The organism is Saccharothrix lopnurensis (assembly GCF_042658445.1).
Lineage (GTDB): Bacteria > Actinomycetota > Actinomycetes > Mycobacteriales > Pseudonocardiaceae > Actinosynnema > Actinosynnema lopnurensis.
Map to the genome: position 1 here is coordinate 578 of NZ_JBHSQO010000045.1, position 57,671 is coordinate 58,248.

44 protein-coding genes and 2 pseudogenes (1 of these 46 cut by a window edge) are annotated in these 57,671 nt (G+C 74.0%); 13 read left to right on the forward strand and 33 right to left on the reverse strand.

The window, feature by feature from the left end; translation table 11 throughout:
- From ACFP3R_RS29935 to ACFP3R_RS29950, 4 genes and pseudogenes are all read right to left on the reverse strand, one after another.
- Window positions 1-105: pseudogene (locus ACFP3R_RS29935) on the reverse strand (SCO3242 family prenyltransferase); the annotation flags it as partial.
- Entirely contained in the window at window positions 102-1,223 is a 1,122-nt protein-coding gene (locus tag ACFP3R_RS29940; protein ID WP_380640794.1) for an inositol-3-phosphate synthase, read from the reverse strand. The gene ACFP3R_RS29940 and the pseudogene ACFP3R_RS29935, both read right to left, overlap by 4 nt.
- 170 nt (window positions 1,224-1,393) lie before the next feature.
- Window positions 1,394-4,111, reverse strand: coding sequence for a glycosyl hydrolase family 95 catalytic domain-containing protein (locus tag ACFP3R_RS29945; RefSeq protein WP_380640796.1), 2,718 nt, complete (start codon window positions 4,109-4,111; stop codon window positions 1,394-1,396).
- A 265-nt stretch (window positions 4,112-4,376) separates the two neighbouring features.
- On the reverse strand, window positions 4,377-5,864 hold the full coding sequence (locus ACFP3R_RS29950; RefSeq protein WP_380640798.1) for a discoidin domain-containing protein: 1,488 nt from the start codon (window positions 5,862-5,864) through the stop codon (window positions 4,377-4,379).
- Window positions 5,865-6,218: 354 nt separating this feature from the next.
- On the opposite strand from ACFP3R_RS29950, the gene ACFP3R_RS29955 reads away from it, so the two are divergent.
- Genes ACFP3R_RS29955 through ACFP3R_RS29965 form a run of 3 tightly spaced genes read left to right on the forward strand, consistent with a single transcriptional unit; the run spans window position 6,219 to window position 9,842 of the window.
- Complete coding sequence (locus tag ACFP3R_RS29955) at window positions 6,219-7,259, forward strand: sugar ABC transporter substrate-binding protein (protein ID WP_380640800.1); 1,041 nt, start codon at window positions 6,219-6,221, stop codon at window positions 7,257-7,259.
- 11 nt (window positions 7,260-7,270) lie between these two features.
- A complete protein-coding gene (locus ACFP3R_RS29960; RefSeq protein ID WP_380640803.1) occupies window positions 7,271-8,785 on the forward strand; it encodes a sugar ABC transporter ATP-binding protein in 1,515 nt (504 codons plus the stop codon).
- On the forward strand, window positions 8,778-9,842 hold the full coding sequence (locus tag ACFP3R_RS29965; RefSeq protein ID WP_380640805.1) for an ABC transporter permease: 1,065 nt from the start codon (window positions 8,778-8,780) through the stop codon (window positions 9,840-9,842). Before ACFP3R_RS29960 ends, ACFP3R_RS29965 begins: the two co-directional genes overlap by 8 nt.
- Window positions 9,843-9,882: 40 nt before the next feature.
- Here ACFP3R_RS29965 and ACFP3R_RS29970 read toward each other — a convergent pair whose 3' ends face one another.
- The 3 genes from ACFP3R_RS29970 to ACFP3R_RS29980 all read right to left on the reverse strand — a co-directional run bounded on the left by ACFP3R_RS29970 (window position 9,883) and on the right by ACFP3R_RS29980 (window position 13,742).
- The gene (locus ACFP3R_RS29970; RefSeq protein WP_380640807.1) at window positions 9,883-11,142 is read right to left on the reverse strand and encodes an SGNH/GDSL hydrolase family protein; all 1,260 of its coding nucleotides are present in this window, start codon (window positions 11,140-11,142) and stop codon (window positions 9,883-9,885) included.
- 172 nt (window positions 11,143-11,314) lie between these two features.
- On the reverse strand, window positions 11,315-12,652 hold the full coding sequence (locus tag ACFP3R_RS29975; RefSeq protein WP_380640897.1) for an alpha/beta hydrolase: 1,338 nt from the start codon (window positions 12,650-12,652) through the stop codon (window positions 11,315-11,317).
- 70 nt (window positions 12,653-12,722) lie between these two features.
- Window positions 12,723-13,742: an aldo/keto reductase gene (locus ACFP3R_RS29980; protein ID WP_380640808.1), complete on the reverse strand. Its 1,020-nt coding sequence runs from the start codon at window positions 13,740-13,742 to the stop codon at window positions 12,723-12,725.
- A gap of 155 nt (window positions 13,743-13,897) precedes the next feature.
- Between ACFP3R_RS29980 and ACFP3R_RS29985 the strand changes: the two genes are divergently transcribed.
- Window positions 13,898-14,488 carry a TetR/AcrR family transcriptional regulator gene (locus tag ACFP3R_RS29985; RefSeq protein ID WP_380640809.1) on the forward strand — a complete coding sequence of 197 codons (591 nt, stop codon included), beginning with the start codon at window positions 13,898-13,900 and terminating at the stop codon, window positions 14,486-14,488.
- Window positions 14,489-14,551: 63 nt separating this feature from the next.
- On the opposite strand, the gene ACFP3R_RS29990 is transcribed toward ACFP3R_RS29985, so the two are convergent.
- The 3 genes from ACFP3R_RS29990 to ACFP3R_RS30000 all read right to left on the reverse strand — a co-directional run bounded on the left by ACFP3R_RS29990 (window position 14,552) and on the right by ACFP3R_RS30000 (window position 17,854).
- Window positions 14,552-15,004: an RICIN domain-containing protein gene (locus ACFP3R_RS29990; protein ID WP_380640811.1), complete on the reverse strand. Its 453-nt coding sequence runs from the start codon at window positions 15,002-15,004 to the stop codon at window positions 14,552-14,554.
- A 158-nt stretch (window positions 15,005-15,162) separates the two neighbouring features.
- The gene (locus ACFP3R_RS29995; RefSeq protein WP_380640813.1) at window positions 15,163-16,446 is read right to left on the reverse strand and encodes an SGNH/GDSL hydrolase family protein; all 1,284 of its coding nucleotides are present in this window, start codon (window positions 16,444-16,446) and stop codon (window positions 15,163-15,165) included.
- Between the two features lie 160 nt (window positions 16,447-16,606).
- Window positions 16,607-17,854, reverse strand: coding sequence for a hypothetical protein (locus ACFP3R_RS30000; RefSeq protein WP_380640815.1), 1,248 nt, complete (start codon window positions 17,852-17,854; stop codon window positions 16,607-16,609).
- 179 nt (window positions 17,855-18,033) lie between these two features.
- Between ACFP3R_RS30000 and ACFP3R_RS30005 the strand changes: the two genes are divergently transcribed.
- Both ACFP3R_RS30005 and ACFP3R_RS30010 read left to right on the forward strand, forming a co-directional pair.
- Entirely contained in the window at window positions 18,034-18,522 is a 489-nt protein-coding gene (locus tag ACFP3R_RS30005) for a hypothetical protein (RefSeq protein ID WP_380640817.1), read from the forward strand.
- A 186-nt stretch (window positions 18,523-18,708) separates the two neighbouring features.
- Window positions 18,709-18,873, forward strand: a complete 165-nt coding sequence (locus ACFP3R_RS30010; RefSeq protein WP_380640819.1) for a hypothetical protein — start codon at window positions 18,709-18,711, stop codon at window positions 18,871-18,873.
- A gap of 52 nt (window positions 18,874-18,925) precedes the next feature.
- On the opposite strand, the gene ACFP3R_RS30015 is transcribed toward ACFP3R_RS30010, so the two are convergent.
- The 3 genes from ACFP3R_RS30015 to ACFP3R_RS30025 form a co-directional block, all read right to left on the reverse strand.
- On the reverse strand, window positions 18,926-20,206 hold the full coding sequence (locus ACFP3R_RS30015; RefSeq protein ID WP_380640821.1) for a glycosyltransferase: 1,281 nt from the start codon (window positions 20,204-20,206) through the stop codon (window positions 18,926-18,928).
- A 63-nt stretch (window positions 20,207-20,269) separates the two neighbouring features.
- Window positions 20,270-21,208 (reverse strand): helix-turn-helix domain-containing protein, encoded by a 939-nt coding sequence (locus tag ACFP3R_RS30020; protein ID WP_380640823.1) that lies wholly within the window; start codon window positions 21,206-21,208, stop codon window positions 20,270-20,272.
- 226 nt (window positions 21,209-21,434) lie between these two features.
- On the reverse strand, window positions 21,435-22,202 hold the full coding sequence (locus ACFP3R_RS30025) for an alpha/beta fold hydrolase (RefSeq protein WP_380640825.1): 768 nt from the start codon (window positions 22,200-22,202) through the stop codon (window positions 21,435-21,437).
- Window positions 22,203-22,267: 65 nt separating this feature from the next.
- Between ACFP3R_RS30025 and ACFP3R_RS30030 the strand changes: the two genes are divergently transcribed.
- Window positions 22,268-24,865, forward strand: a complete 2,598-nt coding sequence (locus ACFP3R_RS30030) for an AAA family ATPase (RefSeq protein ID WP_380640827.1) — start codon at window positions 22,268-22,270, stop codon at window positions 24,863-24,865.
- Window positions 24,866-24,960: 95 nt separating this feature from the next.
- Here ACFP3R_RS30030 and ACFP3R_RS30035 read toward each other — a convergent pair whose 3' ends face one another.
- Window positions 24,961-25,740, reverse strand: a complete 780-nt coding sequence (locus ACFP3R_RS30035; RefSeq protein ID WP_380640829.1) for an MBL fold metallo-hydrolase — start codon at window positions 25,738-25,740, stop codon at window positions 24,961-24,963.
- The gene (locus ACFP3R_RS30040; protein ID WP_380640831.1) at window positions 25,730-26,524 is read right to left on the reverse strand and encodes an alpha/beta hydrolase; all 795 of its coding nucleotides are present in this window, start codon (window positions 26,522-26,524) and stop codon (window positions 25,730-25,732) included. Before ACFP3R_RS30040 ends, ACFP3R_RS30035 begins: the two co-directional genes overlap by 11 nt.
- A 294-nt stretch (window positions 26,525-26,818) precedes the next feature.
- On the opposite strand from ACFP3R_RS30040, the gene ACFP3R_RS30045 reads away from it, so the two are divergent.
- A complete protein-coding gene (locus ACFP3R_RS30045) occupies window positions 26,819-27,619 on the forward strand; it encodes an efflux RND transporter periplasmic adaptor subunit (protein ID WP_380640833.1) in 801 nt (266 codons plus the stop codon).
- Between the two features lie 67 nt (window positions 27,620-27,686).
- Here ACFP3R_RS30045 and ACFP3R_RS30050 read toward each other — a convergent pair whose 3' ends face one another.
- A complete protein-coding gene (locus tag ACFP3R_RS30050; RefSeq protein ID WP_380640835.1) occupies window positions 27,687-28,649 on the reverse strand; it encodes a hypothetical protein in 963 nt (320 codons plus the stop codon).
- Window positions 28,650-28,936: 287 nt separating this feature from the next.
- Between ACFP3R_RS30050 and ACFP3R_RS30055 the strand changes: the two genes are divergently transcribed.
- On the forward strand, window positions 28,937-31,951 hold the full coding sequence (locus ACFP3R_RS30055) for an AfsR/SARP family transcriptional regulator (RefSeq protein WP_380640837.1): 3,015 nt from the start codon (window positions 28,937-28,939) through the stop codon (window positions 31,949-31,951).
- Here ACFP3R_RS30055 and ACFP3R_RS30060 read toward each other — a convergent pair.
- A complete protein-coding gene (locus ACFP3R_RS30060; protein ID WP_380640839.1) occupies window positions 31,941-32,738 on the reverse strand; it encodes a Calx-beta domain-containing protein in 798 nt (265 codons plus the stop codon). The two genes, ACFP3R_RS30055 and ACFP3R_RS30060, sit on opposite strands and share 11 nt — an antisense overlap.
- 121 nt (window positions 32,739-32,859) lie before the next feature.
- On the reverse strand, window positions 32,860-34,029 hold the full coding sequence (locus tag ACFP3R_RS30065; RefSeq protein WP_380640841.1) for a cytochrome P450: 1,170 nt from the start codon (window positions 34,027-34,029) through the stop codon (window positions 32,860-32,862).
- Between the two features lie 376 nt (window positions 34,030-34,405).
- Here ACFP3R_RS30065 and ACFP3R_RS30070 point away from each other — a divergent pair, with 376 nt between their 5' ends.
- The gene (locus ACFP3R_RS30070) at window positions 34,406-34,624 is read left to right on the forward strand and encodes a hypothetical protein (RefSeq protein ID WP_380640843.1); all 219 of its coding nucleotides are present in this window, start codon (window positions 34,406-34,408) and stop codon (window positions 34,622-34,624) included.
- Window positions 34,625-34,636: 12 nt separating this feature from the next.
- On the opposite strand, the gene ACFP3R_RS30075 is transcribed toward ACFP3R_RS30070, so the two are convergent.
- The 7 genes and pseudogenes from ACFP3R_RS30075 to ACFP3R_RS30105 all read right to left on the reverse strand — a co-directional run bounded on the left by ACFP3R_RS30075 (window position 34,637) and on the right by ACFP3R_RS30105 (window position 43,664).
- Window positions 34,637-34,828, reverse strand: coding sequence for a type 2 periplasmic-binding domain-containing protein (locus ACFP3R_RS30075; RefSeq protein WP_380640899.1), 192 nt, complete (start codon window positions 34,826-34,828; stop codon window positions 34,637-34,639).
- A gap of 53 nt (window positions 34,829-34,881) precedes the next feature.
- Window positions 34,882-35,019: pseudogene (locus ACFP3R_RS37920) on the reverse strand (LysR family transcriptional regulator); the annotation flags it as partial.
- A gap of 366 nt (window positions 35,020-35,385) precedes the next feature.
- A complete protein-coding gene (locus ACFP3R_RS30085) occupies window positions 35,386-36,423 on the reverse strand; it encodes a glycoside hydrolase family 10 protein (protein WP_380640845.1) in 1,038 nt (345 codons plus the stop codon).
- Window positions 36,424-36,825: 402 nt separating this feature from the next.
- Complete coding sequence (locus ACFP3R_RS30090; RefSeq protein ID WP_380640847.1) at window positions 36,826-39,093, reverse strand: exo-beta-d-1,3/1,6-glucosidase; 2,268 nt, start codon at window positions 39,091-39,093, stop codon at window positions 36,826-36,828.
- 799 nt (window positions 39,094-39,892) lie between these two features.
- Complete coding sequence (locus ACFP3R_RS30095) at window positions 39,893-41,341, reverse strand: sensor histidine kinase (RefSeq protein ID WP_380640849.1); 1,449 nt, start codon at window positions 41,339-41,341, stop codon at window positions 39,893-39,895.
- Entirely contained in the window at window positions 41,338-42,552 is a 1,215-nt protein-coding gene (locus tag ACFP3R_RS30100; protein ID WP_380640851.1) for an IS701 family transposase, read from the reverse strand. Before ACFP3R_RS30100 ends, ACFP3R_RS30095 begins: the two co-directional genes overlap by 4 nt.
- Window positions 42,553-42,617: 65 nt before the next feature.
- Window positions 42,618-43,664: a hypothetical protein gene (locus ACFP3R_RS30105; RefSeq protein ID WP_380640853.1), complete on the reverse strand. Its 1,047-nt coding sequence runs from the start codon at window positions 43,662-43,664 to the stop codon at window positions 42,618-42,620.
- A gap of 173 nt (window positions 43,665-43,837) precedes the next feature.
- Between ACFP3R_RS30105 and ACFP3R_RS30110 the strand changes: the two genes are divergently transcribed.
- The 3 genes from ACFP3R_RS30110 (at window position 43,838) to ACFP3R_RS30120 (ending at window position 49,302) form a co-directional block, all read left to right on the forward strand.
- Complete coding sequence (locus tag ACFP3R_RS30110) at window positions 43,838-44,659, forward strand: helix-turn-helix transcriptional regulator (RefSeq protein ID WP_380640855.1); 822 nt, start codon at window positions 43,838-43,840, stop codon at window positions 44,657-44,659.
- Window positions 44,660-44,847: 188 nt separating this feature from the next.
- A complete protein-coding gene (locus ACFP3R_RS30115; protein WP_380640857.1) occupies window positions 44,848-46,296 on the forward strand; it encodes an AAA family ATPase in 1,449 nt (482 codons plus the stop codon).
- A gap of 78 nt (window positions 46,297-46,374) precedes the next feature.
- Entirely contained in the window at window positions 46,375-49,302 is a 2,928-nt protein-coding gene (locus ACFP3R_RS30120) for a type I polyketide synthase (protein WP_380640859.1), read from the forward strand.
- A gap of 188 nt (window positions 49,303-49,490) precedes the next feature.
- Here the strand turns inward: ACFP3R_RS30120 and ACFP3R_RS30125 are convergent, their stop codons facing one another.
- The 8 genes in view from ACFP3R_RS30125 to ACFP3R_RS30160 are tightly spaced (at most 31 nt apart) and all read right to left on the reverse strand, a layout consistent with a single transcriptional unit that may run on beyond the window.
- Entirely contained in the window at window positions 49,491-50,732 is a 1,242-nt protein-coding gene (locus ACFP3R_RS30125) for a PP2C family protein-serine/threonine phosphatase (RefSeq protein ID WP_380640861.1), read from the reverse strand.
- Entirely contained in the window at window positions 50,701-51,159 is a 459-nt protein-coding gene (locus ACFP3R_RS30130; RefSeq protein WP_380640863.1) for an ATP-binding protein, read from the reverse strand. Before ACFP3R_RS30130 ends, ACFP3R_RS30125 begins: the two co-directional genes overlap by 32 nt.
- Entirely contained in the window at window positions 51,159-51,479 is a 321-nt protein-coding gene (locus ACFP3R_RS30135) for an anti-sigma factor antagonist (protein ID WP_380640865.1), read from the reverse strand. Before ACFP3R_RS30135 ends, ACFP3R_RS30130 begins: the two co-directional genes overlap by 1 nt.
- Entirely contained in the window at window positions 51,476-53,620 is a 2,145-nt protein-coding gene (glgX, locus tag ACFP3R_RS30140; protein ID WP_380640867.1) for a glycogen debranching protein GlgX, read from the reverse strand. The genes ACFP3R_RS30135 and glgX overlap by 4 nt, the downstream gene beginning before the upstream one ends.
- Window positions 53,617-53,952 carry an STAS domain-containing protein gene (locus tag ACFP3R_RS30145; protein ID WP_380640869.1) on the reverse strand — a complete coding sequence of 112 codons (336 nt, stop codon included), beginning with the start codon at window positions 53,950-53,952 and terminating at the stop codon, window positions 53,617-53,619. Before ACFP3R_RS30145 ends, glgX begins: the two co-directional genes overlap by 4 nt.
- A 31-nt stretch (window positions 53,953-53,983) precedes the next feature.
- The gene (locus ACFP3R_RS30150) at window positions 53,984-55,801 is read right to left on the reverse strand and encodes an AGE family epimerase/isomerase (protein ID WP_380640871.1); all 1,818 of its coding nucleotides are present in this window, start codon (window positions 55,799-55,801) and stop codon (window positions 53,984-53,986) included.
- Entirely contained in the window at window positions 55,794-56,459 is a 666-nt protein-coding gene (locus ACFP3R_RS30155) for a DJ-1/PfpI family protein (protein WP_380640873.1), read from the reverse strand. The genes ACFP3R_RS30150 and ACFP3R_RS30155 overlap by 8 nt, the downstream gene beginning before the upstream one ends.
- Before the next feature lie 14 nt (window positions 56,460-56,473).
- Window positions 56,474-57,671 carry the 3' portion of a thiamine pyrophosphate-binding protein gene (locus ACFP3R_RS30160; RefSeq protein ID WP_380640875.1) on the reverse strand. It continues 410 nt past the right edge of the window, so the window shows 1,198 of its 1,608 coding nt (coding positions 411-1,608); the start codon falls outside the window, past its right edge; the stop codon is at window positions 56,474-56,476.

Genomic DNA, 57,671 nt, shown 5'->3' on the forward strand with positions numbered 1-57,671 from the left:
CGCCGTACCCGGTACGGCAGTGCCGGGTACGGCGGCGCCCGCGACGGTGTCGCCGAGCACGGTCAGCGCGGCGGGCGCGCGGACGAGGTGGAGGTAGGGGTTCACAGCTCCCCCGCCCACTCGGCCAGGACCCTGGTCTGCTCGGCGAAGCCGTGCTCGGTCGAGCCCAGGGGGTCCTTGAAGAAGAACCCGAGCTCGCCCTGCACGCCCACGCGGCCCGCCCGGTGCGCGGCGGCCAGCAGCCGGGCCAGGTCCAGCACCAGGGGCGCGGCCAGGGCCGAGTCGAGGCCGGTCCAGGTGAACTGGAGGGTCATCCGCGCGCCGAGGAAGCCCTCGAACAGCACGTGGTCCCAGGCCGTCTTCTGCTCGCCCAGCTCGGGCACGTTGTCGATGTGCAGGGGCGCGGTCACCGGGTGCCCGAGCAGCGCGGACAGGCCGGACGCCTTGGTGCGCAGCTTGCTCGACGCGTGCGCCGGGTCCTCCAGGGTCGAGCCGTCGCCGCCGCCCAGCAGGTTCGTGCCCGCCCACGACCGCACCCGCAGCGCCCGCGCGGTGAACATGGGCGCGAGCACGGTCCGGACCAGGGTCTCGCCGGTCTTGCCGTCGCGGCCCGCGTACGGGACGCCGACCACGGCGGCCAGCTCCGCCAGCGCGGGCAGCGCCACGCCCGTGGACGGGGTGAAGTCCACGAACGAACAGCCCGCCTTGAACGCCGCGTAGGCCGCGAGGGAGCTGGGCGGCAGCACCGTCTCCCCCACCGCCAGCGCCTTCTCCAGCGCCGCCGCGGACGCGTGCGCCGGGTGCGGGTCGACCGGCGGTTCGGTGGAGGCCACGTTGACCACCACGACCCGCTCCAGGTCGTGCCGCGACCGGAACGACGCCAGGTCGGCCACCAGCCGCGCCGCGACCTCCACCTGGGCGCCCTGCGGCACGTCCCGCAGGTTCGCCTGCACCTCCCGCAGCCCGGCCGAGACCGGGCCGAGCAGCTCGGCCGGGACCACACCGGCCCGCGCCAGCTGCTCGGCCCGCTTCACCAGCGGGGTGGACACCACGTCGTGCCCGCCCACCACCAGCGAGTCCCACGGCGGCAGGTCGGCGTCGAGCAGTTCGGTGACGCAACCGGTGGGCGGCACCAGGCCGGCCCGCAGCCCGAGCAGCCCGCACACCGCCGTGGTCGCCACCGATCCCCGCGCACCCACCAACCACAGACCCGTTCGTCCCATCGGCACTCCCCTGATCTGGATGTGGTCCGGCTCACAAGCCGAAAACGAGGCCGATTCTGTTTCGAGTCGACTGAATTCGGCAAGACTTCCGTCGACAATCGACAAAAGTCATGCTCGATTGGACGAAAGTCGCCTCGCGGTGACCACGGTCCGTCAACGCACCCGAATTTTCAGGGGAGGATGTACAAGGCGTCCACCATCCCCACCGAGGTGCTTCGGTTGACGATCCGGAGGGTGTGCTGCCCCCGGCTCAGGCCGGACCGCTCCCACACCACCTGCCGGACCTGGCGCGGCCCGTCGGCCCGCAGGTCGACGGTGGCCTGGAACGCGCCGTCGAGGTAGACGTCCACGGGCCCCATGTCGCCGTTGCGCTCCGAGTAGTAGCGCACCCCGGTGCCGGTGAAGGTGTGCTGCGCGACGGACCCGCTGGTGGTGCTGTGGTGGGTGTCGTCGTCGTGGTCGCCGTAACCCCGGTTGGTCGTGTGGTGCCAGTTGCCGTCGTAGGTCAGCCCGGTGTTGTTGACCACCGGGTTGGCCGTGCGCGACAGACCCAGCGTGGAGGCCGTGCCGCTCAACGACTTCGCGTCCTGGTTGACGTGCCCCGTCAGCCGGGTCCCGGTGTAGGAGGTGAGCGGCTTGGCCGTCCGCTCCACCACGTACGTCGTGCCCGCGGCGGTGGCCAGGTCGAACTCGCCGGCCGTGGTGGTGAGCAGGACCGCGTTGTCGGCGGCGCGGCGCACCCGCACCTGCTGACCGCCCCACGGGTTGACCACCCTGGCGGTCTTGCCGTGCAGCGACCGCAGGCCCACGTACTTGGTCTCCCCCGCCTCGCGCTCGGAGCTGACCAGGAACCCGTTCTTCGCCAGCAGGGTGAACTTCCCGGTGAAGGAGGAGTCGCCCGGGATGGCCGGGAACACCCGGATGCGGTCGTCGTAGGACTGCATCAGCGATTCGTTGACCACCGACAGGTGCACGCCCAGGTACTCGAACACGCCGTTGGTGTTGTTGGTCATGCCGTTGGGGTGGTTCTGGTACTGGCGCAGCATCTGCTTCATGCCCTGGTACGCCTGGTCGCCCAGGCCCAGCCGCGCGGCCTGGATCGCGTCGGGCGCCCACACGTTGCCGTACGGGAACGGCCGCCGGTTCCAGGTGGTGATCGCCTTCTGCTGGTCGGGGTGGCCGATGCCGGTCTGGTTGTAGGGCCACACCAGCTCGACGGCCACGTTCTCGTTGTTGCGGCTCGGGGCGATCGGCGGGGTGTGCGGCAGGTAGGCGCTGCCGTCGGTCGGGTAGGCGACCAGGTCGTCCAGCAGCCGCTGCCACTGCGGGCGCAGGTCGGCGTCCAGGCCGAGCTGCCGCGAGCTCTCGATCAGCACCGGGAAGAGGCTGCGCACGGCGGCCAGGTCGGTGATCGCGTTGGGCACGTTCCAGTACGTCTCGTGGGAGTTCGAGCTGACCATGTGGTACTTGCCGGTGCCGCTGTCGTGGGAGAAGCGGCTCTGGATGAACTTCGCCGTCTCCCGCATGAACGGGTACGCGGTCTGGCGCAGGTAGCCGAGGTCGTCGGTGTACCGGTACTGGAGGTACATGGCGAACGCGGCCTCGGGGCCGGTGGAGAAGATGTTCTTGGTGTAGTCGGAGTTCACCGTGCCGCGCGCGTTGCCGTCCCAGCCCATCGTCTCCGGCACCCAGGTCCCGTCCACGCCGTAGCGCGACCGCGTGAACGCCTTGAGGGCGTCGTGGTTGCGGCTGTAGGAGCGGTTGAACCCGGCGACGAGGTCCACGTGGTTCGAGGCGAGGAACGAGTGGTAGACGTCGCGCTGGTTCCAGTACCAGTAGGAGTTGCTCCACTTCGTGTTGTCGCCGGTGGCGCGGAAGACTCCGTTGACGAAGTGGAACGGGTAGTTGCCGTACCCGCCGGCCGCGATCATGTAGGTGCCGAGGTAGTAGACGTTCTCCAGGTAGTCGGCGTCGCCGCCGAGCCCGGAGTACCGCACGAACGACCTGCCCCAGAAGTCGTGCCACCAGTTGCGGTAGTTGGTCAGGGTGGTCTGGTAGCCGGTGCTCTTGACCGCGTTGAGCGCGGTGCGCGCCTGCCGCACCGAGTCGCGGTCCGGCGCGTTGATCCGGCTGCTCGCGGTGAACCAGATCGTGTAGCTGCGCGAGGGCGTGATGGTGAGGCGGACCTTGCGGCCGTCCACGACCTGCGCGGTGTGGCTCGCGCCCTCGACGGTCGCGGCGAGCGTGTAGCCGAAGCCCTGCGGGTCGGCCTGCCCCCGGCTCAGGCCCGCGCCGGAGGAGTCGGCGTAGGTCGACACGGTCTTCCAGGTGTCCAGGTTCGGCACGTCACCGCTGTTGGGCAGCTGCGAGACGTCCCACAGGCCCAGTTCCAGCACCACGGACCGCACACCGCCGCGCGCGTCCTCGACGTGGACGCCCATGACCTCGGAGTTCGGCGAGCCCATCACGGTGACCGTGCGGTCGTCGTCGTACCCGGTGGTCAGCGTGCCGTCGTAGAGCGACAGGCGCTGCTGGTGGGTGGTGTAGCCGCTGTCCATGGCCGGGGTGGTGGCCAGGTTGAGCAGCCCGGCGCCGAACGCGGTCTGCTGCGAGGTGTCCACGCCCGACACCTGCATGGTCAGGCCGTCCTGCTGCCACGCCATCGCGCCGACGCGGCCGTTGCCGACGGTCAGGCCGTGCAGGTTGTTGGTGTTGGGCCGGTTGTAGACCACGTCGTGCTTGGCCAGGTAGCTCGCGAGGTCGACGTCCAGGACGCCGGTCGAGGGGTTGAACGCGGCGTCGGTCGGTGCCGCGGTCGCCGCCTCGACCGGCACGAGCGCCGCCGCGAGCAGGGCGCACGTGGTGAGGGCGCGAAGAAAGATCCTCATCGATCGTTTCCTCTCCGGGGGTTATCCAGGGATAACATCGGATGAGTAGACCGTCAACAGCGGACATCTGTTCCGGAACTTCCCGCAAAAGTGTTGAAAGATCCGATGAAACGGCACCTGCGCAGGGGGTACCAGGGGGGCGTCCCGGCAGGTCTCCCCCGGTTCGCCACGACCGCGTCACCGCGTGGCGACCCCGATCACCGGTGGCGGTGCCGGTCGGTGCCGGGACGACGTCCCGGCACCTCCACCCCGTCCCCGGACCGCGTCAGAAGCGGAACACGCCGACCTCGGCCGCCTGGCCGGCGGGCCACCGGGTGTTGGCGGTGAAGACCAGCCGCAGGTGGCGCTGGAAGGTCTGCGGCACGGGGATGGCCACCCGGTTGCCGGTCGCCGGGTCGAACCGGTGACCGCGGTTGGCGACGAGGGTCGTCCACGTGCGACCGTCCGCGCTGCCGCGCACGGTGATCCGCTGGGTGCGCGGCTCCCAGCCCGGCGGCAGGGCCACCTCGACGCGGCCGACCTCCTCGGTCGCGCCCAGGTCGACGGTCAGCGGCTGGGGGAACAGGTTGTGCGCGCTCTCCCAGTAGGTGCCGGTGTCGCCGTCGTTGGCGTTCACGGACGGGTACCCGGGGACGTTGCCGGAGGCGGTGAAGCGCCGGCCGTCGGCGAGGTCCGGGTTCGGCACGGGCGGCGCGGACCCGGTGAACCGCTCGACCCAGTAGCGGGTGCGGTCGAGGTAGGCGGTCTCGGCCGCCTGACCCGTCCGGCCGTAGGCGCCCTCGTAGGTCAGGTAGCCGTGACCGGCGGGCGGGGTGGAGTCGGCGGGCTCGATGGACGAGCCCTCGTGCCACTCGTTGAACGAGGTGATCGACACCCAGTCCGGCCGGCCGCCGGTCTCGGGGGCGAGGGCGTTGCCCCACTGGAGGTCGTAGGTCGCGCCGTCCGCGCGGTCCAGGGTCGGGCTGGTGTTGCCGGGCACGGCGCGGTCGTCCAGGTAGCCGGGGCCGACGGACGGCGCCCACACCAGGCCGTTGGCGCGGGCGAAGTCGGCGACGCCCTTCCAGCCGATCGCGGTGTTCGCCGCGATGACGTCGTAGGTGTAGATGCCGCCGAAGTGCCCGACCCGGCTCACGTCGGTGGTCTGGGCGAGCACGACGGCGATGTCCCGCACCTCCTCCAGCGGCGCCCAGTCGGCCACCTCCAGGCTGTTGAACACGTAGAACGCGCCCCGGTCGCCGCGCTGGGCGTCCCGGTGGAAGGCGGGGCTCGACCCGTACCGGTCGTCGAGGTAGCGGATGTCCTCGACGGTGCTCTCCGCGGTGCGCCCGCCGTAGGGCTCCAGGTGGAAGGCGACCCGCACGCCGTGCCGGGCGGCGGCGTCCAGCAGGCCGGGCACCAGCCGGTCCTCGTACGAGTCCCGGCCCCACCAGCTCGTCACGACCACGCCGGCGCCGGACCGGCGGACCCACCGCATGTGCTGGTCGACGGCGCCGGCCAGGTCGCCGGAGTCGTAGGCGCCCAGCGTCGGGTAGAAGTCCGCGCCGATGTCGTCGGGCGGCGTGCGGCCGCCCTGCTGCCAGTGCCGGTAGGAGCCGTAGACCTCGGGGCTGCCGTACCAGGGGTAGTAGAAGAGGTGCACGTCGGAAGGCACGGCCCGGACGCCGGGCGCGGCGGCGGCGGGGCCGGTCGGGACGACCGCGACCAGGGCCAGGGCCGAGCAGAACGCGATCACGATGCCGAGCAGGGTGCGCATGGTGGTCCGCCCACATCCTTGCGTCGTTGTAAGGAAGGTCACACGACCATAAGTAAAGCCGACAACTTGACGCAAGAACTTGACTCAAACACGCAAAAACTTGACCAGGCTTGTCCGAAATCGGACAGGCCGACAACGGCGCCCTCGTTCGCCACCGCGCCCGCCGACGGTCGCGGATTTCGCGCCGAGCGCGCCCGACCTCCGGTGACCGCATAACACATCGGATCTCTGTTGACCACCTATTGCGATCCGGTCGGGGGCAGCGGTATGCCTGAGCACAGATGTCGGATGTCTGAGGAGGGCCTGGCGCTCTCCGGGTCACCCCAGTCCGCCCACCCACCACCGGAGACATCGATGAAGATCCCCTCCCGGACCGCCGCCGTCCTCGCGGTGGCGTGCCTGGTCCTCGCCGGGTGCAGCAAGGACGCGCCGACCGGAACCCCGCCGGCGGGCTCCGGCCCGGGTGGCGTCGGCGTCGACCTGCCCCGCGCCGACTCCGACTTCTGGAACGCCTACGCGCGCTACGTGCCGGAGAAGGCCGCCGAAGCGGGGGTCGAGCTGGTCTCCACCACCAACTCGCAGAACAACGTCCAGACCCTGATCTCCAACGTGGACAGCATGGTGACGCAGGGGGCCAGGGCCATCGTGATGGCGCCCCAGGACACCGGCGCGATCGGACCGAAGCTCGACGAGCTGGCGGGGCGGGGCATCCCGGTGATCAGCGTCGACACCCGCCCGGACACCGGGCAGGTGTACATGGTGGTGCGCGCCGACAACCGCGCCTACGGCACCAGGGCGTGCGAGTTCCTCGGGGAGGAGCTCGGCGGGCGGGGCAAGGTGGTCGAGTTCCAGGGCTCGCTGTCCTCCGTCAACGGTCGTGACCGCTCCGAGGCGTTCAAGGAGTGCATGGGCACGAGGTTCCCCGACATCACCGTGTTCGAGGAGCCCACCGACTGGGAGGGCGGCAGGGCCCAGGCCGCGCTGGAGACCCGCCTGGCCACCGACCCGGATCTCAAGGGCGTCTACATGCAGGCGGGCGGCGTCTTCCTCGACCCCACCCTCCAGGTGCTCAAGCAGCGGGGCCTGCTGGTGCCGCCGACCGACCCGAGGCACATCGTCATCGTCTCCAACGACGGCATCCCGCAGGAGCTCGACGCGATCCGCAAGGGCGAGATCGACGCCACCGTCTCCCAGCCCGCCGACGACTACGCGGGCATCGGCCTGCACTGGGCCCGCAGGGCCTTGGCGGGCGAGCGGCCCGCACCCGGCCCGACCGACCACGGCAGCACCGTCGTCGAGCTGCCGAACGGCTTCGAGGACCAGCTGCCGGCGCCGCTGGTCACCAGGGACAACGTCGACGACCCCGCGCTGTGGGGCAACGGCTCCGGGTCCTAGGGGGCGGCCGGGTGTCGGGAACGGGGACGCCGGTCGTCGAGGCGACCGGGGTGGTCAAGCGGTACGGGCCGACGGTGGCGTTGGCCGACGGGTCCCTGGCGGTGCGGCCCGGGGAGGTGCACGCCCTGGTCGGCCGGAACGGGGCGGGCAAGTCGACGCTGGTCGGGGTGCTGACCGGCCTGGTCGAACCGGACGCGGGCGAGGTCGCGTTCGGCGGCGAGCCGGCGCCGCCCACGGGTGACCGGGCGGCGTGGCGGGCGCTGGTGGCGTGCGTCTACCAGCACCCCTCGGTGGTCAAGGACCTGTCCGTCGCGGAGAACCTGTTCCTGAACCGGCAGCCGCGCGGCCGCTTCGGGCTGGTGTCGCACGCGCGGATGCGCCGCGAGGCCGCCGAGCTGCTGGAGTCGTGGTCGGTGCCGGTGGACCCCGGGCTGCCGGCCCGGGAGCTGACCGTAGAGCAGCGGCAGCTGGTGGAGATCGCGGGCGCGCTGTCGCTGGGCGCCCGGTTCGTGATCCTGGACGAGCCGACCGCCCAGCTGGAGTCGCGGGCCGTCCAGCGGCTGTTCGGGCGGGTGCGGGCGCTGCGCGAGCAGGGCGTGACGTTCCTGTTCATCTCCCACCACCTGCCCGAGGTCTACGAGCTCTGCGAGCGGGTCACGGTGTTCCGGGACGCCCGGCACGTCGTCACCGACACCGTCGCCGCCCTCGACCGGGAACGGCTGGTCGCGGCCATGGTCGGCGAGGCGCGCGGGCTGGTGCGGGCCGGCGCGGACCGCCCGCCCGTGCCCGACGACGCCGAACCGGTGCTGGAGCTGACCGGGGTGGGCGTGCCCGGCGTGGTCGGACCGGTGGACCTGGTGGTCCGGCGCGGGGAGGTCGTGGGCGTGGCGGGCTCGGCCGCCGGCGGCAAGCGGCAGCTCGCCGAGGCCCTGGCGGGGCTGCGGCCCCGCACCGGCCGGGTCGCGGTCGCGGGCCGGGTGGTGCGGCCGGGCTCGGTCCGGGCCGCCCTGGACGCCGGGCTCGGCTACCTGCCCGGGGACCGCGACGTCGACGGCTTCGTCAGCGGCCTGTCGGTCGCCGAGAACGCCACCATGACCATCGCGCACCGGCTCGGCCCCGGTCAGCTCGTGCTGCCCGCGCGCCGGGACGCCGAGGCGCGGCGGGTGATCGCCGAGCTGGACGTGCGCACCACCGGGCCGCACCAGCCGGTGGGCGAGCTGTCCGGCGGCAACGCCCAGAAGGTCGCGATGGCCCGCGCCCTGGCCGGCGACCCCGAGGTGCTGGTGCTGGTGCAGCCGACGGCGGGCGTGGACGTGCGCGCCAAGGAGTCGCTGCTGGGCGCGGTGGACGCGCAGACCCGGCGGCGCCGGGGCGCGCTGCTGGTGTCGGACGAACTGGAGGACCTGCGGGTCTGCGACCGGGTCGTGGTGCTGGTCGGCGGGCGCGTCGTCGCCGAGCACCCGCGCGGCTGGGACGAGGGCGGGCTCGTCGCCCGGATCGAGGGGATCGGTGAGGACCATGACTAGCGCCGCGACCGGGACCGACGCGCCGGGGGACGGGACCGGGCCGCCCGGCGGTTCGCCGGCCGGGCGCGCCCGGCCGGCGAACCGCCTGCGCCTGGCCCGGCTGCGCGACCTGGCGCTGGTCCCGCCCATCGTCGCCCTGCTCGTCTACGGCTGGACGCTCAAGCCGGACCTGTTCCTGACCAAGGCTTACCTGGTCGACACCGTCCTGAAGTACCAGACCGAGCTGGCGCTGGTCGTGCTGGCCGAGGCTCTGGTGCTGATCGTCGGCAAGTTCGACCTGTCGCTGGAGTCGGTCGTGGGCATCGCGCCCGCGATCGCGGTGTTCCTGGTGGTGGGCGGCGCCGACCTCCCGGGCACCCCGTGGCCCACGTGGACGGTGCTGCCGGTGGCCCTGCTGATCGGCGGCCTGGTCGGGCTGTTCAACGGGTTGCTGATCGTCCGGTTCACGCTCTCGGCGTTCATCGTCACCCTGGCCGTGCTGATCGCCCTGCGCGGCCTGCAACTGGCCGTCGTGGGCGGGGCGACGATGTCGAACCTGGCCAACCGCGTCCCGGTGATCGACCACCTGGGCAGCCTGCGGTTCCTCACCCTGCCGATCTCGGTGTGGGTCGTGGTGGTGTGCTTCGGGGTGGGCATCGTGGTGCTGGGCTACACCAGGGTCGGGCGGTCGCTCTACGCCGTGGGCGGCAACCCGGCCGCGGCGCGGGCGGCGGGCATCCGGGTCGAGCGGGTCGTCTGGGTCACGCTGGTCGTCGCGGGCGTGCTGGCGGCGTTCGCGGGCCTGATGCTGTCCGCGCGGCTGGGGTCGGTGGCCGCCAACCAGGGCGACGGCATGATCTTCACGGTGTTCGCCGCGGCGGTCATCGGCGGGATCAGCCTCGACGGCGGCAAGGGCACCCTGTTCGGGGCGCTGACCGGTGTCGTGCTGCTCGGGCTGATCCAGAACGTGCTGACCCTGGCCCAGGTCAGGGCCGACCAGATCCAGGCGGTCAACGGCCTGGTGATCCTGGTCGCCCTCGTCCTGGCGAGGCTCACCAGCGGGAAGGCCCAGGACTGAGGGCCGGCGGGGTTCGACGCCCCCCGCCTCAACCGTGCCGCTACCCGGTGGCGAACAGCTCCGGGGGCACGGCGTCCGCCAGCGCCCGGTACCCGGTGGGGTTGAGGTGCAGGTGGTCGCCGCTGTCGCAGGACGCCCTGAGCCGGGCCGGTCGCGCCGGGTCGCGGACCGCCCGGTCGAAGTCGACCACGGCGTCGAAGCGGTCGCTGGTGCGGATCCAGTCGTTGACCGACCGCCGGGCCGCCTCGCGGCAGCCCGCGGGGTCGTCGTAGTCGTTGCCCCCGAACGGCAGGAGCGTCGCCCCGTAGACGCGGATGCCCTGGGCGTGGGCGCGGACCACGATCTGGTCGTAGCCGTCCACGAGCTCGTCGGCGACCTGCTTCTGGGCGGCCTCGGTGGCCTGGGCGCAGCCGAGGTCGTTGACGCCCTCGAAGACGAACAGCCACGCGACCCCGCTGTGCGCCAGCACGTCGCGGTCCAGGCGCGCCAGCGCGTTGGGGCCCAGGCCGTCGCGCAGCACGCGGTTGCCGCCCGCCGCCTGGTTGACCAGCGCCACGCCCGCGGTGGCGGGGTGGGCCCGGAGCCGGGCCAGCAGCAGGTCGGGCCAGCGGTCGTTGCCGTTGGTGGTGGAGCCCCGGCCGTCGGTCAGCGAGTCGCCCAGGAGGACCGCGGCGGCGGTGCCCGGACCGGACGGCACCTCGACGCCGCTGAGGAAGTACCAGTGGTCGACCGGCGTGGCGCCCGGCAGGGCGTCGGCCGCGACGTGGTTGCCCGCCAGCAGGTGCGAGGTGGTGCGGGAGCCGGGGTGCGAGGTGATGTCGGTGGACGCCTGCCCCTGCGCCAGGTGCACCGTCACGGTCAGGTTGGCCGAGTCCCCGACCGGGAAGGGGAGCGGGTCGGAGACCACCTGGGCGCCCGGCTGGACGACCGCGGAGGTCTTGCCGTGGAAGGTGGCGGCGCGGGCCGTGCCGGGCTCGATCTCGCCGGCGCCCGCCCGGCCGCCGCGCGGGTGGGCGACCGTCACCGCGGTGAGGGGCAGGGGCGCGCCGCCGAAGGCGTTGGAGAACCGGAGCCGGAGCCGGTCGCCGCCGACGGAGACGCGCACGGTCTGGCGCAGGGTGGCGTCGGCCAGGACCGCGCCGTCGCGGGTGAAGGGCGCGGGCGGCATGTTGGCGGGCTCGGTCAGCTGCGGCATCGACGCCCAGGTGTGCACCCAGCGCTCGGTCGGCGTGGACGACGGCTCCGCGCCGAACGCCCGCGGGGGCGCGGTGGGCGCGCCCGCCGGCGGCTGTCGTCGCATCGAAGTCCCCTCGGCGTCTTCGACGGGCGGTCCACTGCGGCAGGCGGGGCGGACCGCTCTTCGGGTCGCAAGTTTCGACCCTTTTATCTTAACTTTCGGGCCAACGTAGCTCCCCGGGCGGCGTCGCGTCAACGCCGCCGCGCGCCCGCGGACCGACCGGTACCGGAGGGGGTCAGCACGTCCTGTCACGGGCGGGCGCCGTGCCCAGCAGGTGGGCGTCCGCGGCGCGGCGCGTGCACTCGTTGGCGTGGTAGACCCCGTGGCCGGGGCCGTCGAAGGTGACCAGCCCCGACCCCTTCGCCTGCCGGTGCACCTCGCGCGCCCACCGGTAGGGCGTGGCCACGTCGTAGCGGCTGGTCAGCAGGAGCAGCGGCGGGGCCCGGTCGACGTCGAGGCGGTGCGGCGGGTTGGTCGGGCGGTCGGTGAACCCGACGCACGTGGCCGCCTCCTGGTGGCCCAGGTACGAACCGCGCGTCGTGGGCGCCGCGCGCAGCTCGGCGTCGCGCAGCGCCCGGTACCCGGCGAAGTCCTCGAACCGCAGCGCGAAGTCCTGGCACACCACGGCGTAGCGCAGCGAGTCGTAGTTCGGCTCGAACGACGCCCGCGCGCCGCCGACCTCCGCGACGAGCGAGGCCAGGCCCTCCCAGTCCCCGTCGCGGATCAGCGAGAACGCCCAGGCGATGAGTTCGCCCCGGCCCAACCCGATCCCGTCCGCGGCGTCCAGGGCCCCCTCCCACGCCGCGCGGACGTCCCGGCCGCGCAGGGCGCACGTGGTGTCGCGGGCGCACCACGCGACGAACACGCCGAACGCCTCCTCCACCGCCCGCGCCCGGTCCAGCACCAACCGCCGCGGGCCGGCGCTGTGGTCGATCACGCCGTCCAGCACCATCGAGCGCACCCGCGGCCCGAACAGCTCCGCGTACTGCTGGCCCAGCAGCGTGCCGTAGGAGATGCCGTAGAAGCTGATCCGCCGCTCCCCCAGCGCCGCGCGCACCGCGTCCAGGTCCCGTGCCGAGCGGGCGGTGTCCACGTGGTCGAACACCGGGTGGCGGGCCCGGCAGTCCTCGCGCACCGCGAGGTTGTGCCGGGCCAGCGCGGCGAACGCGGCCTCGTCCGCCGGGTCGTCGCCGGGGTTGCGCGCCATCAGCTCGGGCGAGCAGCGGATCGCCGAGCTGGCGTTCGTGCCCAGCTGGTCGAAGCCCACGACGTCGAACCGGGCCCGCACCTCGGCGCTGAGGTAGGGGGCGCGGGCGAACTCCGCGCCGGACCCGCCGGGACCGCCCGCGTCGACGAACACCACGCCGATCCGGCGCGCGGGGTCGGTGGCGCGGACCCGCGACACGGCCAGGTCCGTCCTCGCGCCGCGCGGGTTCGCCCGGTCGAGCGGGACGGACACCGTGCCGCACTCGGCCGCGGGCTGGTCCGGGCACGGCTGCCAGGCGATCGTCGCCGCCTCGGCCCGGGGTGCGGCGACCAGCAGGCCCGCGACCAGCGTGGTGACGAGCAGCATCCGCACGGCGTCCCCCCAGCGTGAGCAGAGACGTGCAGTCTCGCGAGGCCGGCGCGCCGGGGGCAAGCCCCTATCGCCGCCGCAGCGACGGGTCGAGCAGGGCGGGCGGGGTGTCGAACTTCTCGTGCGGGGCGAGGTCGACGCCGGGGGCCACCACGGCGTCGATCGCGTCGAGCACGTCGGCGGGCAGCACCGTGTCCGCGGCGTCCAGCTGCGACCTCAGGTGGTCGAGCGTGCGAGGGCCGACGATCGCGCTGGTCACGGCGGGGTGCGCGGTCACGAACCCGAGCGCGAGCTGGACCAGGGTCAGGCCGGCGCCGGCGGCGACCTCGGCCAGCCGCTCGACGGCGTCGAGCCGGGCCCGGTTGGCGGGCAGGGCGGGGTCGAAGCGCTCCGGCATGACCCCGGCGCGGTGGGTGGTGACCTCGCGGCCCGCGCGGATCGCGCCCGACAGCCAGCCCGAGGCCAGCGGGCTCCAGGCCAGCACGCCGAGCCCGTACTGCTCGGCCACCGGCAGCACGTGGGCCTCGATCCCCCGTTGCAGGATCGAGTAGCTGGGCTGCTCGGTGACGTACCGGCCCAGGTGGTGCTCGCGGGCGGCCCACTGCGCCTGCACGATGCGGTAGGCGGGGAACGTCGAGGAGCCGAAGTACCGGATCTTGCCGGCGCGGCGCAGGTCGGTCAGCGCCGACAGCGTCTCCTCGTCGTCGGTCTCCGGGTCCCACCGGTGGACCTGGTAGAGGTCGACGTGGTCGACGCCGAGGCGGCGCAGGCTGTCCTCCAGCGCGGTGACCAGCCAGCGGCGCGAACCGCCCCGGTGGTTGCGCTCCTCGCCCATGGGCATGGTCGCCTTCGTGGCCAGCACGAGGTCGTCGCGGCGGCCGGCGACGGCCTTGCCGACGATCTCCTCCGACCCGCCCCGGCTGTACCAGTCGGCGGTGTCGATGACGTTGATCCCGCCCTCCAGGGCGGCGTCGACGACGGCGGTGGCCTCCTCCTGGGTGGTGCGCCCGAGCGCGCCGAAGTTCATCGCGCCGAGCGCGAGCGAGCTGACCTGCACACCGGTGCGGCCCAAGGTGCGGTACTGCATGACTGCGTTCCTCCGTCGAGGCGAGGCGCGGTGACGGCGCGCGAAGTGGTCGCCGGGCCCCTGGCCTGGCATCATGAGCAACCGGAACGTTGCTCCGCTAACGATACGGAGCAGTGTTCCGTTTTGCAAGCCCGGTGGGTGGAGGGAGCGGCACGGTGGACGACGGCGACGAGGGCGCGGTGCGGGCGACCAGGCGCAAGCGGGCGGACGCCCGGCGCAACGAGAAGACCCTGCTCGACGCGGCCGCCGCGGTCTTCGTGGACTCGGGCGTCGACGCGCCGGTGCGCGACATCGCGGCCAGGGCCGGTGTCGGGATGGGCACGATCTACCGCCACTTCCCGACGCGGGCGGACCTCATCATCGCCGTCTACCGGCACCAGGTGGAGGCGTGCGCCGAGGCCGGGCCGGCCCTGCTGGCGAGCAGCGCGACCCCGCACGCCGCGCTGGCGCGGTGGATCGACCTCTTCGTGGACTTCCTGATCACCAAGCACGGGCTGGCCGCCGTGCTCCGGTCCGACCAGTCCGGGTTCGACGCGCTGCACGCCTACTTCCTCGACCGCCTCGTGCCCGTGTGCGCCCAACTGCTCGACGCGGCGGTCGAGGCGGGTGAGATCCGGTCCGACCTGGAGGCGTTCATGCTCATGCGCGGTGTCGGGAACCTGTGCGTCGGCGCGGACGCGGACCCCCGCTACGACGCGCGTCGGCTGGTCGAGCTCCTCATCGCGGGGCTGCGCCGGCCGGCCTGAGCAGGACCGACCCGACCTGGACCGGCCTGAGCCGGACCGGGGTGCGGCGGGGACCGGCGGTCGTCAGCGGGTCCAGGACTGGAGCGGGTCGTCCTCCCGGCACGGCCCCAGCGCCACGGCCGCGAACGCGCGCGGGCCGGTCAGGCACTCCCCCCGGTGGAGGGCGCTCTCCAGGGCGAAGCTCCCCCTCGGCCGGGTGTGCTCCACCCAGGACTGGCCCTGGGCCCCGATGCACTCCAGCACCTCGACCGCCGCGGGCGAGTACGCCGTCAGGCACCCCCGCAGCCGCGGGTGAACCACGGTCGTGAACGCGCCCGCGTCGTCCGGGTGGAACCGCCACAGCTGGTCGGGCCGCCCCGTCCGCGGCCCGAGCACGACCGGTTCGGACCGCGCGCCGGCGGTCAGCGCCAGGCCGGGCAGCCCGGCGCGGCCGACCACCACCTCGTCGTACTCGGCCGCCGCGGCGGCGGGCGCGAGCGCCAGCAGGGCGATCAGGACGGTCGACAACGTGCGCATGGTTCCCCCGGTGCGTTCGGTGTTCCGTCCTATTAGCCCACCGGAGGGCTTGCACGATCAGGTGGCGTGCTGCGCCGAAGGGTGAATCCGGTCGCGTGGACAGGGCCGCCCGGCGGCGGTGGGCGCGGCCGGGCGGCGGAGGAAGCGGAGATCGGGGGTCAGCCCACCGTGATGGTGCCGTCGGCGGCGCGCACGCACGCCACCGCGCGGGTGGTCGCGGCCGCGGCGCCGGTGAGGCAGCGGCCCAGCACCGCGTGCCCGGCGGCGTTGGGGTGCCACGACTCCTGGCAGGTCTGGAAGTACGTCACGCAGGTGTTGGCGATCCGCTGCACGGCGATCTTGTCGCGGCCGGAGAGGCTGGTGACGAACGTGCCGCTCGGGCCGTCCTGGAGCCGGATCGGGGTGGCCAGCGCGTTCGCCGGGCTGTCGCCCCGCTCGCAGAGCCGCGCGCCGTCGAAGGCCCGCTGCACGTTGAGGTGGACCAGGTCGGCGCCCGGGAACTCGGCCGACAGCGCGGCGTGCGAGCCCTGCACGACCGTGCCCAGGCGGCTGGAGAACACGTGACCCGGGGCGAGGCTGGCGCGGTGGACCGGGCAGCCCGCCGCGTACCGCTCGGCGCCGAGGTCGCGGAACTTGTCGCGGGTGTCGTCGCGCCCGTCCTCCTCGTGGTACTGGGGCAGCAGGTCGAGCGGCAGCGGGTTGGTGTAGTCCTGGAAGACCACGCGGTGCCGCCCGTCGGCGTCGACCTGGGCCAGGGTGGTCAGCAGCTGCCGCAGGGCCGCGGTCGTCTCGGTGGTCGCCGCCGCGATCTCCTCCTCGGTGGCCAGGTCGGACACCGCGCACGGCTGCTGCGGCACGTCGCCGGCCCAGAACTCCCACCAGCCGGTCCAGGCGTCGGCGATGAACCGGTTCGCGCACAGCGAGGCCACGTCGCCGAAGGTGAACGAGCTGTTGTTCGAACCCAGGCCGACCAGCACCAGGTCGATGTCGTGGGTGCCCGCGACGGCGCGGAGCTGGTCGAGCTGCGAGGCGACGGTGCGGCCCTTGGCGCGGGCGCCGGAGGCGTTCGCGACGTCGTGCGGCTGGCCGCCGGAGCAGGCGAGGTTGAACCGGGCCTGGACGCCCGGCAGGTCGGCCTTGAGCAGGGACGCGTTGGCCGACCGGTGGCAGAAGAAGGCGTTGGCGTTCGGCGCCGACCAGCCGGGGAAGCCCTGCGCGACGCCGTTGACGTCGGTCACCGGGAGGTAGTTCCCCGCCCCCTCGCCGCTGACGAAGCTGTCGCCGATCGCGACGGCGGCGGTGGGCAGCACGGCGGTCGGCAGCACGGCGGAGGCCGCGTCCGGGGCTCCCGGGTCGGGGGCGGCGCCGGCGACCGCCGTGGCGGACCAGCCGAGCGCCGCGGCGAGCACGGCGACCAGCACCGGACGTCGAAGCAGGGACATCACGACCTCCTCGTTGACAGTCGGACTGACGTGAAATGTCTTCAAATCCGTCGCCCGGGTCAAGACCGAAGGGAATTTCCGGGATGCCGTTGACGGCGGCCCGGCCGGGAGGCGGCCCGGCCGGGAGGCGGCCCGGCCGGGTACCGCGCGACCGGGGCCGCTAGAACACGACGTCGGCCTTCCTGATCTCCTCGCTGTCCTTCGGCAGGACCCGAACCCAGGTCCGGATGAACGAACGAGGTTTCCCCTGGTTGGCGGCTGCGACGGCCTGCACGGCGGCCAGCTCCTCCACGCTGTTGGCCCGCCTGCGCCCCGACAGGCCGATGGGCGTCTCCTCGATCTGGTCGGAGCCGGCCAGGCGGCCGTCGTAGGCGTTCGCGACGGAGTACTGGCCGTTGACGCGCCAGTCGGTCCGCTCCCGCTCGGCCGCGTCCTCACCGAGCCGCTGCGCGCCGTCCGCCCCCCGGTACAGCTCTCGCCAGGCGGTGTGGGCCGTCCGGACGTCGAGGTCCTGGGCCTTCAGGCCCCGGTCCGCCAACCACCCGCGCAGGTGCGGTCCCGGCCCCTCCGCCATGGTCCCGAGCAGCTCGATCCCGAAGACGTACACACCCAACTGGTGGTCGTACCAGTAGAAGGCGCCCTCCGGCGCGGCGTCCAGGCCCTGGTGCGCCCGCAGCGCGTCGGCCGCGCCGTACTCGACCCGCTTGGCCGCGACCGGCGTCGCGTGCCAGACCAGGTCGTCCACCCAGGAGAGGTAGGTGTGCTCGCCGTGGCTGATGCCGCCGCGCACCGGGGCGTTCGCCTCGGGCCCGGCCTTGAGCACCGCGCGCGCGTGGTCCAGCGCGGCCAGGTGCGCCGGCGGGAGCAGCTTCTCCTGCCACTCGCGCCTCTTCGCGCTCGGCTCCTCGACGTCGGCGAACCACTCCGTCGCCTCCACCGGTTCCTGGTTGTCGAAGATGAGGTTGACGAAGACGTTGTTCCCGGCGCTGTCCTTGTGGAACGACGGGACCGCCTTGTACTCGGACCGGTCCGGGTAGTAGTTCACGTCCACGGCGATGACGTGGTCGCCGTCCGCGAACCAGCTCTGCCGCCGGAGGTAGGGCCACTGGCCGTTGTGGTCCATGAACATCTCCAGGAAGGCGATGGCGCCGGCCACCAGCTCGATCAGCCGATCGCCCTCCAGGTCGGTCACCACCGCCCTGGACCTGGGCTGGTAGTAGATCGTGCAGAGGTTGACGTACCTCGGCCCGTCGGGCCCCGGGGCGAAGTCGCCGAACTCCTGCTTCAGGGCCCCGGCGAGCTTCTGCCACCCGGCCGCGTTCCCCAACAGGGAGGCCACCGTCCCCGTTTGCATCAACAACGGCACCAACGAGTCGTCGACGGACGGGGTCAGAGGGCCTTCGGTCACGGGAACCTCCACCAGGGCAGTCGGGGAACGGGAAGATCGACGACCGGGACGATCGCTAGATAAAACGTTAGCATCCCGGGTGCCGCCCGACGGTCGGCGAAGTGCGGTCCGGGGTGCCCGGCCGGCCGGGGTGGACAGCACCCGGTCGCCGGGGTGGACGACGCGACCGGGGTGCCGGGGTGGATGGCGCGGTCGAGGTGCCGGCGCGCAACGGCGGCGCGCACGTAGGCTGGGTCGCGCCCTGGTTCCCCGGTGGCGCTCCGGTGACGCGGGAAGAGGTCGGGCGGGTGCGGGCAGCGGGGAGGACGAGCCGGTTCGGGCTCCTGCTCACGGCGCTGCTGGTGCTGCTCGGCATCTCCGCCGGCGTGGCGCCGGGCGCACCCTCCGGTCACCCGGGCCACCCACCGGTCCGGGTAACCGGCTGGTCGGCCTCGTCCGAACCGTCGATGCACGACGACCGCCACGACTGGCTCCGGCTGTCGGCCCCGGCGCGGTACGCGCAGGCCGCGTCGCACCCGGACACCTGGTGGGTGCTCTGCGGGCGCGTGACCGGCCGCTGCGCCCTGCGGGGCCGACCGCCCCTCGACGAGCCCCGCCGCACCGGCACGGCGACGGCCGAGCCGTCACCGCGGTCGAGCCGCGCGCCCCCCGCCCCGCGAACCGGGTGAACCGGACCTGACGCGTCCTCGACGCGCCCGCCGCACCCGCCCCGCACCGGGGCGACGGCGGCGCCGTCGGTTTCCCGTGCCCGCCGCCGTGCCGGTCGGTCGACCACCGTCACCGCGGCCCCGCCGGCGTCGACCGCCGACGGGGCGACCGGCGCGGCCGCGGGCGTTCCCCGAAGGGGTCGATCCATGTCCGTTGTCCTGTTCGTGCTGCTGGTCGCCGTGATCCTCGCCGCGGCCGGCCTGATGGTGGTGATGTTCCTCCGGGACAAGCCGCTCTACGGCGTGGTGGGCCTCGGCCTGCTCGCCGGTCCCGGCAGCCTGCTCGCCGTCCTGCACCTGTCCCTGGCGTAGCCGCGGCGGCCGCGCTCGGCCGGTCCCCCGGTCGAGCGCGGTCCGCCTCCGGCTAGCGCTCCGAGGTCGCGCGCCGCACGACGCCCTCGATGAGGTCCGCCGAGGTGCCCGGGGCGTCGTGCGCCGCGTACTCGGCGGCCATCGCCGCGGCCCGGTCGCGGAAGGACGGCACGTCGAGCACGCGCCGCACGGCGTCCCGGATCGCCTCGGGCCTCGGCCTGCCGGTGCGCAGGTCGATCCCGACGCCCGCCCGCGCGACCCGGGCGGCGACCTCGGGCTTGTCCTCCGTGGCGCCCCCGACCACCAGCGGCACGCCGTGCGCCAGCGCGTTCTGCACACCGCCGAAGCCGCCGTTGGTGACCATCACCGACAGCCGCGGCAGCAACCGGTCGTAGGGCAGGAACGACGCCAGGCGCGCGTTGGCCGGCACGTGCGCGGGCCGGTGCGCGCCGGTGCTGGCCACCACCAGCACGTCCTCGTCGGCCAGGGCGCGCAGCGCGGGCAGCACCAGGTCCTCCAGGTCGCCGTCGGCCACGGTGCCCTGGGTGACGTGCACGACGGGCCGGTCCGCGGTCTCCACGTCGCCCCACCACCCCGGCAGGTCGCCGGACGACGCGGGCGGCAGCAGGGCGCCGACGAACCGCACCCGCGCCGGCAGGTCGGGGCGCGGGTGCTCCAGCGACGCCAGGCCGTTCTGGAGGTGCAGGTGCCGCGAGATGCCGCTGAGCCCCCTGACCGGCGGCAGCCCCAGCTCCCGCTGGACCGCCACCGCGCGGGCGTGCACCTCGCGCAGCACCACCCGGTCGAACAGCGCCTGCAACGCCCGGTTGCGCAGCCTCGCCAGGGGTCCCGTGCCCGGTTGCAGGCCCGGCCCGAACGGCGCGGTGTGCGGGCCGGCCAGCATCAGCGGGGTCACCCCGACGCTGACGTTCGGCACCCCGGCCAGCGCGCCGAACGCCCCGCCGCCGCCGAAGCCGACGTCGTGCACCACCACGTCGGCGGCCCGCTCGCCGTGCGCCCGGCGCAGGGCGGCCACCTGGGCGGGGACCGGGTCGATGAAGACCGACACCATGTCGAACCGCAGCTTCGCCAAGCCCGTCACCCGCGCCCGCTCGGGGAACAGCTCGTCCACCGTGCCCCGGCTCAGGTCGATGGCCTCGTCGAGCGCCACGAACTCGGCCCCGGCCGCCTCCACCTGGCCGGCGAACCGCCGTCCCGCGCACCACCTCACCCGGTGCCCGCGTTCGGTGAGCGCGCGGGCGATCGGCAGCAGCGGCGTGGTGTGACCGGGGAACGGCACACTCGCGAACAGCACGTCGAGCACGGAGGTCATGCACAGCACCCTAATGAGGCCGACCCGACCGGTCATCGCCCCGACGACGACCGGGGTCCGGTGCTACGCCCCGGGGGGCCGGCGCGACCGGCGCCACTCGCTCGGGGAGCAGCCGAAGGCCGCGCGGAACCGGCGGGTGAAGTGGGTCGGGTCGGTGAAGCCCCAGCGGCGGGCGACGGCGGTGATCGGGGTCGCGTCCAGGGCCAGGTCGGCGCGGGCGCCCTCCAGCCGTTCCGCGATGATCCACTGCTCCAGGCTGAAACCCGCCCGCCGGCACAGGTGGTAGAGCAGCCGCACGGACACGTTGAGCGCGGCGGCGATCTTCTCCGGGCCCAGGTCCGGGTCGGTCAGGTGCCGGCGGACGTAGGTGCGGACCTGGGTGAGCCGGGTGTCCTCGACCGCGTCGAGGTCGTCGTGGGCCGCCGACACCAGCAGCGCCCTCACCAGGTCGAGGGTCGCGGCGCCGAGCGGGCGCGCCCCGGCGGAGGCGGTCAGCTCGCGGGCGTTGCGGCCCAGGTGCGCGACGTGGTCCGCCACCAGCCGGTAGAGCGGGCTGCCGCGCAGCGAGCCGGCCGCCCGGCGGATCGTGTCCACGGGCACGTCCAGCACGTCCAGGGGCACCTGCACGCAGCCCGCGGCACCCTCGCCGGACCACCCGAACTCGTAGGCGGAGGACAGGTCCACCAGGTGCATCTCCCCCGCCGGGACCAGTTGGCGCTCGCCCCACTGCTCCAGGCGCCCCACGCCCCGCCGCTGCACGGAGACCGCGACGACCGGGACGTGGTCCTGCCGGGCCAGCCGCTCGGTGCGCAGCAGGCTCATCCCGGACGACCTGCTGCCGAAGACCTCCACGTCGCCCAGCTGCCGCAGCTCGACCCGGAAGCGGACCGGGCGGTCGGGGTGCTCGTGGATCAGGTGGCAGGGGGCGCTGGCCTCCTGGAAAACGGTGTGGACCGCGTCGACGCGGTCCTCCGGCGCCAGGTCGTCGGTGTCGAACAGCACCGGCCCCAGTCTAGTGGCGGCCCGACGGGTGGTCCCGTGCCCGCGGTGCCCGTCCTCCGGGTCCGCACCCGGGCCGCACCCCGGTCCGGCACCCCCGAGCCAGCACCCCCGAGCCAGCACCCCCGCCGCACCCCGTGCGGGCACAACCGAACACCGTGCACGCACAGCACTCCCCCCGCGCCCCGGCGGCCAGAATTCTTCTCGGGGACCGGGTGGGAGGGGCGCGTCAGGGTGACAGGAACCGCAGCACGACGTCGTTCCACTGCTGGGGATGGGTGATCGGCGCGCCGTGCGGGGCACCGGGGATGACCGTGGTCGGCGCGCGCCCGCGTCGCGGCGCGGTGAACGCGTCGCACCCGCCGTGCACGACCAGCACCGGCACGTCCACGTCGGCCAGCTCGGCCTCGGGGTCCGCACCGGCCCACGCGGCGATCACGTCCGCCGTGGCCTTGGCCGAGGCGGAGGCCGCGAGGTGCAGCAGGTGCAGCCGGGTGGCCTCGTCCAGCGCGGTCTCGCCGTCCACGGAGAAGAACCGGCCCAGCACGTCGTCCAGCATGGCGATCCGGTGCCACTCGGCGGCGCCCAGCAGGTCGCGCACCAGCCCGTCGTCCACCGCGAGCGGACCGGCGAGCACCAGCCGGGACACCCGGTCGACGCCGAAGCGCACCACGCAGCGGGCCACGTCGCCCGCACCCGAGGAGAACCCGACCAGCGCCGCGTCCCGGAGGTCCAGGTGCGCCAGCAGGCGGTGCAGGTCGGTGGCCAGCGTGTCCTGGTCGTACCCGGCCCAGGCCCGGGTGGAGCGGCCGAAGCCGCGCCGGTCGTAGCCCACCACCCGGTGGCCCGCCGCGACGAACGCGGCCACCTGCGACTCCCAGGACTGGGTGGTCAGCGGCCAACCCGCCACGAGCACGACCGGCGGGCCGGAGCCGAAGTCCTCGTAGTAGAGGCTCACCTCGGCGCCGTTCTCCGTTCCGACCGCGAGTCGTGGCACCGGCCCAGCCTGCCCGGCGGCGCGGGCGGCGCCATCGGTCAGATGACTGCACCGGGCGGGTCGCGGTGATCGGGCGCGCGGCGGAGCTGGCGCGGCTGCGCCGGACGGTCGACCGGGATGCCGGAGTGCCGCCCAACCTGGTGCTGCACGGCGATCCGGGCGTCGGCAAGACGGTCCTGCTCGACGCGGGCGTGGAGTACGCCCGCGGGCGGGGCGTCCGGGTGCTCGGCGGCACCGGCTACGAGAGCGAGGCGCAGCTCGCGTTCGCCGGGCTGCACCAGCTGTTCGCGCCCGTGCTCGGCCACCTCGACCGGGTGGACCCGTTCCACCGGCAGGTGCTGCGCCGGGTGCTCGGCTTCGAACCGGGACCGGTGCCCGACCGGCTCGCCGTCTCGGTGGCCTCGCTCGCGGTGCTGGCCGAGGTCGCCCGGGAGGGTCCGGTGCTCATCGCGGTCGAGGACGCGCACTGGGTGGACCACCCGACGCGCGAGGTGATGATGTTCCTGCTGCTGCGCCTGGCGCCGCACGACATCCGGGCGCTGTTCGCGCGCCGCCCGCTGCTCAGCAGCGAGCGGGTCACCCCGGGCATCGCCGTGCTGGAGGTCGGGCCGCTGCCGGAGCGGGACGCGGGCGCGCTGCTGGACGAGCTGCACCCCGGCCTGCCCTCCGCCGCCCGCGACCGGGTGCTGTCGGCGGCGGCGGGCAACCCGCTGGCGCTGGCCGAACTGCCGCACGCGGTGGGCACGGACGCGCTGGACCTGCTGCCCGCCGGGGCGTCCCCGCGCACCCGCCTGGAGTCGACGTACGCGACGCGCGTCGTGGGGTTGCCGACGGCCGTGCGCACCGCGCTCCTCCAGACCGCGCTGGACGGCGACCGGCTGGAGGACGAGGCCCCGCTCCCCACCGCCCTGACCCCGCTGGAGCTGGTCGAGGTGGAGCGCTCGGGCCTGGTGACCCGCGACTCGACGCCGTCCGGACTGCGCTTCCGCCACCCGCTGGTGCGGTCGGCCATCGTGAACACCGCCGCGCCGGACGAGGTGCGCGCGGCCCACGCCGAGCTGGCCGAGCTGTACCGGGACGTGCCGGAACGCCGGGTGTGGCACCTGGCCGCGGCGTCCGCCGGCCCGGACGAGGAGGTGGCGGCCGAGATCGAGCGGGCCGCGCTGAGCGCGAGCCTGCGCGGCGGCAGCGGTCTGGCAGTCAGCGCGTTGCAGCGGGCCGCGGCGGTCAGCCCCACCGCGCCCGCCGCCGCCGGGCGGCTGCACCGGGCCGCCGAGCTGGCGGAGGAGTCGGGGCAGCTCGAACTGGCGCAGCGGCTGCTGGACGAGGCGCGGCGGCACCTGGACGACCCGACCCGCAGCGCCGCCACCCGCGCCCGCATCGCGCTGCTGCGCGACGGCGACTTCAGCGGGGCCCGCCGGCTGCTCGGCGACGCGGTGGACGACCGCGCGGTGCTCATCCGCCTGGCCGTCGCCACCTACACCGGCGAGGCGCTCACCGGGGACCTGGCCGGGGCGAGCCCGCACACGAAGCTGCTGCACGGCGTGTTCACCGGCACGGCGGGCGCGGAGGAGCTGCGGGAGGCGATCGAGGCGCTGCCCGCCGACACCGCGCCCGGCCGCGTCACCGAGCTGTGCCGCGCCGCCGCGTGGCTGGACGTGCTGCACGAGCACCGGGAACACGTGCGCGGCCTGGTCCGGCGCGAGGTCGGCCAGGGCGCGGTGACGCACGCCGCGACCGGGTACTGGTTCGCCGCGCACGACCACCTCCTGGCCGGGGAGTGGGAGCGGGCCGAGCAGGAGGCGGGCGCGGGCCTGGACCTGTGCGTGCGCCACGACCTCGCGCTGCCCGCGCAGGACCTGCGGTGCCTGCTGGGGTGGCTGGCGGCGGCCCGCGGCGACACCGACTCCGCCCGCGAGTACAGCCGCGTGGTGGAGCAGTGGGCGGAGCCGCGCGGCAGCGCCGCGCACCTGGCGCTGTCCGCGCGGAACCTGACCCTGGCCGCGCTGGGCGAGGGCGACCACGAGGCCGCCCACGCGCACAGCTCGCGTGACCCGGGCACCCCGTGGACGCTGCTGGACGCCGTGGAGGCGGCGGTGCGCGCCGGGCGGCGGGAGGAGGCGAGGGAGCGGGTGGCCGCGGCGGACCTGGCCGGCTTCGCCGACCGCACGCCGCGGCTGCGGCTGCACGTGTTCGCGGCCCGCGCGCTGGTCGCCGACGCGGACGACGACGCGGTGGCCAGCCTGCGCGCCGCGCTGGCGCTGCCGCGCGTGGAGCGCTGGCCGTTCGAGCAGGCCCGGGTCAGGCTCGCGCTCGGCGAGCTGCACCGCAGGCGGCACCGCCCCGGCGACGCCCGGCCGGAGCTGCGCCGCGCCGCCGAGGTCTTCCGCCGCGTCGGCGCGACGGCCTGGCTGCGCCGGGCCGAGCAGGAGCTGAGGGCGACCGGGGTGGCAGTGGCCGCGAACCCGTCGACGGCCGAGTTGACCGCGCAGCAGCTGGAGGTGGCGCACCTGGCCGCCTCGGGCCTGAGCAACAAGGAGATCGGCGCGCGCCTGTTCCTGTCGCCGCGCACGGTCAGCGCGCACCTCTACCGGATCTTCCCGAAGCTGGGCATCACGTCCCGGTCGGCGTTGCGGGACGCGCTGGCGGCGCTCGACCGGTGACCGCCGGGCCGGCGGGCGGCGGTGCGGTCGGCCGACCGGCGTCACCGGTCGTCACCGGCGCCGGGAGCGGGCCGCAGCTCGCTCCCGGCGCCGCGTCACAGCTCGACCGGACGGCCCGGCGGGAGCCACCGCAGCGCCGACCCGACGGCCGCGGGCGCCCGCTCGAACGCCCGCTCGACGGCCTCCCGCCGTTCGCGGAAGTGGCTCCAGCCCTCGTGGTGCACCGGGACGACGACCCTCGGGCGGAGCAGGCCGCACAGCTCCACCGCCTCCCGCCCCGTCATCGTGTAGCGGACCGGACCGGTGAGGCCGAACCGGACCGCGCCGAGGTGGAGCAGCGCCACGTCCACCCGCGCCCGCGCGGCGAACCGGCTCAGGGCGCGGTGCGGCACGGTGTCCCCGGAGATCCACAGCGCCACCCGGTCCGCGCCCGCGCGGCGCAGGGCGAACCCGACCACCTCGCCGACGACCGGGCGGCTCAGCGGCGGCCCGTGCCGGGCCGGGGTGGCGGTGACCTCCCAGCCGTTGGGCAGGGCGGCGGTCGCGCCCGGCGCGAGCCCGACGGCGTTGCCGCCGAGCCTGCGCGCGCCCGGGACCGTGGTGAGGACGACCCCGGCGGACGGGAGCAGGGCGCGGCCCGCGTCGTCGAGGTTGTCCGCGTGGTGGTCGTGGCTGAGCAGCACCGCGTCCAGCGCGGGCAGGTCGGCCGGCGCGACGGCCGGGCCGGCGGTCTTCCGCGACCCGGTCCCCCAGCCGAAGGCGTACCTGCGGCCGGGTGCGTCGAACGTCGGGTCGGTGAGCACGCGCAGCCCGTCGAACTCGACCAGGGCGGTCGGGCCGCCGACGTGCGTGACCCGGGGTCCGTCAGCGGGCATGGGCGACGGCCCAGGCCAGCACCTCGTCGGCGATCCGCTCCCAGCCCTCCTGGGCGGGCAGCAGGTGCGCGTAGCCGGGGTACTCGCGGACCTCGGTCACCGTGTCGGACCGGTAGTGCCTGGCGTTGGACTTCTGCACGCTCGGCGGCATCAGGTGGTCCTCGCCGCCGGAGACGAACAGCAGCGGCGCGCGCTTGTCGTTGCGGTAGTCCACCCACACGTCCTGGTGGCCCGGCTGGATGTTGGCCAGCAGGCTGCCCCACAGGATGTTCGCCGAGGCCGGGACGTGGTAGCGCTCGTAGAGCGCGCGGGACTCCTCCTCGGTGAACGTGTTGGTGAAGGCGTAGTGCCACTGCTCGTGGGTGAAGCCGATGGCCTTGTGCCGGTTCGCGGGGTTGCGCAGGATCGGGAACGTCGACTTCAGCTGCGACGGCGGGGCCACCACGACGCCCTCGGTGGGCGCGGAGTTGATCGCCACGCCCGCCGCGCCGTAGCCGTGGTCCAGCAGGACCTGGGTGAACGCGCCGCCCGCCGAGTGGCCGATGATGATCGGCGGCGTGGACAGCTCGTCGATGACCGACTCCAGGTGGGAGATGATCCGCGGCACGGTGACGGCCGCGATCGGCGACGGGTCGGCGTTGAGCGCCTCCACCTCCACCTCGAAGCCCGGGTAGTAGGGCGTGAGCACGCGGTAGCCCTGCTTCTCGTAGTGCGTCCTCCAGTGCTCCCAGCTGCGGGCGGTCACCCAGAAGCCGTGGACCAGGACGATCGTGTCGGGTGTCATCGGTTGCCCCCGGGGGGAGTCGAGGAAGGCGGCAGTGGTGGCTCCGTGCCACCCGCTCACCGTAGGAACCCGGGGGGCGTCCCTGCTTCGGTCGAATGACTGCACCTCGTCCCACCCGGCCCGCCCGCCCCTACCGCCATCCGACCGCGACGGGCCGCCGACTACGGGAACCTGAACCGATCCGGGGCCCCCACCTGCGGAAGTGGCGGTCGGGGCCTGTCGGCGCGCTCCGGAGTTCCCCTACGGTCGCACCGCTCCGGCCGGCCCCCTCCGGTCGGACTCCGGGAGGACACCGTGAAAACCCTGCTCCGCATCCTGTTACCGGTGGTCGCCGTCGTCGCGGCGGCGACCGTCGCCCTGGCCGCGCCCGTCGCGCCGACCACGCCCTACCCGCAGGTGCCGGCCAACGCCAACGCCTGCCTCGTGGAGAAGCTGGAGGTCGACAAGCAGCAGCTGCTGCACGACCAGGCCAAGCGCCACTACGACCGGATCAAGGCCCTCTTCGACCGCAACGCCGCCAGCGCGAGCGACCTGCGCGCCGCCGAACGGGCGCTGCACCAGGCCGCCATCGCGCTGAACAACGCCCGGTACGCCGAGGCCGCGTGCCGCAACAGGCTGGGCAACGACCCGAAGAAGGAGTGCGTGGCCCTGTCGCTGGAGCTCAACCGGCTGCTCGACGAACTGGCCCTGCGCCGGGAGCTGGAGCGGCTGGCGAAGGCGCACTACGACGCGGTGCTGGCCCTGGCGGGCAGCGGCGCCGTGTCGGGCGAGGAGGTGGACCGCGCCAAGACCGCCTGGGAGGTCGCGAAGCTGGAGCGGCAGCAGGTGGAGCAGCGCGTCACCGACGTGAAGAAGCAGCTCGCCGACAACCCGGCGTGCAAGGACTACCCGTCGATCCGCCCGACCCCCACGACCACGCCGGTGCCGAGCACCACGCCCACCTCGACCACCACGACGCCGGTGCCCACCACGACCTCGCCGAGCACCGTGCCGACCACCACCGGCACCACCGGACCGACCAGCACCGGCCCCATCAGCACCACCGCGCCCGTCGGGACCACCGCGCACCCCGCGCCGGTGGTCCCGGTCGGCTGAGCCACCGGCACGCCCCGGCCCCCGCGGCGCACGTCGGTGCGCCGCGGGGGCCGTCCCCCCAGGGGCCCTACCTGAAGGTCAGGCGGTACTGCACGCCGCCGCGGTCGACACCCTCCTCATCGGTCTGGACCACGTTGACGGGCCTGCCGCTGGCCTCCTTGGTGCCGTTGAAGCCCAGCCTGATCGGCAGCCGCTCACCGGCCCTGAGCAGCAGCCCGGTGAACCGCGCGACCACGGGGTCCACCACCTGGAACTGGGTCGTCCCGACCTGCCGGACGCCGACGGCCTGCCCGCCACCGGCGCGCCAGCGGTCGGTGAGGGTCGCGCCGAGGTCGACCACGATGCTGCCGGGACCGACGAACGGCGCCTCGGCGGGCCTGATGGTGAGGCCGGCCCGCACGTCGCGCGTGACCGCGTTGCCGATCATGAAGTCGGCCGGCACGAGGACGTTCGCCGGGCCCCCGCTCGTCACCACGTTGTGCCACGCGATGTTGTTGTTCTTGCGGGTGTTGTCCTCGGTGTCGGTCCCCTCGGGGTAGGTCATCGTGTCCCAGCTCGACTCCCACCGGGCCAGCAGGCAGTAGTGCCGCCACTCGTTCGGCACGGTCCACGGGATCATGACCGTGGTCGAGCTCGCCGTGACGGTCGTGGTGATCGCGCCGAACTGCTGCCAGCCTGAGGGCCACGAGACGTTGCCGCCCGCCCTGGTGTGGTAGACGCGGAGGGTGCCGGGGATCGCGGCGGTCCCGTTCTTGTGCATGGTGACGAAGACGTAGTAGGTGTTCGTCGGTGTGATCGGCACGTCCACCGAGCACAGCGAGGTGCCGGCGCAGACGACGATGTCCGGGCTCATCCAGATGTCGCCGACACCCGGTTCGGTGCCGTCGTCGCCGGGGTTGTCGCGCATGTAGACGCCGTTGGGCGCGGGGAGCGCCTGCGCCCCGGGCGGGCCGGTCAGGAACGCGGCCGCGAGGGTCGCGACGAGCAGGGCGAACAGCGCGCCCCGTCGTCTGGACGACGTGCTGTGCATGGGTCCTCACCTTCGGTTCGGGCAATGGCCGGGCGATGGTGTGGCGCGGCTGTTGCAAATCGGTTGTGCGTCGTCCCGGCCCCTCACGACGGCGAGCAGGACGCCCGCCGTCCGGACGACGTGCTGTGGTGCGCGTGGTCCTCACCTCCGGGTCGGGCGGTGACCGGGTGCGGCGCGCCTGTCGCACACCGGTTGCACGCCTTCGGGACCTTGGGCTGGTCAGACGTTTCGCGGAGCCGACACGACTGATTACGCTCGGTTGACCTTGTGGTGAGGAAGGGGTCGACGTGGTCGAGCTGGGGGTGCTCGGCCGCGTGCGCGCGATCGGCCCGGCGGGGCCGGCGGTGCTGCGGGGCGCGCGGCAGCGGGCGGTGCTGGGGCTGCTGGCCCTGCACGCCGGGCAGGTGCTGCCGGTGGGGCGGCTGGTCGACGCGGTCTGGGGCGAGGACCCGCCGCGCACCGCCGTGCGGACGCTGCACAGCCACGTGGCGCGCCTGCGGCAGGCGCTGGACGCGTGCGGTCTCGGCCCGGTCCTGCGCACCAGCAACCCCGGCTACGCGCTGGACGTGCCACCGGAGCTGGTGGACGCGCTGCGGTTCGAGCAGCAGGTCCGGGCGGCGGCGCGGGCCGCGGAGCTGGGCGCGGCGACCGAGGCGCTGGCGGGGTTCCGGGCGGCGGCGGAGCTGTGGCGGGGCGAGCCGTTCGCCGACGCGCCGCTGTCGGGCTGGGGTGTGCGCGAGGTGGAGCGGCTGCACGAGCTGCGCCTGTCCGCGCTGGAGGGCCGGTGGGACGCCGAGCTGCGGCTGGGCAACCACGCCGGGGCCGCCGAGCAGCTGCCGCGGCTGCTGGCCGAGCACCCGGCGCGGGAAGGGCTGGTCGAGCTGCACGTGCTGGCGCTGTACCGCGGTGGCAGGCACACCGAGGCGCTGGCCGCGCTGCACCGGGCCCGCGGGCGGATCGCCGAGGAGCTGGGCGCCGAACCCGGACCGCGGCTGCTCGCCCTGCACAGCGCGGTCGTGCGCCGCGACCCGGCGCTGAGCGGCGCGCCGGCGGCCGGGGCCGGGGCCGGACCCGCGCAGCTCCCGGCCCGCGCGGGCTACTTCACCGGCCGCGACGACGAGCTGGCCGAGCTGGACCGGGTGCTCGACGAGCCGAGCGACGACCAGCCCGTGGTGGTCGTGTCGGGCGCGGCGGGCGTGGGCAAGACGGCGCTGGCGGTGGAGTGGGCGCACCGGGTCGCGCACCGGTTCCCCGACGGCCAGGTGTTCCTCGACCTGCGCGGCCACGACGCGCGGCGCGCGGCGACCGCCGCCGACGCCCTGGCGCACCTGCTGCGCAGCCTGGGCCTGCCCGAGGACCGGCTGCCCGGCGGGACCGCCGAGCGCGCCGCGCTGTACCGGTCCCTGCTGCGGGACAAGCGCTGCCTGGTCGTCGCGGACGACGCCGGGCCCGTCGAGCAGGTGCTGCCGCTGGTGCCGGGCGCGGGCGGCAGCCTCCTGCTGGTCACCGGCCGGCGGTCACCGGCCGCGCTGGCCGCGTACTGCGCGGTGCGGCCGCTGGCGCTGGACGTGCTGGCGCACCGGTCGTCGGTGGCGCTGCTGGCCAGGGTGCTCGGCGCGCGGCGGGTGGAGCGGGAGCGCGGGCCGACCGCCCGGCTGGCGCGGCTGTGCGGCGGGATGCCGCTGGCCCTGCGCATCGCCGCCGCGCGGCTGACCGGCGAGCCCGCCGCGCCGATCGCCGGGCTGGCGGCGGAGCTGGCCGGCGCCGACCGGCTCGGCGCGCTGGCCGCCGACGGCGACACCCGCACCGTGCGCACCGTGCTGACCAGCGCCTACCTGCCGCTGGAGCTGTCCCAGACGCGGATGTTCCGGCTGCTGGGGCTCGCGCCGGGCACCACGTTCACCGCCTCGCTGGGCGCGGCCCTGTGCGACGTGCCCCTGGAGGTGGGGCGGGCGGCGGCGCGCGAGCTGCGCGCGGCGCACCTGATCACGGCGGTGGGCCCGGACCGCTACCGGTTCCACGACCTGATCCGCGAGTTCGCCCGGCAGCGCGCCCGCGAGGACGAGACCGAGGCGGCCACCACCGAGGTCGGCCACCGGCTGGTGGACTGGTACCTGCTGGTGGCCGACCGCGCCAACCGGGTGCTGGACCCCCGGCGCGACCTGGTGACGCCGACCCCGCGCCACCCCGTCCCGGACCTGCCGCCCCTGGCCGACCAGCAGGGGGCGCTGGCGCTGCTGGAGGCCGAGCGGCCGAACCTGGTGCCCGTGGCCCGCTTCGCCCGGGAGACCGGCCGACTGGCCGCCGCCTGGCAGTTCACCTACCTGCTGACCAGCTTCTACGACGCCACCGGGCACTGGCGGGAACGCGTGGAGCTGTGCCGGCAGGGCGCCGCGGCGGCGGGCGAGCTGGGCGACCCGCTGGCCGAGGCCGAGATGCTGCGGGCGCTGGGCGTGGCGCACTACATGACGCGGCGGCTGCACGAGGCGCTGGACACGCACGTCCTGGCGCTCCAGGCGGCCCGCGCCGCGGGCGACCTCGACGGCGAGGGGCACGTCTACAACAACCTCGCCAACACCTACGCCGAGCTGCGCCGCTTCGACGAGGCGGTCGCGGCCCACCGGCTGGCGGTGGCCCGGTGCCGGTCGGCGGGCAACCACCTGGGGCTCGCGCTGTCGCAGCGCAACCTCGGCAACACCCTGGTCCGCACCGGCCGGGCCGCGGAGGCGCTGGAACCGCTGCTCGACGCCCTGGCCCGGTTCCGGCGGCTGGACGCGCCCCGCCTGGAGGCCGCCACCCTGGACACCCTCGGGGAGGCGCGCATGGCGCTGGGCGACCACCGGCAGGCGCTGGCCACCCTCGCCGAGGCGCTGGAGCTGACCCGACGCACCGGGTACGTGTGGATGGAGATGGAGACCCTGCTGCACACCGGCGCGGTGCACCTGCTGCGGCAGGACTTCGCCGCCGCCGCGGACCGGTTCGAGCTGGCGCTGGCGATCAGCCGGGAGCACCGCCACCCGCACGTGGAGGCGGTCGCGCTGGACCGGCTCGGCCAGGCGTGCCTGGGCCGGGGCGACCTGGACGCCGCGCGCGCGCACCTGGAGCGGGCCCTGGCGGTGCGCCGCACCGTGCCGGACGGCTACGAGCACGCCACCGTGCACCGCCACCTCGCCGAGCTGGAGGAGCGCTCGGGCGACGGGGCCGCCGCGGCCTCCCACCGGGCCCGCGCGGGCGAGCTGTACCGGCAGGAGAACGCGACGGCCGAGGCCGAGGCCGTGACGGGCCCGGTGGTCAGCTCTTGACCACCGTCAGCACGGTGCGCAGGTTGCCCGGTGTCCCGGACGAGGGCGAGAAGAACTCCACCGGGATGCGCACCTCCTGGCCCGGTGGCGCGGTGATGGTGAACCGCACGACGGCCCGCCGGGAACCGGGCGGCACGGTGAGGACCAGGCCCTCGACCGGCACGTAGCCCAGCTCGGCGCCGCCGTTGTCGAGCGTGCGCACGCCCACGTGCCGGGTGACGTCCACCGTGGCCGAGAAGTGCGCGCTCGCCGGGCAGGAGAGCCGCCAGCACACGCCCGTGCCCTCGGTGGACACCGACCCGTCGCAGTTCTCGCCGGGCAGGCAGGGCGGCGAGTCGTCGTCGGTGATCCAGCCCGCCCCGCTGCGCCCGGTGACCACCACCCCGGTGGGCAGGTCGAGCGACACCCAGAACACCTCGACCCGCTCCGGCGCGGCGTCACCCGCCACGGCGACGGTGGCGTACCTGGTGGCGGTGTCGCCGTGCCAGGTCAGCACCCCCGACCCGGCGGCGTAGTCGGACCCGGCCCGCCCGGGGTCCCGGTCGGCCGACGCCCCGTCGACCGTGCGGTACCGCACCGAGCCGGTCGCCACGCACCCCGGCGCCACCGACACCGACACGGGGAAGCGGAACAGGGTCGTCCCGCCCGTGCCCTCGGCCTGCGCCACGTCCCCGACCTCCACGGTCGCCGGCGCGCACGCGGCGCCCGTGCCGGTCGTGGCCCCGGCCGGCACGACGAGGCCCGCCAGCACCACCGAGGCGAGGACCCACAACGTCGTCTTCCTCATGCACCACCCCAACGCTCATCACCCCGCGCTTCCCGGCGAACGCTTCCCCGCGTCCGCTCCCGGTACTGACTACGGGGACCGGGTTGCAGATCGGTTGTGCGCCGGGGGCCGGGCGGCGGGGTCACCAGGTCACCGGCAGCGCCGTCAGGCCCCCGGTCAGGGTGTCCTCGCGCAGCCGCAGCCCCTCCGGTGGCACGGCCGGCCGCAGGGTCGGGAAGCGGGCGGGCAGGCGGGAGAACACCGCTTGCAGCTCGATGCGGGCCAGGGGGGCGCCGATGCAGTAGTGCAGGCCCTGGCCGAAGGACAGGTGGTGCGCCGCGCGGCGGGACACGTCCACCCGGTCGGGGTCGGGGAAGACCGCCGGGTCGTGGTTGGCCGCGCCGATGTCGAGCAGGACGAGGTCGCCCGCCCGGATCGCCGCCCCGCAGACCTCCAGGTCGACCCGCGCGTAGCGCGGCACCCCTCCCCCGCTGGTGCCCGGGATGCGCATGATCTCGTCCACCGCGCCCGGCACCAGGCCGGGGTCCTCCGCCAGCGCCCGCCACTGGTCGGGGTCGGCCAGCAGCCCCAGCGCGCCCATCCCGATCTGCACGACGGTCGTCTCGTGCCCGGCGAACAGCAGGCCCATCGACAGCACCGCGGCTTCCTCGTCGCCGACGTCCGCGGACTCGCAGAGCCACGACAGCACGTCGTCGGCCGGTTCCACGCGCTTGCGGGCGACCAGCTGCCGGCCGTACTCGTACAGCCGGCCCAGTCCCTCGAACGAGCGGGCGGCGTCGCGGACGTCCCCCGCGGCGTCGCTCCAGGCCCGGAAGTCGTCGCGGTCGGCGTAGGGCACGCCGATCAGCTCGCAGATCACCAGGATCGGCAGGGGCAGCGCGAGCGCCTGGTGCAGGTCGACCGGTGGGGTGAGGTTCGCCATCTCGTCGAGCAGCCGGTCCGCGAGGGCCTCGACGCGCGGTTGGAGCACGCGCATCCGGCGGGGCGTGAAGTGCGGTTGGAGCAGGCGCCGCATCCGGAGGTGGTCGGCGCGCTCGGTGTCGAAGTCGCCCATGGGCCCGCCGAACAGGGCCGACGCCCCGGCGCGGGCGGCGGTGGCGGGCTCGCGGTGGGCGCGGCCGAGGCGGTCGTCCGAGAGCAGGGCGCGGACCTCGGCGTAGTCGGTGACCAGCCAGCCCTCGTCGCCGACGACCGTGCGCACGCGGTGCACGGGGCCGCGGTGGATCAGCGCGCTCAGGGCGGGCGGGGTGCGCAGCGGGTGTTCCCGGTCGAAGGGCAACTGGACGGTCATGGTGACCCCCGTCGGTCGTGCCGCCGCATGTCGACACGGGCGACGGTATTGCGGGATCCCGAACCCGACAAGGTGGTGGCGGCGGAACGACCCGTCCGGGGGATCCCGGTGCCCGGGGTGGGGCGGGCCGGGGGGTGCGGGCGAGGGCTGCGGGCCGGGGGGTGCGGGCGAGGGCTGCGGGCTGCGGCCCGGCGCGCGGGAAGGTGGGCGGTGGGGCACGGGGAGCTGGGTGGCGGGCGGTGGGGCACGGGGAGCGGGGTGGCGGGGCTCGGCGGCAGGGAGGCGTGGCCGAGGAGCGGCGTTGCCCCGTCCCCCACCGGTGTGCTGTGATCGGGTCACCGCCGCGCGGAAAGCGTTTTCCAAGAAAGGGTTCACCATGCGCGCAGCAGTTCTGGCGGCGGCCATCGCGTTGGGGGTGTCCGCGCCCGCCCAGGCGGCCCCGATGGACTACTGGCAGTACGTCGCCACCTACCCGACCGCCCAGGCGTGCCACACCTACGCCCGGGAAGAGCAGCCGTGGGACGTGGACTACTACGTCTGCGACCCGAAGAACAACGCCTGGGACCTCTACTGGGTGTTCCTCACCCGAACCTGAGAACCCCAGACCTCAGACCAGGTTGCCGAAGCGCTCCGAGGCGGCGGTCAGGGCGTCCACGCAGGCGCGGACCACGCCCCGCTCGTCGTCCTCGGACCCGGTCACCGCGCAGATGACGCGGTTGAGCGCCGGGCGGGTGGCCAGGACGCGCACGCCGTCCGGCACCGAGTCCCGACCCGGGCGCGGCACGACCGCCGCGCCCACGTCGCCCGCGACCAGGGCCGGCCGGGTGGGGTAGCTGCCGATCGCGCAGCCGATCCGCGCCCCCGTGGCTCCAGCAGCCGCTGCCCGGCCTCCCGCTCCAGCTTCCCGAGCTGCTGGGACACCCCGGACGGGGTCAGGTGCAGCGCGGTGGCCGCCGCGGCCACCGTCCCGTGGGTCGCCAGGGCGCGCATCCTCTCCAGGCTGGACACGGAATGGTTCCCAGTTCCGTGTTCAGCGCCTCGCCCGAGCCCGGCTCCCTGCAAGCGCACCCGCGGCCGTGGGACAGCCATCCGGTCAGGGAAACATCGAGGGCAGCGGCCGTTCGCCGGGGCCGCGGGTGTTGGACCTGCGACGAACCGAGGCGCCCGGTCCCGGTGCTCTGCCGGTAGGCCGCGCTGTCCAGCCGCGTTGCCGCGCTGTCCGGACCTTTGACGAGAAGGGGCAGATCAGGGACCGGGCGCTGTTCGAGGAACTGGGGTGGCATCAGCGGATGCCGGTGTCGATCGGGGTGCACGACAGTGGGGCGTTGGTGGTCTGTCGTGATCCGGGGGGCGAGTTCACGTGACGACCGCCCTTGCCCACCGCCGGCCGGTGGCCGCCTCGTTCAGCACGTCGAGCACCGAGAAGTACGCTGGCTTGCGGCCGTAGTCGGCGTCGATCAGCAGGGGCGTCTTGGCGGCGTTCCAGTAGTACTTGTCCGTCACGCCGCCCACGGTGATCACGGTGCAGCGCGGTACCGCCAGGCACGCGCTGACGGCCACGGCGTACGCCTTGGCCTGCGTCTCGCCGGAACCGGTCACGTTCAGCTCGGTCAGGTGCACGTCCACCCCGAGGTCGGCGAAGCGCCGGAGGTTCTCGGCCATGTCCGCGGGCACCCGGTGATCGCTGTTGAAGTACCCCTGGAAGCCGACGCAGTCGATCGGCACGCCGCGCGCGACGAAGTCCCGCACCAGCCCGTACACGGCGTCGGACTTCGGGCCGGACCCGTCGGTGTAGTAGTCGTTGTAGCAGAGCTTCGCGGTGGGGTCGGCGGCCTCGGCCGCGAGGAACGCCTCCTCGACCCAGCTCTCGCCGATGCGCTCCTGGAACACCGAGTTGCGCCGGGCCCCGCTGTCGCCGAACGCCTCGTTGACCACGTTCCAGTGGTCGACCCGACCGCGGAAGTGGCCCGCGACGCCGGCGACGTGCTCGCGCAGCGCGGTCAGCAGCTCGGCGCCCGAGCCGATGTTGATCACCCAGCCGGGCAGCTGGCTGTGCCACGCCAGCACGCTGCCGCGCACCGCCATGCCCCGGCTCTCGGCGTGGTCCACCAGGCGGTCGGCGGCGGCGAAGTCGAACTTGCCCCGGACCCGCTCGACGACGTTCCACTTCATCTCGTTCTCGGGCGTGATCTGACCGAACTCCTGGTCCAGCGCCTTGGTGTAGTCGGCGTCGCCGAGCAGGCCGGCCGGGACCACCGCGCCGAAGACCCGGCCGGTGGCCGCCGCCGCGTCCTTGAGCGTGTACGCGGCGGCGTGCGCCTGTGGCGCCGCGAGCAAGGCGGTCACCAGCAGGGCGGTTGCCAGGGGCGCCACGGCCCCGAACGGCTTCTTCACGCGTTCCTCCTCGATCCTCGTCGACCAGGCGGCGGAACAGGCACTGCGGGACAGCACTGCGGGACAGAAACTTTCGACAGTTTCGCAGACCTGTTTCGGAGGCGGGAGGTGCTGTTCGGGCAAAGACGTGAAGAGGGACGTTCGGGCAACACGGTCGGTGGCACCGCCTCGGGCACCGCCTCGGGCACCGCCTCGGGCACCGCCACGTGGGCGCTGCCGTTCATCCTGGGCCTGGCGGCGCTCGAACGGTCGATCACCGCGGTGGGACCGGGTGTGGCGCCGGCTGCTGCGTCGTGCTCGCGTCGGTGGCGTTCGTCGGCAAGGCGCGGCGCTGAACCGCGCGGGCCGCCCCGGGCGCGAGGTGCTCCAGCGGAGCGCTCCGCGCCCGGGGCGGCGGCGCGTTCAGGCGGGGCTCTTCACCGTGAAGCCGGCCCTCCGCAGCGCCGCGTCCCGGGACGAGGGGCCGACGAGCAGGACGAACTCGCCCGGCTCGACCACCCGACGGCCCCGCGCGTCCACGATGGTGCAGTCGGCCACGGGGAGGTCCAGGCGCACCGTCGCGGTCTCGCCGGGGGCCAGGTCGACCTGCCGGAACGCCTTGAGCTCCCGGTCCGCCCAGCTGGCGGAGGTCACGGTGTCGCTGACGTAGACCTGCACCGTCTCGCGGGCCGGCCGGGCGCCCGCGTTGCGCAGGGTGACGGTCGCCCGCAGGTGGTCGTCGGGCCCGAGCACGGGGGTCTCCACGCGGAGGTCGGTGTACTCGACCTCGGTGTAGGACAGCCCCTCGCCGAAGGCGAAGGCCGGGTCCTGCGTGTGGTCGGCGTAGCGGCCGCCGTGCTGGCCGCGGACCTGGTTGTAGTAGGTGGGCTGCTGGCCCACGTGGCGGGCGAAGGAGATCGGCAGGCGCCCGCTGGGCTCGACCAGGCCGAGCAGCACCTCCGCGATGGCGCGCCCGCCCTTCATCCCGGGGTTGGCCACCCACAGCAGCGCGGCCGCGCCGAGGGCCGAGGGCGGCAGCACCAGGGGCTTGGAGGCCAGCAGGACCACGACCAGCGGGGTGCCGGTCGCGGCGAGGGCGTCGAGCAGGGCGATCTGGCCGCCGATGAGGTCGAGGGTGGCGGTGGAGCGGCCCTCCCCCACCAGCTCGATGCGGTCGCCCACCACGGCGACCACGTAGTCGGCGTCGCGCGCGGCGGCGACGGCCTCCGCGATCAGGGCCTCGTCCGGCGGGCACGGCACGACCACCTGCGGGCGGGGCTGGCCATCGGGGAAGGTGTCGCCCTCGGGGTCCGGCGCGAGGGCGAGGATGTCCGCGCCCCTGGCGTGGACCACCTCCCACCCGGCGGGCACCAGGTCGCGCAGGCCGTCGAGCACCGTGGTGATCATCTCGCGCGGCTGGCCGTCGGGCAGCCAGTCCGCCTGGCCCGACGAGCCCGCCCAGTCGCCGAGCTGGGTCTGGGCGTCGTCGGCCAGCGGTCCGACGACCGCGACCCGGCGGGGGGTCGACCCGGCGGCGGCTCCCCCCTCCAGCGGCAGGACGCCGCCGTTGCGCAGCAGCACGAGGGAGCGCCGCGCCACCTCCAGGTTGAGCGCGGCGTGGTCGGGGTGGTTGATCACGGCGCGCTGCCGCCCGGCGTCGGGGTGGCGGGGGTCCTCGAACAGGCCGAGCTCGAACTTCAGCGCCAGGATGCGGGCCACGGCCCGGTCCAGGTCGGCCTCGGTGAGCAGACCCAGCTCGACGGCCTGGAGCGCGCCCTCGAAGAACCCGGGCGTGGTCATGATCATGTCGTTGCCCGCCCGGACGGCCGCCGCGGCGGCGTGGGCGTAGTCCGGCTGCACCCGCTGCTCCCAGACCATGCGCCCGACGTTGTCCCAGTCGGTGACCAGCGTGCCGGTGTAGCCCCACTCGCCGCGCAGCACCTCGTCGAGCAGCCACGAGTTGACCGTGATCGGCACGCCGTCGGTGGTCTGGTAGCCGAGCATGAAGGTGCGGCAGCCCTCGCGGGCGACCCGCTCGAACGGCGGCAGGAACCACGAGCGCAGCTTGCGCCGGGACAGGTCGGCCTCGCTGGCGTCCCGGCCGCCCTGGGTCTCGGAGTAGCCGGCGAAGTGCTTGGCGGTGGCGAGGATGGCGGTGGGGTCGGTGAGCCCGTCGCCCTGGTAGCCGCGCACCATCGCCGAGGCCAGCTCGCCGATGAGCACCGGGTCCTCGCCGAAGGTCTCGTCCACCCGGCCCCACCGCAGGTCGCGCGAGATGCACAGGACGGGCGAGAAGGTCCAGTGCACGCCGGTGGCGGCCACCTCGACGGCGGTGGCCCGCGCCACGCGCTCGACCAGGTCCGGGTCCCACGTCGCGGCCATGCCGAGCTGGGTGGGGAAGATCGTCGCGCCCTCGTGGAAGGAGTGCCCGTGGATGCAGTCCTCGGCGACCAGCAGCGGGACGCGCAGGCGCGTGCGGGCGGTCAGCTCGTGGGCGCGCACGACCCGTTCGGGGGAGGTGTGCAGGATCGAGCCGACGTGCTTGCGCAGCACGTGGTCGTCCAGGTCCTCCCGCGAGTCCAGCTGCATCATCTGCCCGACCTTCTCGGGCAGGGTCATGCGTTCCAGCAGGTCGGCCACCCGCTCCGCGATCGACCGGGTGGCGTCGAGGAAGGGCACGTCGTGATCCATGGGTTCTCCGGGGTGTGTCCAGGCCGCGGCGGTTGCGGCGCCGCGGCACGTGCGGCGGCTGCGCGTGCGCGTGAGGTGGTCGGGAGGGGCGGTTGCGGGACCCGGTACCGACGCAGGGGGCCAGCGCGGTGCGGCCGGGGGCGACGGGTCGTCACGGCGCCTGGACCACCGGGGAGGTCGAGCCGGGCGGCCGGACCAGGACCGGTGCCGGGGCGGTCGTCTCCCCGGGTCCACCGCGGACCGCGGACCACGCGTGGACGCCGCGCACGTGGACCCCCACCGCACCCGGCCCCGCGAGACCCGGCTCAGCGGGCATGTCGACCGGGCGCCGCCGTCGTCCGGGCGATCGCGGTCCTGCGCGGGTGGAGCATGGCGTGTTCTCCATCGTCGTGGTGACGGGTCGTCACCACGGGCACCCCGGTGGACGCGCGGGAACGCTCCCACAATGCTGTGAGAGCGCTCTCATCACCCGTGGTGTTCTGGTGGTGAATTTCGTGGATGTCCGTAGCCCGTCTTCCGCGCACGGGCGTCGCGCGTTCGAGCGTACCTCTTGCGCATAAGGCCGTACACACCTGCGGTTCAGGTTGCCCGGGATCCGGTACCCGCCCCGATTACCGGGAATCTCGGTCCCGCCCGTGCGGCGCATCACCTGTCGGTGTTCGGGTGGTCACCGAAGCGGCTCGCTCCCGGGGGCGAGGCGGCAGGGCGCCGTCTCCGGCCGGTCACGCGGCGTGACGCGGCGTGACGCGGTCGAGGTGGGCGACGGGACCGGCGGCGCGCGCCGGTCCCGGTCCCCACGTCACGTCATGAGCGGCAGGCGCACCGTGAAGCGGGTGTCGCCCGGGACCGACGTGACGTCGATGGAGCCGTTGTGCCGCTGGCTGATGATGTCGTGGCTCAGGTGCAGGCCCAGCCCGGTGCCCTGGCCGATGTCCTTCGTCGTGAAGAACGGCTGGAACAGCAGCGGCAGCACGTCGGGCGGGATGCCGGGACCCGAGTCCCGGATCTCCACGACCGCGTGGTGCGCCTCCAGCTTGGTGCTGACGCACAGCTCCCCGGTGCCGCCCATGGCGTCGACGGCGTTGTCCACCAGGTTGGTCCACACCTGGTTCAGCTCGCTCGGGTAGACCCGCAGCGGCGGCAGGTCGGCGTAGTCCCGCCGGACGCGGACACCGGTCAGCCGCCGCGACTGCATGGTCAGGGTCGCCTCCAGCCCCTCGGTCAGGTCGACGACCTGCTCCGGCGCCCGGTCGAGGTTGGCGTACGCCTTGGTGGACCCCAGCAGCGCGCTGATCCGCCGGCCCGCCTCGGACACGTCCTTGACCAGCGACCGGCTGTAGAGCGTGAGCCCCAGGTACCCGACCGCCGCTTCGAGCACCTCGGGCCCGACCGCCCGCTCCACCTCCGCCAGCACGTCGGGCGTCACGTCGTGGTCGGCGAGCACCACGTCCAGGCCGTCGAGGCCCGTCACGCCGCGCGCGTCCAACCAGTCCCGCACCGCGTCGCCCAGCTCGGCGGCGGCGAACGCGTCCCGCGTCCGGTTCGAGTGCTCGTGCTCCGCCGCGCGGGCCAGCACCGCGTCGACCACCTCGCGCTGCCGGGGCAGCGAGGTCCCGCCCCACCGCAGCACCCAGTCGGACAGCTCGCGCACCGCACCGCCCAGCTCGGCCGCCGACCGCGAGATGGCGGCGACCGGGTTGTTCAGCTCGTGCACGAGCCCGGCGGTGAGCGTGCCCAGCCCCTCCAGCATCGCCCGCCGGCCCGCGTGGGCCTCGTAGGAGTGAATCCGCCAGGCCAGCACCGGCAGCAGCACCTGGCACACCTGCGGGCAGCGCCGCAGGATCTCCAGGAACGAGGGCTTGTCGTAGGCCAGCAGGGTGGTCGGCCCGACCGCGGTGGCCTTGGCCAGGTAGCCGCCGCCGACGAGCAGCGGCAGCTCACCGGTGAACTGGTGGGCCGCCGCCGGCTTGTCGTCGTGGGCCGGCCGCTGCGAGGGCTCCCGCGCCACCTGCCGCGCCACCCGGGCCGAGTGCCGGCCGAGCACGTGCTCGCGGCCGTCCACCACCTTGGTGATCAGCAGCTCGCCGTCGAGCAGGACGTAGAAGTGGCGGGCGGTCTCGCCGTCCTCGAACAGGACGTCGCCGTCGGCCAGGAGCAGCCGGCGGCCCTCCGCCGCCAGCCACCCCAGGTCCCCGTCGTCGAGCGCGGCGAACAGGTGGACCTCACGCAGTTCGCCGATCCCGGTCACCGCACGCCCCCGGCCGCGTAGGGCCGCAGGGACAGCTCGTAGTGCCGGTCCCGCTGGCGCGAGAGGGCGCTGTAGGCGTGCGCGACCGACGCGAGGGTGACGTGGTGGTGCCACCCGCGGAACGACCGGCCCTCGAAGTGCCGGAGCCCCAGGTCCTCCTGCAACCTCTCCAGCTCGTCACCGGTGCGGTCCGGCAGCCGGGTCAGGCCGATCAGCTCGGTCATCCGCGAGGCGTTGAGGTTGGTGAGCCACACCGAGCTCGGCCGCACCTGGCCGGACGGCCACTCGGCGAGCACCCGGCGCGGCCGGGGGTAGGGCGTGCCCGGGGTGATCCGCGGCGGACCGGTCGGACCGGGAACGGTGGCCACGGCGAAGTGCGAGCTGCCCGACGGGCTGTCGGCGCGGTCCCCCCAGCGGACCGTCATCCGACCGTGCCGGGCCGACATCATCACCAGTTCCTCGGCGGTGGCCTGGCGCTCCGGCGTCCTGGGCGCGCCGGCCGAGGCGGGGGTGTCCGGGGTGACCCGGACGATGTAGGACAGGCCGCGCTTCCCCAGTTCCCGCACCAGGTTCTCGACGCCGACCTCGTAGCGGGCGTCCACCACGACCGGGGGCGGCAGCAGGCCCCAGTCGTCGACCATCTCGTCCAGCGCCTCGACCAGGTAGCTCCACCACTCGCGGTGCTGCTCCTCCTCGGGCACGTGCGTCCTGGACCGCCGCTTCTGGTCGGCGTCCCAGCACCGCGGCAGCATCAGCCGCCAGTTCACCGGGACGCTCGCCTCCCGGCCGGCCAGGAAGACCGCGATCCCCTTCTGGCAGTTGAGGGTCCGCCGGGCGGAGGCCACGTACTGCTTGGCCACCCCGACGGAGTTGCGGCCGTTCTTCGGGAACACCACCTCCCGCACCACCCACGCCTGCGGCGCCAGCGCCGAGGAGAGGTGCCGGGCCAGGCCGAGGCGGACGGGCTCCCAGCGCCACGGGCTCTGGTTCACGAACTGCTGGAGGCACTGGTCGGCCCGCCAGCCGACGACGTGATCGGATATCCTGCGAATGGATTTGCGGCCGGGCACGTGGATCAGTCCGCGAACGTACGACTCCGCCCACCGCCGTTGGTCGGATCGGGCCAACGGCGTGAAGAACTCCTGGCAAAAAAGTGAAAGATATTCGGAGTCGCGGATCGCGGAACCGGGTAACTCGTTGTCCTTGCTCATCTGTTCCCCCAAATTGGTGAAAAATACGCAAGCGACATCGACGACGTGGCGGCACCCGGTGCTGTTCAGGCGACAGGGGTCCTCGATCGCTCGTCGGCGACGGAATCCGGAGACGCCGGCAGCTCGAAGTCGTACATGAGGTGCGCGGAGATCATGCTCACGTGCGGCGCGTACCGCGTCCGCGCGGACTGGAAGGCGTGCCAGGCGTCCTCGCCGGTGCGCTCCGGCGGCAGGCCGGCCGACAGGGCGGCCCCGATGGCGTCGGAGAACGCGTGCTCCTCGCGGCCGTGCAGGCTGACCTCGGTCCTCGGCACGCGCAGGCCGAGCCGGGACGCCGACTCCTCCAGGCAGCACGACCCGTTGTGCAGCAGCGCCTTCGTGTGCGGCGGGGCCCACTGCGGGGCGATGGCCTGGACCAGCGCGGCGGCGTCGAGCACGACGACCGCGGCGCGCAGCCACTCGAACTGGCTCGCGGGCCGGTAGTAGAGCAGGGACGGGTAGGAGACGTGGGTGGCCCGGATGTCGGCCAGCCAGGCCGACCACTGGGCGAACGCGCCGTCGAGCCGCTCTCGCGACCCGGTGCGGAGGTGGTCGACGAGCAGGACCTCGGCGTCCGACGGGACGACGGCCGTGATCATCCCGCCGGTGACGAGCAGCTCGCGCCGGCGGAACGAGTCGAGCAGGCGGAGCAGGTGCACGAAGAACACGGCCAGCACCATCGCGCAGGAGACCCACGCGAGCAGCGCCAGGCCGGCGCCGGAGCCACCGCCGTCGAGGGTCAGGAACCGGACCACCTCACCGGGTTCGGGCCGCAGGACCCCGACCGCGACCGCGACCAGGCCGAAGCCCGCCACCTGCGAGGCCAGCCAGACCCACAGCATGAGGAAGACGCTCACCGGCATACAGGTGTCCAGCACCCTCTCCCGCAGCCTCCTCGGCGTGCGCCGGGCGAGGGCGAACACCGCCACCGCCACCACCCGCACCGACCACCGCGCGGCAACGGTCGAGGTCCGCCGCGGGGTGAACACCGTGCGCAGCACGCTGAGCCACCCGGCGAACACGACCGCCGCGCCGAGCAGGCCGGTCAGGGGGAGAAGAAGGCCGAAACCCATCGAGTAGTCCTCTCTCAACCGTTCGTCGCCCTTACCATGCGTCGGCGCGCGCTCGTTTCCCACACCGTGCTTGTGGTGGTACTCCGGGTACCAGCATTGCGTCGGCCGCAGACGCCATCCACACTCGCGGTGCGCGCTCACCCGACACGGCGGGCGATATCCTTTTCCGGGGGGTGGTGTGGTTGGACAGCGGCCTGGGCCGGCGCGAGCTCGCGCAGTTCCTGCGCAGTCGACGGGAAAGGATCAACCCGGAACAGGTGGGGCTGCCGGTCGGTCCGCGTCGCCGGACCGCGGGACTGCGGCGCGAGGAGGTCGCGGTGCTCGCCGGGCTGAGCCCGACCTGGTACTGCTACCTGGAGCAGGGCCGCAAGATCCGGCCGTCGTCCGAGGTGCTGGACAGCCTGGCGCGGGTGCTGCTGCTGTCCGAGGACGAGCGCCGCTACATGCACATGCTGGCGCACGGGCAGGTGGCCGAACCGCAGCCGCTGGACACGGGTTTCCCGCCGGAGGACATCATCCGGCAGCTGGTGCGGACGACCGGCATCGGGCAGTACCCGGTGTACGCGCTCAACCTGAGCGCCGACGTCATCGCGTGGAACCACGCCACGACCGAGTGGTACGCGGACTTCGGCGCGCTCGATCCGGCCGAGCGCAACATGGTCCGCTGGATGTTCACCGACCCGACCGCGCGAATCCGGTTCGCCGACTGGGAGTCCGACGCCCAGGACATCGTGGCCCGGCTGCGCACCGTGCCCGCGCGCCGGCCGCACGACGCGCGGCTGGCCAGGCTGGTGGTGGAGATGAAGCGCCTCAGCGCGGAGTTCCGGCTGTGGTGGGAGGAGCACGACGTCATCGAGCAGCGCAGCAGGCTGCGGACCCTGTGCCACCCCACGCTGGGTAACCGGACGATGCGCCTCGTCGTCGTCTACCCGTCCGACACGGACTCCTACATGGTGGCGTACCACCTGCCCGCTGGTCCGAATGACACGCTGTAACCATTGGGCTTCTAAGTAGTAGACCAGTTGAGGGAGGACTGTGTTATTTCGTCGTTGACCCGTCACGTGGCATTCGGCCACCTTCTAGGTGCCGCCCCCCAGAGGTGCGGCGTTTCGGACACTGCGACAGCCGTGCTCCTCCCAGCGCACCCGGTCGCGGTCCACGTGAACCGAACCTTGGAGGAGCCATGCCGTGGCACTTCGTCGGCAGGACCGAGCAGGTCGAGCGCATCCGCGCGACGGTGGCCCGGGCGCACGCGGGGCCGCTGCTGATCACCGGTGAGCCGGGCGTGGGCCGCACCACCGCGCTGCGGCGGGCCCTGGCCCAGGTGGACGGCCCCGACCTGGAGGTGATCCACCTCCACCCGGACGGCGGGCTCGTGCCGTTCGGCCTGGTGCTCCCGCACCTGCCCGAGGACTTCGTCACCACCGAGCCGCTCGGCGTGGCCGTGCGGAAGGCCGTCGACGCCTTCCTGGACCGCGTCGAGGGTCGCCGCGTGGTGCTGGTGGTCGACGACGCGCACCGGGCCGACCACGCGGGGATGCTCGTCGTGCGCGACCTGCACCGGCGGGGCGACGTGCTGCCGATCATCACCAGGCCGACCGGGGTCTCCCCCGCGCCCGGCCCCGACCCCCTCGACTGCCTGCGCTACGAGCGCGACTTCCAGATCCTGTGCCTGCCCCCGCTGAACGCCGACGAGGTCGGCGCGGTGCTGGGCGGCGTGCTGGGCGGGCGCGTCCACCGCGCCACCACCGAGGCGCTGCACGCCGTCACGGGCGGCAACCCGCGCGCGCTGCACGACCTGGTCGGCGAGCGCCTCGCGGACGACGTCGTGCTGGACGGCGGGGCCTGGCGGTTCAACCCGTGCCGCACGGGCGGGCGATCCACCTTCGCCGCCGAGGGCATCACCGCGCTCGTCGAGACCACCCACCGGGCCTGGCGCGAGCTGGCGCTCGACCGCGCCGAGGAGCTGTGCTGCCTGGCCCGGTGGAGCGGCGTCGAGGACCGGGTCGCCGAGGTGCTGGCCGGGGTGCTCCTGCTGCGCGGCCGGGCCGGCGAGGCCCTGGAGTTCCTCGACTCCCTCGGGCGCGACGAGCCGACGTGGTCGCGCGTCGCGCCCGTCCGCGCCCTCGTGCTCGCGCTCGGCCTCGGGCGCCCCGAGGAGGCCGGCGAGCTGCTCCGGCTGGCCGGTGGCACGAACCTCCAGCGGCGCAGGCACCTGCTCGCGATGCGGGCGTGGCTGCTGGCCGTGACCGGCTCGCCCACCGAGGCGTTCGCCTCGCTCGACGCGCTGGACCGCGGCGGCAGCGACCACGAGGCGGCGCTGTTCACCAGGGCCGCCCGCGCGGCGGTCGAACTCGCGGTCGGCTCACCCGCCATCGCCGTGTCACACCTGCGCCGCGCCCTGATCGCGGTGCGGGCCCAGCGCGACGACGTGCCGTGGATGGAGCCCTACCTCACCGCCTGCCTGATCGACGCCCTCCTGCTCGCGGGCAGGCTCACCGAGGCCACCGCCGTCGCGGGCGACTTCCACGGCGGCAAGCGCGACAACGCCTGGAACGTCGCCGTCACCCTCACCGAGCTGGTCGGGCACCGGATGCCGATCGCCGGCGGGGCCGTCGAACTCGCGTCCTAGACACAGCACCCACCGGTGTCCGACCTCCCCCCGGGTCGGGCACCGGATTTCCGCATACCTAGAGAACGGGAGAGTTCCATGGGGTTAACGCCCACAGCCCGTCACGGTGACCAACCGATCGCCATCATCGGCCTGTCCTGCCGGCTACCCGGCGCCCCGGACGCCGATCGCTTCTGGGACCTGCTCGTCAACGGGGAGGACCGCGTGGCCGCGCCCGACGCGGCCCGGACGCACACCAGGCAGCGCATCGGCGGTTACCTCGACGACGTGTCCGGGTTCGACGCCGCCTTCTTCGACATCTCGCCGCGCGAGGCCGGTCGGATGGACCCGCAGCACCGGATGCTCACCGAGGCCACGTGGACCGCGCTGGACGACGCCGGCCTGCCCGCGGCCGCCCTCGCCGGGTCCAACACCGGCGTCTACAGCGCGTGCCTGGGCTCCACCTACTGGGACCTGCTGCGCGCGCACGACGCCAACGACATGCACGGCCTGATCGGCTCGGGCCTGCACGGGACGGCCGCGGGCCGGATCTCCCGGCTGCTCGACCTGCGCGGCCCGAGCATGGCGCTCGACGCCACCTGCTCGACCTCGCTGCTGGCCGTGCACCTGGCCTGCCAGGGCCTGCGCTCCGGTGAGACGGACCTGGCGATCGTCGCCGGGGCGAACACCCTGCTCGACGGCGGCTACTGGGACTCGCTCACGCGCGGGCGCGTGCTCGCGCCGGACGGGCGGAGCAAGTTCGGCAGCCCGGCGGCGAACGGCTACGGCCGCGGGGAGGGCGCCGCGGCCGTGGTGCTGAAGCCGCTGGCCGACGCGCTGGCCGACGGCGACCGCGTCCGCGCGGTGGTGCTCGGCAGCGCGGCGGGCAACAACGGCCGCACCAGCATCGCCCTCACCACCCCCTCCGAGGAGGGCCAGGAGGACACGATCCGCCGGGCGCACCGCAACGCCGGCGTCCGCCCGGCCGACGTGGACTACGTCGAGGCGCACGGCACCGGGACCGTCCAGGGCGACCAGGTCGAACTGGCCGTGCTGGACCGGGTCCTCGGCGAGGGCAGACCCGCCGGCAGGCGGTGCCTGGTCGGGTCGGTGAAGACCAACATCGGGCACACCGAGGCGGTCGCGGGGCTCGTCGGTCTGGTCAAGACCGTGCTGGCGGTGGAGCGCCGCACGGTCCCGGCCACCCTGCACGGCCCGGCGGACGGCGGGGACCGCGCCGCGGTCGAGCTGCCGTCGACAGCGACACCGTGGCCCGAGCGGCACGGCCCCGCGCTCGCGGGTGTCAGCTCGTTCGGGCTTTCCGGGACCAACGTGCACGTCGTCGTCGGCGAGGCACCGCCGGTGCGGGAACCCGATGCGGCGCACCGGCCGTCCGCCTACCTGCTGCCGGTGTCGGCCCGCTGCCCGTCCGCGCTGCGGCAGCTCGCCGGGGCCTACGCGCAGCGGCTCGCCGACGGCGACCCCACCACCGGCGACCCCGCCGGAGGGGATCTCGCTGGGGACGACCTCGCCGACGTGTGCTTCAGCGCGGGCACCAGGCGGACCCACCACGAGCACCGGCTCGCCGTGGTGGCGCCGGACCGGCAGGGCCTCGTGCGCCAGCTGCGCGCCTACGCGGACGGCGTCCTCAAGCCGATGTCCAGGACCGGCTCCCACACCGCGCCGAGGATCGTCTTCGTGTTCCCCGGCCAGGGCTCGCAGTGGGTCGGCATGGGTCGGGAGCTGCTGGCCGAGAACGAGGTCTTCGCCGCGCGGCTGCGGGAGTGCGACGCGGCGGTGCGCGCCGAGACCGGGTGGTCGGTGGTCGACCGGCTGCACGAGGACGCGCCGCTGACCTCGGTGCGCGAGGTGCAGCCGGTGCTGTGGGCGGTGCAGGTGGCGCTGGCCGCGGTGTGGCGGGACTGGGGCGTCGAGCCGGACCTGGTGGTGGGGCACAGCATGGGCGAGGTCGCCGCCGCGACGGTCTCCGGCGCGCTGTCGGTGGCCGACGGGGCCGCGGTGATCTGCCGGCGCAGCGCGTTGATCGCCGAGCACTGCGGGCCGGGCGCGATGGTCGCCGTGCAGGTGGGTGAGCGCGAGGCGGCCCGGGTGCTGGAGCCCTTCGCGGACCGGCTCTGCGTCGGCGTGGTCAACAGCGAGCACGCCACCGTGCTCTCCGGCGACCGGGACGCGCTGGCCGAGGTGACCGAGTCGCTGCGCTCGCTGGGGGTGCGCTGCCGGCGCGTCGACGTGGAGTTCGCCTCGCACGCGCCGCAGGTGGAGCCGGTGCGGCCGTGGCTGCTGGCGGGCCTGGCCGGGCTGCGCCCGACCTCCGGGTCCGTGCCGCTGCACTCCACCGTGCTGGACCGGGTGGTGGACGGGACGCGGCTGGACGCCGACTACTGGATGGCCAACCTCCGCGAACCGGTCCGCTTCGGCTCGGCCGTCACCTCGGTCGCGGCGTCGGGACCGGTGGTCTTCGTGGAGATCAGCCCGCACCCGGTGCTCGTGCCCGCGCTGGAGGACTGCGTCGACCGGGCCGGTGGCTGGGGTACCGCGATCGCCTCGACGCACCGCGACCGCCCGCAGCTCGCGTCCATGCTGGAGGGCCTGGGGGTCGTGCACGTCGAGGGCGGGGCGGTGGACTGGGCCAGAGTCCGGACCGGGGGCCGCTACGTCCCCGTGCCCGCGTACCCGTTCCAGCACCGCTCGTTCTGGTTCACCCGGCCGCGCCGCAGGGTCCTGGAGGACCGCCGGGCGGCGGCGTCCCCGGGGCTGCGGACGGTCGCCGACTTCGAGCGCTACGTCCGGGACCAGGTGGCGGGGCTGCTCCACACCGAGGACGTCGACCTCGACCGCACCGCCACGTCACTGGGGCTCGACTCGCTGCTCGCGATGCAGCTGCGGTCGATCGTGGAGGACCACCTGGCCATCGTCGTCCCACCGAGGCTGCTGCTGGGGGCCGGGTCGCTGCGCCACCTGGCGGGCGAGCTGCACGCGCGGACCGGGCTGGCGGTCGTGGGCTGAACGGCACCACCGCGACGCGGCTCACCTCCCGGGGAAGGTGGGCCGCTCCCCCACGCGCCACCCGGCCGGGCTGCCGGAGCCGCTCCTCGCACGAGGACCGGGGCGCGGAAGACCCGCGACGGCGGACGAGGCGACAACGGCGTGGTCACCCACGTACCGTCGTCGCCTCGACACGCCCGGCGGGACCGTCACCGCGAGGGGGCGGGCACCTCCCGGCGCAGCGCCATCATGGTGATGTCGTCGAACTGCTCCGCGGTCCCGATGTGGTCGTGCAGCCCCGAGTCCACCCGGTCCAGCAGGCCCGAGGCCGAGGGCGCCGACCCGCACGCGATGCGGACCAGCTGCTCCATCCCGAACTGCGCCCCGGCGGTGTCCCGGGCCTCCACCACCCCGTCGGTGTAGACCAGCAGCGAGTCGCCCGGGTCCAGGTTGACGTGGTGCAGCAGGTAGCCGCTGTCCGCCAGCATCCCGACCGCGGGCCCGGTGGGCTGGAGCAGGACGTGCCCGCCGCCCGCCCGCGCCAGCACCGGCGGGTTGTGCCCGCCGTTGATGTAGAGCAGCGCACCGGACACGGGGTCGAGCACGCCGAAGAACAGCGTGGCGAAGTAGCCCTGCCGCAGGTGGTTGCGGGCCAGGTAGCGGTTCGTGCCGACGACCGCCTGCACCAGCGGGCCCGCGCCCACGGACAGCAGCGGCGTCAGCGCCGCCGCGGCCGCGGCCGCGCCGACGTCCGGTTCGAGGTCGTGCGCGTCCCAGCCCCCGGTGTGCTCGGCGGTGTGCCGCAGCAGCGTCCGGATGAGGGCCATGAACAGCGCGGCGCCCACGCCCTTGTCGCACACGTCGGCCACGACGAAGCCCACCCGGCGGCCGTTGACCAGCTCGAAGGCGTCGTAGAAGTCGCCGCCGACCTGGCGGGCCGGCTTGGTGCGCGCCGAGAGGTCCCAGCCGCGCGGCGCGGGCAGCGCGTCGGGCAGGAAGCCGGCCTGGATCTCGCGGGCCAGGTCGAGATCCTGCTCGTACTCGCGCAGGCTCGCCGCCGCGGCCATCTCCTCGACCGCCCGCGCCAGGCGCCGGCGCTCCCGGCACGACGACATCCGGCTGCGCAGCAGCGCGGGCTGGTACGGCGCCACCACGTAGTCGAACCCGCCGAGCACGCACGACTCCAGCGCGGCCAGGTCGCCCTGCGGGAAGACCAGCACCGTCGGCGACGAGCACGCGTCGGCCAGGCGCTGGCTGATCAGGGCGACCCGCTGGAGGCCCAGGGACGCCGAGACCAGCGCGACCTCGGCCCCCAGCGCCTGGGCGGGGTGGGTCATCACCTCGCCGGCGGTCCGGTGCCGCGGTTCGAACTCGCCGGTCGCGAACAGGCCGTCCAGCTCGGGCGTCGGCAGCTCGTGGTCAGAGATCACCAGCACGGTCGTCCCGGTCATCCGTTCCTCCCTTCGTCGGCCGCCGCACCACGAGCGTGTTCAGGTTGCGGCCGCCGACGTAGTCGTAGGCGAAGTGGTCCAGCCCCCGCAGCGCGAGGAACAACCCGAGACCGCCTTCCGGCCCCTCCTCGGGAGGAGTGGCCAGACGCGGTCCCGGGTCGTGCGCGCGGGGGTCGAACGGCGGGGCGGTGTCCTCGATGCGCAGCCAGACGCCGTCCTCCTCCACCCCTCCCTCGATGGTCACGGCTCCCCCGGCCCCCCGGTAGCCGTGCTGCGCGATGTTCGTGGTGATCTCGTCCGCGGCCAACCGCAGCCGGTACACCTGCCGCGGGTGCAGGCCGGCCTGCCGGGCGAGCGAGCGGACGAACTCGGCCAGCTCGTCACCGGCGTGCCGGCCGTCCCGCAGTTCGAGCCGCCGCGCGACCATCACGTCTCCACGGGGTCCTGCATGACCACGCTGCGGTCGAAGCCGGTCATCCGGATCGTCTCGGCCACCTCCGGCCGGGTGCCGATCAGGACGATGTCCACGCCGCGCCCCAGCTTCTGGTGCGCGAACACCAGGCACCGCAGGCCCGCGGACGACAGGTAGGCCAGCTCCTCCAGGAGCAGCACCAGGCGCCGGACGGGACCCGCGGTCACCTCGGTGATCAGGTCGTTGAGGATGGGGGCCGACCGGGAGTCCAGGTCCCCGGTCAGCCGAACGGTGACCACGCCGTCGTCGGTGTGCGCCTTGGCTTGGAAGTTCATCGGTCCTCACCTCTGTCGGTCGACGCGCCGCTCCCGGCGACCAGCACCAGGACGCTGCGCGGGGCGATCCGGTAGGACGACTGATCGGTCAGTCGCGGCTCGCTGCCCGGTTCGCGGGAGTCGTGCGGGTACGGCGCCGAGGTGTCGGCGAACAGGTGCCACGCCAGGTGGGCGGGCAGCTCCGGCAGCTCCAGGTCGCAGGGCTCCCAGTGCGCGTTGGCCGCGACGTAGACGCAGTCGTCCACGCCCTCGTCGCGGGTGTAGTGCATGACGGCGATCAGCCTGTTGTAGCCGGACCACTCCGGGGTCCAGGCGTGCGCGCCGTGCCAGCTGACGTCGGGGAACAGCCCGTCGCCCATGTGACCGGTCGGGTGCCTGCGCCGCCGCAGCGCCGGGTGGGCGGCGCGGAAGGCGATCGCGTGGCGGGTGAACGCGAGCATGTCGCGGTTGCGCTCCACCAGGCGCCAGTCGAACCACGACACCTCGTCGTCGTGGCAGTACGCGTTGTTGTTGCCCAACTGGGTCCGGCCGACCTCGTCACCGGCGACGATCATCGGCACGCCGAGGCTGGTCAGCAGCAGCAGCATGGCGTTGCGCTGCTGGCGGGCGCGCAGCGCCAGCACCTCCGGGTCGTCGGTCGGGCCCTCCGCACCGCAGTTCCACGAGTGGTTGGCGTTGTCGCCGTCCCGGTTGCCCTCGCCGTTGCGGTCGTTGTGCTTCTCGTTGTACGACACCAGGTCGTGCAGGGTGAAGCCGTCGTGGGCGGTGACGAAGTTGACCGACGCCACCGGCCCGCGCCGCTGGTAGAGGTCCGGCGAGCCGACCACGCGGGTCGCCAGGTCCCCGGTGACGCCCAGGTCGCCGCGCAGGAACCGGCGCACCGTGTCGCGGTAGCGGCCGTTCCACTCGGAGAACCGGCAGTAGTCCGGGAAGCTGCCCACCTGGTAGAGCCCGCCCGCGTCCCACGCCTCCGCGATGAGCTTGCAGTCCCGCAGCACCGGGTCGCTCGCGAGCGACTCGACCAGCGGCGGGTCGCTCAGGGACCGCCCGTCCTGGGCCCGCCCGAGGATCGAGGCCAGGTCGAACCGGAACCCGTCGACGTGGAACTCCGAGGCCCAGTAGCGCAGGCAGTCGAGCACGAAGCCCCGCACCACCGGGTGGTTGCAGTTCACCGTGTTGCCGGTGCCGCTGAAGTTGTAGTAGTGGCCGTCCGGCGTGAGCATGTAGTAGACGCGGTTGTCCAGGCCGCGGAAGGACATCGTCGGCCCCAGCTCGTTGCCCTCCGCGGTGTGGTTGAACACCACGTCGAGCACGACCTCGATGCCGGCCCGGTGCAGCTGCTTGACGAGGTTCTTGAGCTCGTCGACCTGCATCCCGTGCCGGCCGGTGGCCGCGTACGAGGCTTTCGGCGCGAAGAACCCGACGGTGCTGTAGCCCCAGTAGTTGTGCAGCCGCGCGCCGGTCGTCGGGTCGACCCGGGAGTTGTCCATCTCGTCGAACTCGAACACCGGCATCAGCTCGACGCAGGTCACGCCCAGCTCCACCAGGTAGGGGATCTTCTCCACCAGACCGGCGAACGTGCCCGGCTGGTCCACCCCGGAGGAGTCGTGCCGGGTGAACCCGCGCACGTGCGCCTCGTAGACGACCGTGTCCTGCTCGGGCCGGTTCAGCGGCCGGTCGCCCTCCCAGTCGAAGTCGTCCGGCGCGATCCCGCAGCGGCGGAGGTACCGGTCCTCGTGGTCCACCGGGACGCCCCAGGTGTCCTGCCCCTCCAGGACCCTGGCGTACGGGTCGAGCAGGACGCGGGTCGGGTCGAACCGGTGCCCCTCCTCCGGTCGGAAGGGCCCGTCGGCGCGGTAGCCGTACTGGGTGGTCTCCGGGTCCAGGCCGTACACCGTCATCGCGTACACGCCGCCGATCCGGAAGCACTCGGGTATGGGCAGCTCGGCGACGGGCTCCCGCTCGCCGCGCCGGAACAGCACCAGCGTCATCGCGGTGGCGTTGTTGGAGTAGACGGAGAAGTTGATCCCGCCCGGCACCGGGGTGGCGCCGAAGGGCAGGAGCCGGCCGGCGCGCACCGGGTGCTCCGCGATCCGGTGCGTCGGGTAGGCGTCGATCCGCTCGGGCAGCACGGTGCTCATCCGGCCAGCGCCTCCAGTCCCTCGTCCACGGAGCCGGTGATGGTGAAGAAGGCGAGGAACCCCGTCGCCGACATCACCGCGTGCACGTCCTGCGGCACGCAGGAGAGCACCACCTCCACGTTCTCCTCCTTCGCCTTGCGGTGGACCAGCAGGAGCACGCGCAGTCCCGCGCTCGACATGTACGACATGCCGTTCAGGTCGAGCAGCACCGTGCCGTCGGACGGCAGCAGGTCGGCCAGGCTCTGCTGGACCTCGGGCGCCGTGCGGCTGTCCAGTTCGCCGTTCAACGCGATGACGGTGACCGCCCCGCGCATGTACTTGTCCACCCGCATGTCAGCTCCCCTGTCGACGATCCGCGCGCGGTCAGTCCTCCACGGGCGACAGGTGGGCGCGCACCACCACGTCGCCGGTTGCGTCAGGCAGGTTCACGGTCATCGCGACCGGGTCGAAGTCCTCGTAGGGCCGGTCGTCCACCTCGACCCAGTCGAGCCGCACCCGGCCGGGGGGCAGGGCGTCCGGCGCCACCCGCAGCACCCGGTCGGAGAACCCGTCGGGCCGCGGGCGGAACCACAGGGTGAGCGGCTCGGAGTGCAGCAGCAGACGGCCGTAGACCGTGGCCAGGAAGCACAGCTCGGAGGCGTGGTACATGCTCATCGAGTGGCTGCCCTTGAGCCGCTCGTTGCCGAGCAGGTAGGGGGTGCCGTCCGCGAGCACGTTGAAGTACACGCCGCCCTCGTCGTGGTCGAGGAAGAAGGCGTTGTAGAACGAGGCCGCCTCCCGGGCGTGCCGGGTGAAGTCGGCGTCGCCGGTGTTGCCCGCCAGGACGAGGTAGGCCAGGATCGCCTGCTCCTGCTGCCACCACGCCTTGCGGTCGTGCCACACGAACCGGTGCGAGTCCGAGCCCTCGCGCAGGGTGCGCTCGACCACGTCGTACCAGCCGCCGCGCCACTGGTCGCTGCCCACGTCCGGCATGGTCCGGCCCAGCTTCTCGGCCAGCTCCGCGTAGGACGCCTTGGGGCGGATCGCGTTCATCCGCATCAGGTTCCAGGCGATCTTCAGGTTGTGCCCGACGACCGCCGCGTCCTGCTGCCAGCGCCACGTCCGGTCCGGTGACCAGTCGGCGTGGAACCGCTCCTGCACGAACGGGCTGCCCTCCTCGGGGAAGTGCTCGACGATCAGGTCGAACGTCTCCTCCAGCATGTCGGCGTGCCGCTTGTCGCCGGTGGCGAGGAACAGGTTGAACAGGTACGCGGGCGCGTGGTCGCCGACCGAGTTCCAGTTCTTCCGCGACCTGTTCACGCCCAGCGACTCGTGGTCCGGGTTGAGCAGGATCGGGTCGATGTGGGAGAAGTAGCCGCCGCGCTCGGGGTCGTGGAAGAACTTCCGGAACAGCCGCAGCGTGCCCTCGATGTCGTCGGAGATCCGCGGGTCGCCGGTGACGCGGTAGGTCTGCGTCGGGCCGACGAGCGCGTAGATCTGCTCGTACATCGGGATGGCGTCGTAGTCGTCGCCGAACTCCGAGGTGAACAGCTTCGACTCGGAGCCGCCGCGGATGTCGATGCCGTGGTACCAGTAGACGACGTCCTCGTCCCGGTCGACGAACCGCACGTGGTCGCGCAGGTACTCGGTGCCGCGCTCGGCGACGCCGAGGAAGTCCTCGTCGCCGGTGAGCATGTACGCCGACGCCATGCCGTAGACCAGGCGGGAGATCGTGTCGGTCTCCTGCACGTGGTGGTCGGCCTTGTCGCCGCCCAGGCGCAGCACCGTGCGGTAGTCCGCGTAGTCGACCGGCGTCTTGCCGCCGAACTGGGCCCGGCGGTAGAACCGGGCCAGCTCGCGCAGCTGCTGGGACCACCAGCCGGGCTGCTCGAAGTGGTAGTCGCCCACCCCGCGGCCCAGGAACAGCAGCCGCTTGGCCACGAACACCCGGTCGCCCCCGGGGTAGGAGATGCCGTAGGCGTACAGGTAGCGCCCCGGCTCCACCAGGTCGTTGACGTGCGCGGACGCGTCCAGGTACGGGTCGCCCAGGTTGCGCAGGAACTCGGCGGAGGTCGTCTCGGTCAACGTCACCCGCAGCTCGCGCCCGTCGCTGGTGCGCAGGTCGATCAGCGACCGCTCCCGGTCGTGCGCCGTCACGTAGCCGGCGACCAGGTCGGAGAAGGTGAACTGGCTGTCACGCATACCGCGCTCCTACGGGTGCGAATTGCTCGGCGGCCCACCACCGGCGCGGACCGCCGCGCGCGTGGCGCGCGGCGACCATGTCGATGATGGTGCGGGCGAACAGGTGGCAGTGGCTCGCGCTGCGACCGGTGATCAGGTCGCCGTCGACCACCACGTGCTGGTCGGTGTAGCGGGCACCCATGTTGCGGATGTCGCCGACCAGGTTGTTGTGGCAGGTCACCCGGCGGCCGCGGACCACCTCGGGGATCGGGGACACCAGCCACATGCCGTGGCAGATGATCCCCTTGAGCACGGAGGGCTCGTCGAACGCCCGGCGGAGCAGGTCCACCGCCGGGGGCACCTCGGTGACGTCCTCGCTGTAGCGCAAGCGGTCGGACACCATGCCGGAGGGCACGATCAGCGCGTCGAAGGAGCGCAGCCGGTCGTCGTCCACCGCCTCCAGGTCCCCGTCCACGGTGAACGGGAGCCCGAACTCGTGGCCGGTGAAGGTGATGGAGGACTGCCCCCACAGCCGGGTGAGGAACACGGTGGTGGCGCCCTCTTCGGCGAACCTGCGCTCGTAGTAGTGCAGCTCGGGCTCGACGTAGTCGCTCTCCATCAGGATCGCGATGGTCCGGCCGGCGAGCCGTCCGCCGTCCCGGATGACGATGTCGGTCATGGGTTCTCCTCGACTCACCCGGTGAGCAGGTCGACCAGGAAGGGACCGTTGTGGTTGAGCATTCGGCGCACGGCGTCCTCCACCTGCGACGCCTTCTCCACCCGGACGGCGTCCACGCCGAGGCTCTTGGCCAGCTCGACGAAGCCGATCTCCGGCCGGGAGAGGTCGAACGAGCCCGGGAAGTCGTGGTGCTCGATGCCCCGCTCGCCCCAGTACTGCTCGATGTTCAGGTCCAGCAGGCCGTAGCGGTGGTTGTTGCAGATGACGAACCTGGCCGCCAGGTCGTGGCGGGCCGCCGTCCACAGCGCCTGGATCGTGTACATGCTGCCGCCGTCGCCGGTGAACCCGACCACCTCGGCCTCGGGGCGGGCCATCTTGGCGCCGATCGCGCCGGGGATGCCGATGCCGAGCGAACCGCCCCGGGTGAGGAAGTAGTTCCCGGGCACCCGCGGTGGCAGGTGCTTGAGCAACGACGGGGACGCGGTCAGCGCCTCGTCGAACACGACCAGGTCCGCCGGCGCCTGCCGGGCCAGTTCCGCCGCGAACAGCTCCATGAGCGGCGCGTCGCGCTGGGGCTCGGTCGGCTCCCAGCGGACCTCGGTCCGCACCGGCGCCCGGCCGGCGGCGGTCAGCCGCTCGGACAACGCCGCGAGGGTGGGCTTCGGGTCGGCCACCAGGGCCACGTCGACCGGGAAGTTCTTCGCGATCTCGTAGTCGTCCAGGTCGACGTGGACGATGCGCGCGTCCGCCCGGAACGGGCTGTCCAGCAGCGGGAACACCTCGGGGAACACGTAGGTGCCGACGATCAGCACCGCGTCGGCGTCGGCCACCGCGCGGGCGCTGTTCTCGCCGAACATGTGGCCGATCTGCCCCCGGTAGAGCGGGTGCGCGGCGTCCATGTTCAGCTCGGAGTTGTCCACGCCCCACACCGGGGCGTCGAGCTGCTCGGCCACCGCGGTCAGCTCGGCCTGCGCGCCCGACACCGAGACCCCGTCGCCCATCAGCACGACGGGGCGCTCGGCGCCGAGCAGCGCCTCGACCGCGCGGTCCAGCTCCGCGGCCACCGGCACGACCGCCCGGCTCGGGATCGTGCTGGGCACGGCCGGCTCGGTGGTGTCGGCGTCCAGCACGTCCATCGGCAGCGCGACGAACACCGGGCCGCGCGGCTCGGTCATGGCGATCTTCACCGCCCGCCGCAGCACCCGCAGCAGC

Coding starts and splice junctions, on each gene's coding strand:
- ACFP3R_RS29940 (WP_380640794.1), bottom strand. CDS start 1,223: ATGGGACGAACGGGTCTGTGGTTGGTGGGTGCGCGGGGATCGGTGGCG.
- ACFP3R_RS29945 (WP_380640796.1), bottom strand. CDS start 4,111: ATGAGGATCTTTCTTCGCGCCCTCACCACGTGCGCCCTGCTCGCGGCG.
- ACFP3R_RS29950 (WP_380640798.1), bottom strand. CDS start 5,864: ATGCGCACCCTGCTCGGCATCGTGATCGCGTTCTGCTCGGCCCTGGCC.
- ACFP3R_RS29955 (WP_380640800.1), top strand. CDS start 6,219: ATGAAGATCCCCTCCCGGACCGCCGCCGTCCTCGCGGTGGCGTGCCTG.
- ACFP3R_RS29965 (WP_380640805.1), top strand. CDS start 8,778: ATGACTAGCGCCGCGACCGGGACCGACGCGCCGGGGGACGGGACCGGG.
- ACFP3R_RS29970 (WP_380640807.1), bottom strand. CDS start 11,142: ATGCGACGACAGCCGCCGGCGGGCGCGCCCACCGCGCCCCCGCGGGCG.
- ACFP3R_RS29975 (WP_380640897.1), bottom strand. CDS start 12,652: ATGCTGCTCGTCACCACGCTGGTCGCGGGCCTGCTGGTCGCCGCACCC.
- ACFP3R_RS29980 (WP_380640808.1), bottom strand. CDS start 13,742: ATGCAGTACCGCACCTTGGGCCGCACCGGTGTGCAGGTCAGCTCGCTC.
- ACFP3R_RS29990 (WP_380640811.1), bottom strand. CDS start 15,004: ATGCGCACGTTGTCGACCGTCCTGATCGCCCTGCTGGCGCTCGCGCCC.
- ACFP3R_RS29995 (WP_380640813.1), bottom strand. CDS start 16,446: ATGTCCCTGCTTCGACGTCCGGTGCTGGTCGCCGTGCTCGCCGCGGCG.
- ACFP3R_RS30010 (WP_380640819.1), top strand. CDS start 18,709: ATGTCCGTTGTCCTGTTCGTGCTGCTGGTCGCCGTGATCCTCGCCGCG.
- ACFP3R_RS30015 (WP_380640821.1), bottom strand. CDS start 20,206: ATGACCTCCGTGCTCGACGTGCTGTTCGCGAGTGTGCCGTTCCCCGGT.
- ACFP3R_RS30035 (WP_380640829.1), bottom strand. CDS start 25,740: ATGCCCGCTGACGGACCCCGGGTCACGCACGTCGGCGGCCCGACCGCC.
- ACFP3R_RS30040 (WP_380640831.1), bottom strand. CDS start 26,524: ATGACACCCGACACGATCGTCCTGGTCCACGGCTTCTGGGTGACCGCC.
- ACFP3R_RS30050 (WP_380640835.1), bottom strand. CDS start 28,649: ATGCACAGCACGTCGTCCAGACGACGGGGCGCGCTGTTCGCCCTGCTC.
- ACFP3R_RS30060 (WP_380640839.1), bottom strand. CDS start 32,738: ATGAGGAAGACGACGTTGTGGGTCCTCGCCTCGGTGGTGCTGGCGGGC.
- ACFP3R_RS30065 (WP_380640841.1), bottom strand. CDS start 34,029: ATGACCGTCCAGTTGCCCTTCGACCGGGAACACCCGCTGCGCACCCCG.
- ACFP3R_RS30070 (WP_380640843.1), top strand. CDS start 34,406: ATGCGCGCAGCAGTTCTGGCGGCGGCCATCGCGTTGGGGGTGTCCGCG.
- ACFP3R_RS30090 (WP_380640847.1), bottom strand. CDS start 39,093: ATGGATCACGACGTGCCCTTCCTCGACGCCACCCGGTCGATCGCGGAG.
- ACFP3R_RS30100 (WP_380640851.1), bottom strand. CDS start 42,552: ATGAGCAAGGACAACGAGTTACCCGGTTCCGCGATCCGCGACTCCGAA.
- ACFP3R_RS30105 (WP_380640853.1), bottom strand. CDS start 43,664: ATGGGTTTCGGCCTTCTTCTCCCCCTGACCGGCCTGCTCGGCGCGGCG.
- ACFP3R_RS30115 (WP_380640857.1), top strand. CDS start 44,848: ATGCCGTGGCACTTCGTCGGCAGGACCGAGCAGGTCGAGCGCATCCGC.
- ACFP3R_RS30120 (WP_380640859.1), top strand. CDS start 46,375: ATGGGGTTAACGCCCACAGCCCGTCACGGTGACCAACCGATCGCCATC.
- ACFP3R_RS30125 (WP_380640861.1), bottom strand. CDS start 50,732: ATGACCGGGACGACCGTGCTGGTGATCTCTGACCACGAGCTGCCGACG.
- ACFP3R_RS30130 (WP_380640863.1), bottom strand. CDS start 51,159: ATGGTCGCGCGGCGGCTCGAACTGCGGGACGGCCGGCACGCCGGTGAC.
- ACFP3R_RS30135 (WP_380640865.1), bottom strand. CDS start 51,479: ATGAACTTCCAAGCCAAGGCGCACACCGACGACGGCGTGGTCACCGTT.
- glgX (WP_380640867.1), bottom strand. CDS start 53,620: ATGAGCACCGTGCTGCCCGAGCGGATCGACGCCTACCCGACGCACCGG.
- ACFP3R_RS30145 (WP_380640869.1), bottom strand. CDS start 53,952: ATGCGGGTGGACAAGTACATGCGCGGGGCGGTCACCGTCATCGCGTTG.
- ACFP3R_RS30150 (WP_380640871.1), bottom strand. CDS start 55,801: ATGCGTGACAGCCAGTTCACCTTCTCCGACCTGGTCGCCGGCTACGTG.
- ACFP3R_RS30155 (WP_380640873.1), bottom strand. CDS start 56,459: ATGACCGACATCGTCATCCGGGACGGCGGACGGCTCGCCGGCCGGACC.